48 protein-coding genes and 1 pseudogene are annotated in these 54,319 nt (G+C 71.3%); 13 read left to right on the plus strand and 36 right to left on the minus strand.

Annotated features, from left to right (window positions below):
* The 9 genes from ABD127_RS12220 to ABD127_RS12260 form a co-directional block, all read right to left on the minus strand.
* Nucleotides 1-294 (minus strand): ethanolamine ammonia-lyase light chain EutC (locus tag ABD127_RS12220; RefSeq protein WP_344201844.1); only part of this gene is annotated, 294 nt, incomplete at its 3' end.
* The gene (locus ABD127_RS12225) at nucleotides 291-1,700 is read right to left on the minus strand and encodes an ethanolamine ammonia-lyase subunit EutB (protein ID WP_344201847.1); all 1,410 of its coding nucleotides are present in this window, start codon (nucleotides 1,698-1,700) and stop codon (nucleotides 291-293) included. The genes ABD127_RS12220 and ABD127_RS12225, both read right to left, overlap by 4 nt.
* On the minus strand, nucleotides 1,697-3,136 hold the full coding sequence (gene eat, locus ABD127_RS12230) for an ethanolamine permease (protein ID WP_344201850.1): 1,440 nt from the start codon (nucleotides 3,134-3,136) through the stop codon (nucleotides 1,697-1,699). The genes ABD127_RS12225 and eat overlap by 4 nt, the downstream gene beginning before the upstream one ends.
* An 87-nt stretch (nucleotides 3,137-3,223) precedes the next feature.
* On the minus strand, nucleotides 3,224-4,588 hold the full coding sequence (locus tag ABD127_RS12235) for an NAD(P)/FAD-dependent oxidoreductase (RefSeq protein ID WP_344201852.1): 1,365 nt from the start codon (nucleotides 4,586-4,588) through the stop codon (nucleotides 3,224-3,226).
* 61 nt (nucleotides 4,589-4,649) lie between these two features.
* Nucleotides 4,650-5,819, minus strand: a complete 1,170-nt coding sequence (locus ABD127_RS12240; RefSeq protein ID WP_344201855.1) for a cytochrome c oxidase subunit II — start codon at nucleotides 5,817-5,819, stop codon at nucleotides 4,650-4,652.
* A 49-nt stretch (nucleotides 5,820-5,868) separates the two neighbouring features.
* A complete protein-coding gene (gene clpB, locus ABD127_RS12245; RefSeq protein WP_344201858.1) occupies nucleotides 5,869-8,460 on the minus strand; it encodes an ATP-dependent chaperone ClpB in 2,592 nt (863 codons plus the stop codon).
* A 189-nt stretch (nucleotides 8,461-8,649) separates the two neighbouring features.
* Nucleotides 8,650-9,093 carry a YdeI/OmpD-associated family protein gene (locus ABD127_RS12250; protein WP_344201860.1) on the minus strand — a complete coding sequence of 148 codons (444 nt, stop codon included), beginning with the start codon at nucleotides 9,091-9,093 and terminating at the stop codon, nucleotides 8,650-8,652.
* 54 nt (nucleotides 9,094-9,147) lie between these two features.
* Nucleotides 9,148-10,677, minus strand: a complete 1,530-nt coding sequence (gene ulaA, locus ABD127_RS12255; RefSeq protein ID WP_344201861.1) for a PTS ascorbate transporter subunit IIC — start codon at nucleotides 10,675-10,677, stop codon at nucleotides 9,148-9,150.
* Nucleotides 10,678-10,705: 28 nt separating this feature from the next.
* Nucleotides 10,706-11,491, minus strand: coding sequence for a PTS sugar transporter subunit IIAB (locus tag ABD127_RS12260; protein WP_344201863.1), 786 nt, complete (start codon nucleotides 11,489-11,491; stop codon nucleotides 10,706-10,708).
* A 99-nt stretch (nucleotides 11,492-11,590) separates the two neighbouring features.
* Between ABD127_RS12260 and ABD127_RS12265 the strand changes: the two genes are divergently transcribed.
* From ABD127_RS12265 to ABD127_RS12275, 3 genes are all read left to right on the plus strand, one after another.
* A complete protein-coding gene (locus ABD127_RS12265) occupies nucleotides 11,591-12,376 on the plus strand; it encodes a TetR/AcrR family transcriptional regulator (protein WP_344201867.1) in 786 nt (261 codons plus the stop codon).
* Nucleotides 12,377-12,436: 60 nt separating this feature from the next.
* Nucleotides 12,437-12,673 carry a CsbD family protein gene (locus tag ABD127_RS12270; RefSeq protein WP_344201870.1) on the plus strand — a complete coding sequence of 79 codons (237 nt, stop codon included), beginning with the start codon at nucleotides 12,437-12,439 and terminating at the stop codon, nucleotides 12,671-12,673.
* A 65-nt stretch (nucleotides 12,674-12,738) separates the two neighbouring features.
* Nucleotides 12,739-13,161, plus strand: a complete 423-nt coding sequence (locus ABD127_RS12275; protein WP_344201873.1) for a lipopolysaccharide assembly protein LapA domain-containing protein — start codon at nucleotides 12,739-12,741, stop codon at nucleotides 13,159-13,161.
* A 131-nt stretch (nucleotides 13,162-13,292) separates the two neighbouring features.
* On the opposite strand, the gene ABD127_RS12280 is transcribed toward ABD127_RS12275, so the two are convergent.
* The 7 genes from ABD127_RS12280 to ABD127_RS12310 all read right to left on the minus strand — a co-directional run bounded on the left by ABD127_RS12280 (nucleotide 13,293) and on the right by ABD127_RS12310 (nucleotide 21,409).
* Nucleotides 13,293-14,948, minus strand: coding sequence for a class I SAM-dependent methyltransferase (locus ABD127_RS12280; protein WP_344201876.1), 1,656 nt, complete (start codon nucleotides 14,946-14,948; stop codon nucleotides 13,293-13,295).
* Nucleotides 14,945-15,658, minus strand: a complete 714-nt coding sequence (locus ABD127_RS12285) for a class I SAM-dependent methyltransferase (protein ID WP_344201878.1) — start codon at nucleotides 15,656-15,658, stop codon at nucleotides 14,945-14,947. Before ABD127_RS12285 ends, ABD127_RS12280 begins: the two co-directional genes overlap by 4 nt.
* Nucleotides 15,645-16,883 (minus strand): glycosyltransferase family 4 protein, encoded by a 1,239-nt coding sequence (locus tag ABD127_RS12290; protein WP_344201881.1) that lies wholly within the window; start codon nucleotides 16,881-16,883, stop codon nucleotides 15,645-15,647. The genes ABD127_RS12285 and ABD127_RS12290 overlap by 14 nt, the downstream gene beginning before the upstream one ends.
* Before the next feature lie 190 nt (nucleotides 16,884-17,073).
* Nucleotides 17,074-18,618: an FAD-dependent oxidoreductase gene (locus ABD127_RS12295; protein WP_344201884.1), complete on the minus strand. Its 1,545-nt coding sequence runs from the start codon at nucleotides 18,616-18,618 to the stop codon at nucleotides 17,074-17,076.
* Nucleotides 18,615-19,472 (minus strand): FAD:protein FMN transferase, encoded by an 858-nt coding sequence (locus ABD127_RS12300; protein WP_344201887.1) that lies wholly within the window; start codon nucleotides 19,470-19,472, stop codon nucleotides 18,615-18,617. The genes ABD127_RS12295 and ABD127_RS12300 overlap by 4 nt, the downstream gene beginning before the upstream one ends.
* The gene (locus ABD127_RS12305) at nucleotides 19,456-19,923 is read right to left on the minus strand and encodes an FMN-binding protein (protein ID WP_344201890.1); all 468 of its coding nucleotides are present in this window, start codon (nucleotides 19,921-19,923) and stop codon (nucleotides 19,456-19,458) included. Before ABD127_RS12305 ends, ABD127_RS12300 begins: the two co-directional genes overlap by 17 nt.
* A gap of 85 nt (nucleotides 19,924-20,008) precedes the next feature.
* Nucleotides 20,009-21,409, minus strand: coding sequence for a phytoene desaturase family protein (locus ABD127_RS12310; protein WP_344201893.1), 1,401 nt, complete (start codon nucleotides 21,407-21,409; stop codon nucleotides 20,009-20,011).
* A 139-nt stretch (nucleotides 21,410-21,548) separates the two neighbouring features.
* Here ABD127_RS12310 and ABD127_RS19085 point away from each other — a divergent pair.
* Together ABD127_RS19085 and ABD127_RS19090 are read left to right on the plus strand one after the other, a co-directional pair.
* Nucleotides 21,549-22,037, plus strand: a pseudogene (locus ABD127_RS19085) (alpha/beta fold hydrolase); the annotation flags it as partial.
* Nucleotides 22,038-22,069: 32 nt separating this feature from the next.
* The gene (locus tag ABD127_RS19090; protein ID WP_425545826.1) at nucleotides 22,070-22,243 is read left to right on the plus strand and encodes an alpha/beta fold hydrolase; all 174 of its coding nucleotides are present in this window, start codon (nucleotides 22,070-22,072) and stop codon (nucleotides 22,241-22,243) included.
* A gap of 126 nt (nucleotides 22,244-22,369) precedes the next feature.
* Here ABD127_RS19090 and ABD127_RS12320 read toward each other — a convergent pair whose 3' ends face one another.
* Complete coding sequence (locus ABD127_RS12320; RefSeq protein ID WP_344201898.1) at nucleotides 22,370-23,449, minus strand: FAD-dependent monooxygenase; 1,080 nt, start codon at nucleotides 23,447-23,449, stop codon at nucleotides 22,370-22,372.
* 111 nt (nucleotides 23,450-23,560) lie between these two features.
* On the opposite strand from ABD127_RS12320, the gene ABD127_RS12325 reads away from it, so the two are divergent.
* Nucleotides 23,561-24,067: a metallophosphoesterase family protein gene (locus ABD127_RS12325; protein WP_344201900.1), complete on the plus strand. Its 507-nt coding sequence runs from the start codon at nucleotides 23,561-23,563 to the stop codon at nucleotides 24,065-24,067.
* 3 nt (nucleotides 24,068-24,070) lie between these two features.
* Here the strand turns inward: ABD127_RS12325 and ABD127_RS12330 are convergent, their stop codons facing one another.
* The 16 genes from ABD127_RS12330 to ABD127_RS12410 all read right to left on the minus strand — a co-directional run bounded on the left by ABD127_RS12330 (nucleotide 24,071) and on the right by ABD127_RS12410 (nucleotide 44,309).
* Nucleotides 24,071-24,490, minus strand: a complete 420-nt coding sequence (locus tag ABD127_RS12330; protein ID WP_344201903.1) for a hypothetical protein — start codon at nucleotides 24,488-24,490, stop codon at nucleotides 24,071-24,073.
* A 334-nt stretch (nucleotides 24,491-24,824) separates the two neighbouring features.
* Nucleotides 24,825-25,355, minus strand: a complete 531-nt coding sequence (locus ABD127_RS12335) for a hypothetical protein (RefSeq protein ID WP_344201906.1) — start codon at nucleotides 25,353-25,355, stop codon at nucleotides 24,825-24,827.
* On the minus strand, nucleotides 25,352-26,032 hold the full coding sequence (locus ABD127_RS12340) for a hypothetical protein (RefSeq protein ID WP_344201909.1): 681 nt from the start codon (nucleotides 26,030-26,032) through the stop codon (nucleotides 25,352-25,354). Before ABD127_RS12340 ends, ABD127_RS12335 begins: the two co-directional genes overlap by 4 nt.
* The gene (locus tag ABD127_RS12345; protein ID WP_344201911.1) at nucleotides 26,029-27,222 is read right to left on the minus strand and encodes an MlaD family protein; all 1,194 of its coding nucleotides are present in this window, start codon (nucleotides 27,220-27,222) and stop codon (nucleotides 26,029-26,031) included. Before ABD127_RS12345 ends, ABD127_RS12340 begins: the two co-directional genes overlap by 4 nt.
* Entirely contained in the window at nucleotides 27,219-28,499 is a 1,281-nt protein-coding gene (locus ABD127_RS12350; RefSeq protein ID WP_344201914.1) for an MCE family protein, read from the minus strand. The genes ABD127_RS12345 and ABD127_RS12350 overlap by 4 nt, the downstream gene beginning before the upstream one ends.
* Nucleotides 28,496-29,536, minus strand: coding sequence for an MCE family protein (locus ABD127_RS12355; RefSeq protein WP_344201917.1), 1,041 nt, complete (start codon nucleotides 29,534-29,536; stop codon nucleotides 28,496-28,498). The genes ABD127_RS12350 and ABD127_RS12355 overlap by 4 nt, the downstream gene beginning before the upstream one ends.
* The gene (locus ABD127_RS12360; protein ID WP_344201919.1) at nucleotides 29,533-30,552 is read right to left on the minus strand and encodes an MCE family protein; all 1,020 of its coding nucleotides are present in this window, start codon (nucleotides 30,550-30,552) and stop codon (nucleotides 29,533-29,535) included. The genes ABD127_RS12355 and ABD127_RS12360 overlap by 4 nt, the downstream gene beginning before the upstream one ends.
* Before the next feature lie 184 nt (nucleotides 30,553-30,736).
* Nucleotides 30,737-31,744 carry an MCE family protein gene (locus ABD127_RS12365; protein WP_344201921.1) on the minus strand — a complete coding sequence of 336 codons (1,008 nt, stop codon included), beginning with the start codon at nucleotides 31,742-31,744 and terminating at the stop codon, nucleotides 30,737-30,739.
* The gene (locus ABD127_RS12370) at nucleotides 31,741-33,048 is read right to left on the minus strand and encodes an MCE family protein (protein WP_344201923.1); all 1,308 of its coding nucleotides are present in this window, start codon (nucleotides 33,046-33,048) and stop codon (nucleotides 31,741-31,743) included. The genes ABD127_RS12365 and ABD127_RS12370 overlap by 4 nt, the downstream gene beginning before the upstream one ends.
* On the minus strand, nucleotides 33,045-33,929 hold the full coding sequence (locus tag ABD127_RS12375; protein ID WP_344201925.1) for an MlaE family ABC transporter permease: 885 nt from the start codon (nucleotides 33,927-33,929) through the stop codon (nucleotides 33,045-33,047). The genes ABD127_RS12370 and ABD127_RS12375 overlap by 4 nt, the downstream gene beginning before the upstream one ends.
* A gap of 1 nt (nucleotide 33,930) precedes the next feature.
* Nucleotides 33,931-35,697 carry an ABC transporter permease gene (locus ABD127_RS19095; protein ID WP_425545813.1) on the minus strand — a complete coding sequence of 589 codons (1,767 nt, stop codon included), beginning with the start codon at nucleotides 35,695-35,697 and terminating at the stop codon, nucleotides 33,931-33,933.
* Nucleotides 35,698-36,353: 656 nt separating this feature from the next.
* Nucleotides 36,354-40,412 carry a hypothetical protein gene (locus ABD127_RS12390; RefSeq protein WP_344201928.1) on the minus strand — a complete coding sequence of 1,353 codons (4,059 nt, stop codon included), beginning with the start codon at nucleotides 40,410-40,412 and terminating at the stop codon, nucleotides 36,354-36,356.
* Between the two features lie 349 nt (nucleotides 40,413-40,761).
* Nucleotides 40,762-41,721: a hypothetical protein gene (locus ABD127_RS12395; protein ID WP_344201930.1), complete on the minus strand. Its 960-nt coding sequence runs from the start codon at nucleotides 41,719-41,721 to the stop codon at nucleotides 40,762-40,764.
* A 305-nt stretch (nucleotides 41,722-42,026) separates the two neighbouring features.
* The gene (locus ABD127_RS12400; RefSeq protein ID WP_344201933.1) at nucleotides 42,027-42,668 is read right to left on the minus strand and encodes a hypothetical protein; all 642 of its coding nucleotides are present in this window, start codon (nucleotides 42,666-42,668) and stop codon (nucleotides 42,027-42,029) included.
* 190 nt (nucleotides 42,669-42,858) lie between these two features.
* On the minus strand, nucleotides 42,859-43,500 hold the full coding sequence (locus ABD127_RS12405; RefSeq protein WP_344201936.1) for a hypothetical protein: 642 nt from the start codon (nucleotides 43,498-43,500) through the stop codon (nucleotides 42,859-42,861).
* 101 nt (nucleotides 43,501-43,601) lie between these two features.
* A complete protein-coding gene (locus ABD127_RS12410; protein ID WP_344201939.1) occupies nucleotides 43,602-44,309 on the minus strand; it encodes a hypothetical protein in 708 nt (235 codons plus the stop codon).
* Between the two features lie 309 nt (nucleotides 44,310-44,618).
* Here ABD127_RS12410 and ABD127_RS12415 point away from each other — a divergent pair, with 309 nt between their 5' ends.
* The 5 genes from ABD127_RS12415 to ABD127_RS12435 all read left to right on the plus strand — a co-directional run bounded on the left by ABD127_RS12415 (nucleotide 44,619) and on the right by ABD127_RS12435 (nucleotide 49,038).
* Complete coding sequence (locus ABD127_RS12415; RefSeq protein WP_344201941.1) at nucleotides 44,619-44,942, plus strand: DUF6907 domain-containing protein; 324 nt, start codon at nucleotides 44,619-44,621, stop codon at nucleotides 44,940-44,942.
* A 40-nt stretch (nucleotides 44,943-44,982) separates the two neighbouring features.
* Nucleotides 44,983-45,195, plus strand: coding sequence for a helix-turn-helix domain-containing protein (locus tag ABD127_RS12420; protein ID WP_344201943.1), 213 nt, complete (start codon nucleotides 44,983-44,985; stop codon nucleotides 45,193-45,195).
* Between the two features lie 183 nt (nucleotides 45,196-45,378).
* On the plus strand, nucleotides 45,379-46,629 hold the full coding sequence (locus ABD127_RS12425; RefSeq protein ID WP_344201946.1) for a PucR-like N-terminal domain-containing protein: 1,251 nt from the start codon (nucleotides 45,379-45,381) through the stop codon (nucleotides 46,627-46,629).
* Between the two features lie 166 nt (nucleotides 46,630-46,795).
* A complete protein-coding gene (locus tag ABD127_RS12430; protein ID WP_344201948.1) occupies nucleotides 46,796-48,004 on the plus strand; it encodes a PucR family transcriptional regulator in 1,209 nt (402 codons plus the stop codon).
* Nucleotides 48,001-49,038 carry a hypothetical protein gene (locus tag ABD127_RS12435; protein ID WP_344201950.1) on the plus strand — a complete coding sequence of 346 codons (1,038 nt, stop codon included), beginning with the start codon at nucleotides 48,001-48,003 and terminating at the stop codon, nucleotides 49,036-49,038. Before ABD127_RS12430 ends, ABD127_RS12435 begins: the two co-directional genes overlap by 4 nt.
* Nucleotides 49,039-49,056: 18 nt before the next feature.
* On the opposite strand, the gene ABD127_RS12440 is transcribed toward ABD127_RS12435, so the two are convergent.
* The 3 genes from ABD127_RS12440 to ABD127_RS12450 all read right to left on the minus strand — a co-directional run bounded on the left by ABD127_RS12440 (nucleotide 49,057) and on the right by ABD127_RS12450 (nucleotide 52,047).
* Nucleotides 49,057-49,329, minus strand: a complete 273-nt coding sequence (locus ABD127_RS12440) for a hypothetical protein (RefSeq protein WP_344201953.1) — start codon at nucleotides 49,327-49,329, stop codon at nucleotides 49,057-49,059.
* Between the two features lie 74 nt (nucleotides 49,330-49,403).
* Nucleotides 49,404-51,770: an AAA family ATPase gene (locus ABD127_RS12445; RefSeq protein ID WP_344201956.1), complete on the minus strand. Its 2,367-nt coding sequence runs from the start codon at nucleotides 51,768-51,770 to the stop codon at nucleotides 49,404-49,406.
* 25 nt (nucleotides 51,771-51,795) lie between these two features.
* Entirely contained in the window at nucleotides 51,796-52,047 is a 252-nt protein-coding gene (locus tag ABD127_RS12450) for a hypothetical protein (RefSeq protein WP_344201959.1), read from the minus strand.
* A gap of 147 nt (nucleotides 52,048-52,194) precedes the next feature.
* On the opposite strand from ABD127_RS12450, the gene ABD127_RS12455 reads away from it, so the two are divergent.
* Nucleotides 52,195-53,136: an ATP-binding protein gene (locus tag ABD127_RS12455; protein WP_344201962.1), complete on the plus strand. Its 942-nt coding sequence runs from the start codon at nucleotides 52,195-52,197 to the stop codon at nucleotides 53,134-53,136.
* 274 nt (nucleotides 53,137-53,410) lie between these two features.
* Nucleotides 53,411-54,319: phosphoenolpyruvate carboxylase (locus ABD127_RS12460; RefSeq protein WP_344201965.1), on the plus strand; the 909-nt coding region annotated here is incomplete at its 3' end.

The raw sequence follows: 54,319 nt of genomic DNA on the forward strand, positions 1-54,319 counted from the left end.
GCCCGCGAGGTCCGCCGGCTCGCGACCCAGGTCCGGCCGCCGGAGGTACTCGCTGCGCGACGCCGCGCGACTGCGGACGTGCACCGGAGCCCCGAGACCGACGCCGGTCACCTCCTCCAGGAACGCGTCGACGTCGAGTGGCTCGTGCACCGCGTCACGGGCCGCCGCGTGGGCGGCGGCGAACTCCAGGACCCGGGTCGTCGGCAGCGCGTTGCCGGCGCGCCCCAGCCCGATGCGCGCCTGGGTGGTCGAGCGCAGCGCGGTCCACGAGTCCTCGGCGACCTCGCCGCTCATGCCGGACCCGTCAGCGCCAGCAACGGTGACTCGGCCAGCTCGGCGGGTGCGATCCGCCCGCGCTCGTCGACCATGCCCATGCGCGCGAGCCAGGCCTCGAACTCCGGTGCCGGGCGCAGCCCCAGCACCTGACGCACGTAGAGGGCGTCGTGGAACGACAACGACTGGTACCCGAGCATGACGTCGTCCGCCCCCGGCACCGCGATGACGAACGCGGCACCCGCGACGCCGAGCAGCGTCAGCAACGTGTCCATGTCGTCGGAGTCGGCCTCGGCGTGGTTGGTGTAGCAGACGTCGACCCCCATCGGCAGGCCCAGCAGCTTGCCGCAGAAGTGGTCCTCGAGGCCTGCACGGACGATCTGCTTGCCGTCGTAGAGGTACTCCGGGCCGATGAACCCGACGACCGTGTTGATCAGCAGCGGGTCGAGCGCCCGGGCCAGGCCGTACGAGCGCGTCTCGAGCGTCTGCTGGTCGACCGGGCGGCCGCCGACCCCGAGATGGGCCCCCGCAGACAGCGCCGAGCCCTGCCCCGTCTCGAGGTACATCACGTTGTCGCCGACGGTGCCGCGGCCGAGCGACCGACCCGCCTCGTTCGCCTCCAGCAGCATCGGGACCGTGACGCCGAAGCTCGCGTTGGCGCCCTCGGTGCCCGCGATCGACTGGAACACGAGGTCGACCGGCACGCCCTGCTCGATCAGGTCGACCGTCGTCGTGACGTGCGAGAGCACGCAGGACTGCATCGGGATCTCGAAGCGCTGGCGCACGTCGTCGAGCAGGTGCAGCAGCCGCGCGGTCGCCTGGGGCGAGTCCGACGCCGGGTTGATCCCGATGACCGCGTCGCCACACCCCATCAGCAGACCGTCGAGCGTCGCGGCGGCGATGCCGGCCGGGTCGTCGGTCGGGTGGTTCGGCTGTAGCCGCGTCGCGATGCGCCCCGGCGCGCCGATCGTCGTGCGGAAGCCGGCCGTCACCTCCGTCGCCGCCGCCACCGCGATGAGGTCCTGGTTGCGCATGAGCTTGGAGACTGCGGCGACCATCTCCGGAGTCAGCCCCGGGGACACCGCCGCGAGCGCCGCTGCTGCCCCCGGCCGCGCCGCCGTCTCCAGCAGCCAGTCGCGCAGACCGCCCACCGTGAGGTGCGAGATCGGGGCGAAGGCGGCCGCATCGTGGGCGTCGATGATCAGGCGGGTGACCTCGTCGCTCTCGTAGGGCACGACGACCTCGGACAGGAAGGTCGCCAGCGGCTCGTCCGCGAGCGCCCAGGCCGCCGCCACGCGCTCGGCGTCCGACGTGGCCGCGCAGCCGGCCAGCTGGTCGCCCGAGCGCGTCGGCGTGGCCTTCGCGAGCAGCTCGACGAGACCGTCGAACGCGTAGGTCGTGCCTCCGAGGGTGTGCCTGCGGATCACTCCAGGTCCTTCGACGCCTCCGCGAGGGCCGCGAACTCCTCGTCCGGCGACGCGGCGACGAGGCGGTGCCGGCTGTGCAGGCCGAAGTAGGCCATGAACGCCGCGAAGACCACGAGGCACCACAGCGCCGCGGTGCTGTCGACCAGGAAGGTCGCCACGACCGCGAGCACCGCCACGACGAGCGCGAAGCCGGTCGTCGCGACGCCGCCCGGCGTGCGGTACGGGCGCGGCATGTCCGGCTGCTTCACCCGCAGGACGATGTGGCTGACCATGATCAGGACGTAGCTGAGCGCCGCGCCGAAGACCGCCATGTTGAGCAGCAGCGCACCCTCGCCCGTGAACGTCAGGGCGAAGCCGATGACGCCCGGCACGATCAGCGCGAGCGTCGGCGCCTTGCGGCTGTTCGTCACCGACAGCGAGGTCGGCAGGTAGCCGGCCCGCGACAGTGCGAAGAGCTGGCGCGAGTACGCGTAGATGATCGAGAAGAAGCTCGCGACGAGGCCGGCGAGCCCGATGTAGTTGACGACCTTGGCGGCCGTGTCGTTGCTGAGCGCCTCGACGAGCGGGTTGCCCGAGCCCGACATCGCCTCGGCGCCGCCGGCACCCGTGGCCAGCACCAGCGCCAGCACGCAGGTCACGAGCAGGACGCCCATCGCGGCGATGATGCCCTTCGGCACGTTCTTCTCGGGGTCCGCCGTCTCCTCGGCGGCGAGCGGCACGCCCTCGATCGCGAGGAAGAACCAGATCGCGAACGGCAGCGCGGCCCAGATGCCCATGACGCCGAACGGCAGCAGCTCCGAGGCACCAGCGGCGTCGGTCGGGGCGATGTCGGTCAGGTTCGAGACGTCGAAGTCGCCGATCGCGGCGATCGCGAACACCACGAGCCCCAGGAGGGCGACCGAGGTGATGACGAACATGACCTTGAGCGCCTCGCCGACCCCGGCCAGGTGCACGGCGATGAACAGCACGTACACCGCGAGGTACACCCACCACCCGTCGGTGATGCCGAACAGCCCGAGCGACTCGACGTAGGCGCCGATGAAGGTCGCGATGGCCGCCGGGGCGATCGCGTACTCGATCAGGATCGCGGTCCCCGTCGCGAAACCGCCCCAGGGCCCGAGCGCGCGCCGGGCGAACGTGTAGCCACCGCCGGCCGCCGGGAGCGCCGAGGACAGCTCGGCCATGCCGAGCACCAGGGCCAGGTACATGCCCGCCACGACGACCGAGGCGATGGCGAGGCCACCGAAACCGCCCTCGGCGAGCCCGAAGTTCCAGCCCGAGTAGTCGCCTGAGACGACGTAGCTGACCCCCAGGCCCGCCAGCAGCACCCACCCGGCGCTGCCGGTGCGCAGCTGGCGCTTCTCGAGGTAGGCATCGGTCGACGATCCGGAGGTCGTCGGGGTCTGGGCGGATCGCTCCGCGTCGCTCAGGGTCATTCCACGACGCTAGGAGGCCACCGTTTCGACCGGATTTCGGCGCCGATCAGTTCTGGTTTCGCACCCTGTGAGGCGGTGCGAGGCGACCTACTTCTCGGGGTGGGCGGCGGCCTTGCGCGCCTCGACGCGACGCACCTGGGCCTTCTTGACCGCAGGCGTGATGTGCATCTCGTGCTTGGCGACGATGTACGGGGTCTCGCCGACGATCGCGTTGTGGCTGCCGCTGAAGAGGTACTTGCTGCTCAGGTTGATCATCGTGGCGGCCCGGTTGCGTCCGCCGAGCAGCGTCGCCACGTGCAGCGCGACCCAGATGATCCAGGCCGGGAAGCCGGTCAGGCGCGGCAGGTGGGTGATCTCCGCGACGGCCGAGGACTTGCCGATCGTGGCCATCGTGCCCTTGTCGGAGTACTTGAACGCCTTGACCGAGTCGCGCTTGCCCTTGAGGTCGGCCTTGATGACCTTGGCGACGTGCTTGCCGCCCTGGATCGCTGGCTGGGCCAGCTGCGGAAGGCTGCTCGGGCCGATCGAGATGTCGCCGATCGCGAAGGTGTTCTCGATGCCGTTGACGGCCTGGTGCTCGTCGACCTCGATGCGGCCGCCCCGCCCCTGGGGGACGTTCCAGTCGAGCACCGTGGGGTGCGCCGTGACGCCCGTGGCCCACACGACGATGCCGGCCTCCAGGAACTCCTCCTGGCCGTCCTTCTCGACGAGGACGCCGTCGGCCCGCACCTCCTTGACCGCGGTGTTCAGGCGCAGGTCGACGTCACGCTTGTCCAGCGAGCGCTTGGCGTAGTCGCGCAGCTTCTCGTGGAACGGGCCGAGCACGTGCGGCGCCATCTCGAGCAGCGTCACGTGGATCTTGGCCCGGTCGAGCTCGGGGTAGGTCGTCGGCATGTCGTTGTTGCGGAACTCCGCGAACGCACCGGCCGTCTCGACGCCCGTGGCGCCGCCGCCCACGACCACCAGGCGCAGGTCGCGGTCCTGGCCGTTGATCGCGAACTCCTCGAGGTTCTCGAAGAGGCGGTCGCGCACCTGGAGGGCGTCGGAGCGCTTGTAGAGCGGGATCGCGAACTCCTCGGCGCCCGGGGTGCCGAAGTAGTTCGTCGTGACGCCGTTGGCGAGCACGAGGTAGTCGTAGGACACCGAGACGTCGCCGTGCAGGCTGAGCCGCTTCTGCTGGTGGTCGATGCCCGTGACGATGCCCTTGAGGAAGCGCACGTTGCGCTGCTTGGCCCGCACGGCGCGCAGGAACCAGGTGATGTCGCCGGGGTTCAGGCTGGCGGTCGCGACCTGGTACAGCAGCGGCTGGAAGGTGTTGTACGTGTGCCGGTCGATCAGCGTGATCGAGACGTCGGCGCGGCGCAGCTTGCGCACGAGCGCGAGTCCTCCGAACCCACCTCCGACCACGACGACGTGGGGACGCTTGGGGGCTGTGGACGCGGCAACGGACATACCCCGAGTCTACGAGCCTCGACCGCAGAGGCACACGCAGGACGGCCTCACGTGACGGGTCTCACCGAGCAGCCCACTCCCGGACCGTCGGGTGCCGCAGCAGCACGTACGAGACGAGCGAGGCACTGGTGATCGCCAGGGCCTCGGGAGCCGAGATCGCGACCGCCGCGCTCGCGATCGCGCTGAGCGCCGCCAGGCCGATCGCGGGGACGAGGAGACGCTTGCGACGGAACAGCAGGGCCGCGCCCACACCAGCTCCGGCCAGCGCGAGGAGGGCCAGCAGGCTGAGCACGACGACCGTGAGCGTCACGGTCAGGTCGCTGCTCGAGAGGCCGTACACGGCCTCCGGCGGCAGCGGTGTGCCGGAGCGCTCGCCGGCGGCCTCGGCGTACAGGTCGGGCGACACGGCCCGGACCACGTAGAGCAGGGCGACCGAACCGAGGTAGGCCGCGACCAGCAGACTCGCGACGATCATCGTGATGGCCGCCCCGAGGAGCGTGCCCGGCATGGCGTCGCGGTTCGGCAGGACCGACAGCGGCGGACCCCAGCCGGGAGGCGTGCCGTACGGCTGGGGCTGGCCCTGGTGCGGCGGGTAGGGGTACGGGTGGCCCTGCGGCGGCGGGGGCGCGACGCCCGAGACGCGCGGCGGTTGACCCTGCTGCGGCGGCCACGACTGCTGCGGGGGCACCGGTCCGCGCCCCGTCAGCGCGTCGACGTCGGCCGAACGGCCACGCTGCGGGCCGAGGCCCTGGCGGGCCCGGGCCCGCGCGACGAGCTCGGGCGAGGGCGTGCGGTCGTTCTTCAGGTCGAACCAGACCCGGGCCTCCGGGGTCCAGAGCACGATCGCCACGGCGATCAGCACGATCGCCGGGAAGATGCCCCACAGCCCGCCGACGAGGGTCAGCGTGAAGCCCGCGAACGCGCTCAGCACGGTCAGCGCGACGCGCGAGTGCCGGTCGCCCCGGACGGCGTAGATCGCGAACACCATCGTGGCGATCGAGAGCACCGTGACGCCGTAGAACGCGATGCGCAGCCAGACCAGGACCGTGTCGAGCGAGAGGTTGGCACCGACGCCGGCCTCCTCGAGGCTCGTCGTGATGACCTCCTGGAGCTCCAGGGAGCCCCAGTCGGACAGCACCGTGACGACGTTCGTGAGGATCAGGAAGGCCGCGAAGGCCGCGCCGATGCACGCGACCGTGACGGCCGGCGGACGGCGCAGCTCCTCGCTCATGCCCACCATCCCATCACGTCAGGCCCAACGCCGGCACCCGAGTACGGGCTCAGCCGGTCGCGACGGTCAGCCCGTCGAGCTCGGGATCGCGGTCGACCCGGACGGTGGCGCCGTCCAGCACCTCGCCCGCCAGCAGCGACCGCGCGAGCCGGTCGCCGATGGCCTGCTGCACCAGCCGGCGCAGGGGACGCGCCCCGTACGCCGGGTCCCAGCCGGTCACGGCGAGCCACTCCTTGGCCGCGTCGGTGACCTCCAGCGTGATGCGCCGCGACGCGAGGCGCTGCTGGAGCGAGTCCAGCTGCAGGTCGACGATGTGCGTCAGCTCCTCGGTGCCCAGGGGGTCGAACAGCACGACCTCGTCGAGGCGGTTGAGGAACTCGGGCTTGAACGCGACCTTGACGGTCTCCATGACGGCGTCGCGCTTCGCGGCCTCGTCGAGCGTCGGGTCGGTCAGGAACGTCGAGCCGAGGTTGCTCGTGAGGATCACGATGCTCTGGCGGAAGTCGACCGTGCGGCCCTGGCCGTCGGTCAGGCGACCGTCGTCGAGCACCTGCAGCAGGACGTCGAACACCTCTGGGTGCGCCTTCTCGACCTCGTCGAGCAGGATCACCGAGTACGGACGGCGACGCACGGCCTCGGTCAGCTGGCCGCCGTCGGAGTGGCCGACGTAGCCGGGAGGCGCGCCGACCAGGCGGGCGACGCTGTGCTTCTCGCCGTACTCGCTCATGTCGAGGCGCACGATCGCGCGCTCGTCGTCGAACAGGAACGCCGCCAGGCTCTTGGCCAGCTCGGTCTTGCCCACGCCGGTGGGGCCGAGGAACAGGAACGAGCCCGTGGGGCGGTCGGGGTCGGAGATGCCCGCGCGGCTGCGGCGCACGGCGTCGGAGACCGCGGTGACGGCGGCCTTCTGGCCGATGAGCCGGCGACCCAGCTCCTCCTCCATCCGCAGGAGCTTGCCCGACTCGCCCTCGAGCAGACGGCCCGTGGGGATGCCCGTCCACGCCGCGACGACCTCGGCGATCTCGTCGGCGCCGACCTCCTCGCGGACCATGCGGTCCTGCGTGGCGGCGCTCGCCTCGGCCTCCTGGGCCGCCTCGAGCTGCTTCTCCATCGCCGGGATCTCGCCGTAGAACAGCTTGCTGGCCGTCTCGTAGTCGCCCTCGCGCTGGGCTCGCTCGGCGGCGATGCGCGTCTCGTCGATGCGCTCCTTGATCTCACCGACCGCGTTGAGGCTCTGCTTCTCGCTCTCCCAGCGCTGCTCGAGCGCGCGCAGGGTCTCGGCCTTGTCGGCCTTCTCCACGCGCAGCTTCTCGAGGCGGTCGACGCTGGCGGGATCGCTCTCCTTGGCCAGGTGCAGCTCCTCCATCGTCAGCCGGTCGAGGCCGCGGCGGAGCTCGTCGATCTCGACGGGGCTCGAGTCGATCTCCATGCGCAGGCGGCTGCTGGACTCGTCGACGAGGTCGATCGCCTTGTCGGGCAGCTGACGGCCCGTGATGTAGCGGTCCGAGAGGGTCGCCGCGGCGACGAGGGCGGCGTCGGAGATCTCGACCTTGTGGTGCGCCTCGTACGTCGACTTGATGCCGCGCAGGATCGCGATCGTGTCCTCGACGCTGGGCTCGCCGACGAAGACCTGCTGGAAGCGGCGCTCGAGCGCGGGGTCCTTCTCGAGGTGCTCGCGGTACTCGTCGAGCGTCGTCGCACCGATCATGCGCAGCTCACCGCGCGCGAGCATCGGCTTGAGCATGTTGCCGGCGTCCATCGCCGAGTCGCCGCCGGCGCCCGCACCCACGACGGTGTGCAGCTCGTCGATGAACGTGATGACCTGGCCCTCGGACTCCTTGATCTCCGAGAGCACGGCCTTGAGCCGCTCCTCGAACTCGCCGCGGTACTTCGCGCCGGCGACCATCGCGCCGAGGTCGAGGCTGATGAGGCGGCGACCCTTGAGGCTGTCCGGCACGTCGCCCGCGACGATGCGCTGGGCGAGGCCCTCGACGACGGCGGTCTTGCCGACGCCGGGCTCGCCGATCAGGACGGGGTTGTTCTTGGTGCGGCGGCTCAGCACCTGGATCACGCGACGGATCTCGGAGTCGCGGCCGATCACGGGGTCGAGCTTGCCCTCGCGGGCGACCTCGGTCAGGTCGACGCCGTACTTCTCGAGCGATTGGTAGGAGTCCTCGGCGTCGGCGCTCGTGGCGCGCGCGGACCCGCGCACGGCCTCGAAGGCGGCCTGCAGGGAGGCCGGGGTCGCGCCGGCGCGGGTCAGCAGCTCGGCAGTGGGCGAGGCGACCGTCGCGATCGCGACGACGAGGTGCTCGGTCGAGGTGAACTCGTCGCCCAGGCTGCCGGCCAGCTCCTGGGCCTGCTGCAGGACGGCGTGGCTCGAGCGGCTCAGGCCGGGGTTGGCGAGGCTGCTCCCGGTCGCGCTGGGTAGCGCGTCCAGCTCGGCGGTCAGGCCGGTCGCGACCGCGCGGGGGTCGATGCCGGCGGCCTGCAGCAGCGGCGTGGCCGTGCCGCCCTCCTGGCGCAGCAGCGCGGTCAGCACGTGCGCGGGCTCGACGGCGGGGTTGCCGGCCGCGGAGGCGAGACTGATCGCGGCGGCGAGCGCCTGCTGGCTGCGCGTCGTGAAGGTGTCGAGATTCATGGGCATGCTCCTGAAGCGAACGTAGGTCCTGCCTAGATCAACCGCACCAAAGTTGAGTCCATTCCCCTCAAGTCTCCCTTTCTCCCTGGGCGGTGAGTGAGTCGCCCATCCCCGCGTGGGGCGGTGAGTGAGTCGCCCATCCGGGCCGGTGAAGGGCGACCAGCTCACCGCCCATCGGGTGGGCGGGGCTCATGGGAGGGCGGGGCCGAGGTCGGTGATGATCTTGGCGACGCGGCGGGCGCGGGTGTCGGCGGCCTTGGCGCCCTCGACGTTCGTGACGTGCGCCTTCTGCTTGCTGGGCGCGAGCTGGTCGAACGCCTCGCGAAGGCCGGTACCGGCCAGCGCCGCCGCCAGGTCCTCGGGCACCTCGACGGTGCGCGGCGCGGTGTCGACGGTCAGCGTCACCGTGATCGCGTCGCCCCCGCCCAGCCCGGTCGCCTCGCGCTTGTCGGAGCTGAACGGGATCAGGTACTTCCCGCCCATGACTGCGATCGTGCTGCGGTACTCGAAGCCGTTGACGTCGACCACGACCGGCGCGCGCTTGCCCGCGGCCAACGCCTCGACGACCGGCTCGGGCACCTCGATGCCGGTGTTGTTGCCCTGCTGGAACAGGGTCGTCTCGAAGGTCGCCATGCCTCAGATCGTCGCACCGGATCCCGCCCCGCGCGACCCCTCACCGCCCCGGGGTCAGGAGGGCGGGGCGGGCGGAGCCGGGGCGCCGCGCGGCGGGGCGAGCTTGGCGAACGTCGCGCCTCCGGCGGGAGCGCTCTCAGCCACCGCGACGCCGGGCTTCTCGCGGCCCGGTGCCGGGTCCCACCCGGTCTCGACGACCTTCTTCTGCACGAGCCACGCGGCAGCCAGCACCAGCAGGCCGAGCAGCGCGATGACGACGAGCCCGCCGGTCGACCCGATGTCGGCGCTGTAGCCGACGAGGATGCCGAACCAGCCGAAGTCGGTGTCGCCGAACGTCGTGTTGGCCGAGCCGAAGTCGCCCAGCACCTCGAGCAGCAGCGCCGGCAGGAACGTGATCAGCAGGCCGTTGACGAAGCCACCGGCCACCGCACCGCGGCGACCACCCGTCGCGTTGCCGTAGACGCCGGCCGCACCGCCGGTGAAGAAGTGCGGCACGAGCCCGGGCAGGATCAGCGCCAGCCCGAGCGCCGGGTTGAGCCACAGCGACAGCACCGCGAGGCCGATCAGTCCGCCGGTGAAGCTCGAGACGAAGCCGACCAGCACGGCGTTCTGCGCGTACGGGAAGACGATGGGCGCGTCGAGCGCCGGGATCGCACCCGGCACGACCTTCGCCGCGATGCCCTGGAACGCCGGCACGAGCTCGCCGAGGATCGTGCGCACGCCGAACAGGATCACGGCCACCGCGACGCCGAACTGCAGGCCCTGCGTCACCGCCAGCATCAGGAAGTTGCCGACGTCCTCCGCCCCACCGAACGCCTCGAACGACTCGGCCTGCCCGACGCGACCGAGCGCGATCAGCGCGATCACGACGTACATCACCATCATCGACAGCGCCGTCGCGACCATCGAGTCGCGCAGGAACCGCAGCGATTCGGGCAGCTTCATGTCCTCGGTGCTCTTGCTCGAGCGCCCGACGAGGCGGCCCACGGTGCCCGCGGCGACGTAGCCCGCGGTGCCGAAGTGGCCGATCGCCACGCTGTCGTCACCCGTGATGCGGCGCGTCCACGGGTGCGCGAACGCGGGCAGCGAGACCATCAGGATGCCGAGCAGCGCGCCGCCGAGCGCCACCGTCACGCCGCCGCTGTAGCCGGCCGACGCGAGCACGATCGTCAGCAGCGTCGCCATGAAGAGGGTGTGGTGCCCCGTCAGGAACACGTAGCGCAGCGGCGTGAACCGCGCGAGCACGAGGCTCACCGCGAAGCCCAGGATCATGAGCCACGCGACCTGCGCGCCGTACCGCTCCTGCGCGATGCCGACGATCGCCTCGTTCGTCGGGATCACGCCCTGCGCGCCCGTCGCCGACTGGATCAGCGCGCCGAGCGGGTCGAGCGAGGCGACCACGAGCGTCGCGCCCGCGCCGATCAGCAGGAAGCCGAGCGTCGCCTTCATCGCGCCGCCGACGACCTGCCCGGTCGAGCGACGCAGGGCGATCAGGCCGACCGCGGTGATGATGCCGATGAGGAACGCGGGGACGCTGAGGATCTCGTTGACGAGGAACTCAGGCACAGCGACCAGCCAGTTCATGGGGTCTTCGCTTTCGTGGAGGTGAGGTCTAGACGTCGTACAGCTCGCGCAGCGCGGCGTCGAGCTCGGTCGTGCTGGTGAAGTTCTGGACGACCTTGACCGGGATGCCGACGTCGCCGAGGGTGCGGGCGATCTCGCCGGAGGTCAGGATCAGCTCGGCGTCCTTGGCCTTGCCGCGCGCGGAGATCGTGTCGGTCGCCTCGACCGTCACGAAGCTCGACCACTTCCAGCGGTCGAGGACCTGCTCGAGGGTGTTCTTGAGGAACAGGCTCGTGCCGAGGCCGTTGCCGCAGACCGTGAGGATCAGGTGACGGTCGGAGCCGGCGGCGGGCGCAGCGGCGGGCTCGGCCTCCGGGGCGGGCACCTCCTCGCCGCGCAGGATCGCCAGGACGGCCTCGGCCGAGGTGGCGGCGTCGAGCGCGGCCTTGCGCCGGGGATCGCCGATGACCTCGGCGAGCTCGGCCATCGCGCTGGTGTGGGCACCGTCGTCCTTCGCCGCGAGGGCGACGACGAGGGTCACGGGGTCGTTCGTGGCGTGACCGAACGGCACGGGCGAGGCCAGGCGCACCCACGACAGGCCGGTGCGGTGCACCGCCTCCGAGGGGCGGGCGTGGGCGAACGCGAAGCCGGGGGCGATGACGATGTACGGGCCGTTCTCGGCGACGTTGTCGACCATCGACTGCGTGTAGGCGGCCTCAGCGACGCCGGTCTGCTCCAGGAGCATGCCGGCGAGCCTGATCGCGGCCTCGTGGTCGGGGGCCTGGACGTCGAGCGCGATCGCGTCGCCCTCCAGCAGGGACGCAAGAGTGGACATGCCACTGAGCCTATTCCGGTGACGGGGGTCACGCGGGGTCGCGGTCGTCCCACCCCGTTCCCGCCCGGCCCGTCGGCCCCCCGTGGGAGGATGGCCGCCATGGCTCAACGCGACGTGCGCAACCGCGCCAAGGGCCTGACCCCCGAGCTGGTGGCCCGCACGGCCCTGGAGCTCATCGACGACGAGGGCGTCGGCGCGGCCTCGATGCGCGCGATCGCCGCGCGCCTCGGCGTCGAGGCGATGTCGCTCTACAAGCACGTCAGCACCCGCGACGAGCTGCTCGACCTCGTCGTCGAGCTCGTCGTCGCCGAGCTCGACGAGGACCCGCAGGTGCGCCGCGACGCCGCCGACGGCTGGCGCGACTACCTCTCCCGGCTCGCCCGCGGCGTGCGCCGGTACGCCCTCGCGCACCCGCACGCGTTCCCTCTCGTCACCACGCGGCCGGCCGAGGCGCCGTGGATCAACCCGCCGCTGCGGTCGTTGGCCTGGATCGAGTCGATGCTCGCGACCCTGCACGACGCGGGCTTCTCCGACGAGCAGGTGCTCTTCACGTACCGCTCGTTCAACAGCTTCCTGCTCGGCTACCTGCTGATGGAGTCCGGCGCCCGCACGCTGCGCGACCCGCAGGACGGCGACGGCTCGATGGGCACCAGCAGCGAGCCCATCCCCGGCGGCCTCACCCCGACACGCACCGACGCCGAGCAGGAGGCGGTCGCCGAGGCCGAGACGCCGCAGGAGCAGCTCGACCCGCAGGGCGACATCGAGGTCGCGGACTTCCCGACGATCCACCGGCTCGCCGAGCGGCTGGCCGAGGACCGCTTCGACGAGGAGTTCGAGCGCGGCCTGGAGCGCCTGCTGGACGCCGTCGCCGCTCAGCTCGCCTGACGAGACCCGACTCACGTCACCTCGAGTTGCAGGGTGCCGGGACCGGCGTATTCTCGAAGTATGGCTTACACCGTAAGCCGCATCGGTTCACCGCCGGTGATCGCCAAGATTGAGGAGCACGCCATGGGCATCGTCGACAAGGCCAAGAACACCGCCGAGAAGCTGGCCGGTCAGGCCAAGGAGAAGACCGGGGACGCCACCGGCAACGACGACCTCAAGAACGAGGGCAAGAAGGACCAGGCCAAGGGCAGCCTGAAGAACGCCGGCGAGGACGTCAAGGACGCCTTCAAGAAGTAGTCACCCGGCGCGCGGGGGTCCGCCAGCGAGCGGGCCCCCTCAAGCCCTGTCAGGAAGAAGCAGTCATGAGCGGTCAGAACCCCGTCGATCCGCCGGTCGACCACCCCGTCGACCCCGTCATCGCCGTGGGCCCCGACGGTCCCCTCACCACTCCCGCGGGGAGCAGCGCGCCCGACCCGGCCGTCCCGCCGACCACCGAGCCCGCGCCTCGTCGCCGCTCGGGACTGGACGACAAGGGCCGCGTCAAGCGCACCCGCGCCGCCACCGCGTGGGCCTCGGCCGTCGCGCTCGCGGTCGTCACCGTGCTGTTCGTGATCTTCATCGTGCAGAACTCGCAGTCGGTCACGATCGACTTCCTGTGGATGTCCGGCCAGATCTCAGCCGCGGCCGCCCTGCTGATCGCCGCCGTCGCGGGGGCGCTGCTCGTCGCGATCCCCGCCGGCGTCCGCATCGGCCAGCTCCGCCACTCCCTGCGCCGCAACGCCTGACCCCTGGGCGGTGAGTTAGCGTCCATCGCGCCGCCGGGCGGTGAGTACGCGTCCGTCTGGCCACACGAAATGGACGCCAGCTCACCGCCGGCCGCGGTGAACGGACGCTAGCTCACCGCCCGCCGGGTGGGTCAGCGGCGGAGGGCGCGCAGGGAGCCGACGTGGAGGATCTCCGTGAAGCCGTCGGCGAGGGCCCGTTCGTAGATGTGGAACGGGGCCTGACCGCCGTCGGCGGGATCGGGGAAGACGTCGTGGATCACCAGGACGCCGCCCTCGCGCACGTGCCCGGCCCAGCCGTCGTAGTCGTTCTGCGCGGCCTCCTCGGTGTGGCCGCCGTCGATGAACACCGCGTCGAGCGGGGTAGCCCAGAACGCCGAGATCGTCGTCGAGCGGCCCACGACCGGCACCACGACCTCCTCGAGCCCCGCCTCGAACAGCGCCTGGCGCGCGAAGGGCAGCGTGTCCATCGCGCCCACGCGCGGGTCGACGAGCTCGGCGTCGTGATACTCCCAGCCGACCTGCTGCTCCTCCGAGCCGCGGTGGTGATCGAGCGTCACGAGCGTCGCCCCGGCCTCGCGCACGACGTGTCCGAGGTGGATCGCCGACTTCCCGCAGTACGTGCCGATCTCGACGACGGTCCCGCCCGGCCGCACGTGCGCCGCGACGACCGCGCGCAGAGCGTCGGCCTCGTCGTCGGGCAGGAACCCCTTGGTTCGCGCCGCAACCTCGGCCAGCGCCGGCGGCAGCGGCACGGGAGCGATCTCCTGCGGCGGCGGGTACGCCGACCACGCCAGCACCGCGTCACGGACCCCGAGGCCGGCGCCGGCGAACAGGTTCGATCCCTCGGAGATCCCGTAGAGGGCGTCGTACGCCAGGATGACCGATCCGGCCGTCCACGTCGTGCGCTCGTCGGGCCAGCGCTGCTCGCTCGCGTACTCCAGACCGGTCCAGTACGAGCCGTCGGCCTCCCGCAGGTGCTGCATGTCGGCGAAGACCTGCGCAGCCTCGTCCGGGCGTCCGTTCGCCGCGAGCGCCAGCACGAGCTCGCACGTCTCCGCGCCCGTGACCCACGTGTTGGGGGTGACGCACCGGACCCCGCGACCCGGGACGACGAAGGTGTCCCAGCCCTGCTCGATCCGACGATCCGCGTCCACCTGCGACCACGGGGCGCCGAGCAGCGGGTAGTACCAGTCCATCGAGTGCGGCTTCGGCTCGAACAGCGAGGGATCCGCCAGCGCTGCGGCGACCCGCTCGGCCGCAGCCTCCCACTCCGGGCGGGACTCCCCCACGACGTCGCTGAGGCCGACGGCGCACCGCAGCGAGAACGCGATGCTGGCGTTGCCCGTCACGAGGGCGTCGGGCTCGCCCGGGGTCCAGACGAAGGCACCGTCAGCGCGCTGCAGCGGGAGAACGGCGTCGATCGCCGCGTCCACCGTCGACCACAGCTCCTCCACGAACTCCGAGGAGCCCGTGACGAGCCAGTGGTGCCACACCCCGGTGGCGATGTAGGCCGTGAAGTTGGCGTCGAGGTAGTGATCGACCGCCTCGCCGTCGACGTACTTGGCCGCCCACGACCCGTCGGGCAGCTGCGCCGACGCCGACCACGCGTAGGCGCGCTCGGCCTGCGCGTGGAAGCCGGCCGCGGACAGGCCCATCGCGGCCTGCACGTGGTCCCACGGGTCGAGGTGACCGCCGACGTGCCACGGGATGGCGCCGGACTCCTCCTGCTGCGTCGCGATCCAGGCGGCGGTGTGCAGCACCTGCGCGGGGGTCAGCGGCGGGTTCACCACGGCTTGGTGAAGTACAGCGCGACGCTCTTGCCGATGAGCGGGTTGAGCGCCTGCTCCGCGAGACGGGTCGCTCGGGGGGCCTTCATCATGTCCCAGACCAGCAGCTGGTGGTACGCGCGCACCGCGGGGTGCTGGTCGCGCTGCACGCCCACGGCGCACTTGATCCACCAGTACGGCGCGTGGAGCGCGTGCGCGTGGTGTTGGTGCAGGAACTGCAGCCCCGTCAGCTCGAGCTTGTCGCGCAGCTCGTCGGCCGTGTAGATGCGGATGTGACCACCCTCGTTGGCGTGGTACTCGTCGCTGAGCGCCCAGCAGATCTTCTCGGGCAGCCAGCGCGGCACCGTGACGGCCAGCATGCCGCCGGGCGCGAGGATGCGGGTCAGCTCGCGGATCGCGGTGACGTCCTCGGGGACGTGCTCGAGGATCTCCGAGGCCAGCACGACGTCGAAGGAGTTGTCCTCGTACGGCATGTCGAGGATCGTGCCGACCTCCACGCGGCCGCGACCGCCCGGCGGGACCTCGCCCTCGAGCTCCATCGCGCCGAACATCCCGTCGACGCCCTTGAGCTCGACCTCGTCCATGTCGAACGCGGTGACGTCAGCGCCGCGGCGCAGGGCCTCGAAGGAGTGGCGTCCGGCGCCGGCACCGACGTCGATGAAACGGGTGCCACGACCCACGCGGAGTCGGTCGAAGTCAACGGTCAGCACGGCGGGTCCTCGTCTTGGTCTTGGCGATGGCGGTCTCGTAGGCGGACACCGTGGCGCGGGCCACGGACGTCCAGCTGAAGCGTTCCTCGACCCGGGCGAGGCCGGCAGCGCTGAGGCGCTCGCGCTCGTGCGGGTCGTCCAGCAGGGCGGCGAGCGCGTCGGTCAGCTCGCCGACGTCGCCCGGGGTGACCAGGATGGCGGCGTCGCCGACGACCTCGGGCAGCGCACCGGCGCGGCTGGCCACGACGGGCGTGCCGCACGCCAGCCCCTCGACGGTCGGCAGGCTGAAGCCCTCGTAGAGCGACGGGACGGCCATGACCTCGGCCGACGCGAGCAGCGCGGCGAGGTCGTCGTCGGTCAGGCCGCTGTAGAGCGTGACCGCGTCGGACAGGCCGAGCTCGTCGATGCGGCGAGCCGTGGCGCTCTTCGGGTCGATGCGGGAGACGAGGTGCAGCTCGACGTCGCGCTCGACGCGCAGCTTGGCCACCGACTCGAGCAGGTGCGCGACGCCCTTGAGCGGGGAGTCGGCGCTGGCGACCGCGACGATGCGGCCCGGCACGCGCTCGCCCCGGGGGCGGAAGACGTCGGTGTCGACGCCGAGCGGGACGACGGTCATGCGCTCGGGGTCGATGCCGAAGTCGGTGATCGTGTCGGTGGCCGACGCCGTCGAGACGGTCAGCAGCGCCGGGAGACGCCGGGCGACCTGCGCCTGCATCCGCACGAAGCCGTACCAGCGGCGCACGCTGACCTGCTTGCGCAGCGACGCCGCGGCGATGTCGAGCCGACGGTCGCGGCTGATCGGGTGGTGGATCGTCGCGACCAAGGGGATGCCACGGCGCAGCAGCCACAACAGGCCGTAGCCGAGCGACTGGTTGTCGTGCACGACGTCGACGTCGGCCAGGCGGGGGTCGCGCGCCATGCGCAGGGTGAACGTGAGGGGCTCGGGGAACCCGGCGGTCAGCATCGTCAGGTACTCGAGGACGTCGATCGGACCGCGGAACTCCCGCAGGTGCGGCGTGCGGAACGGGTCGGGGTCGCGGTACAGGTCGAGGCTCGGGACCTTCTCGAGCGTGACGCGCGGATCCAGGTTCTCGGGGTACGGCTGACCCGAGTAGACCGTGACCTCGTGACCCAGCTCGGCCAGCCCGCGGCTCAGGTGTCGGACGTACACACCCTGACCACCACTGTGCTCCTTGCTGCGATACGACAGCAGTGCGATGCGCATTCCACCTCCGACCTCGCCAGCAATCCTGTCACGGTCAGTTGCACTTCGCTCCGGCGGTCTGCACGTGGCTGAGGTTCCCCCTTCGAGGCTCGTACCTCGCACCTCAGGGGGCGGCACCTTCCGCTCCCTGAGGTGCGAGCGAGGAACGAGCGAGCCTCGAAGGGGGCACCGTCACCACGAGCGCGGCCGATCAGTAGCCCGTGAAGTGGTCGGTCCTGGTGCGGATGCGGTGGCGGCGCAGGTGCGCGGCGACGGGCGAGACCATCGCGGGCGGCCCGGAGACGAAGGCCCGCCGGCTGCCGGCGTCCGGCACGGCCTCGCGCACGACCTCGCCCGTCACGAACGCCTCGCGCACGTGGGTCCAGCCGTCGGGCAGGTCCGTCGGATCGTCCGGCGCCACGAGCACGACGCGCGTACCTGCGGCGACCAGCTCGTCCCGGTACGGCACCACGGAGGCGGACGGCACGCCGTAGACCAGCACCGCGTCGCGGTCGGGCTCGTGCCGCACCTGGCTGAGGAACGGCGTCACACCGATCCCGCCCGCGACCAGCAGCACCGGGCTGGCGCCGCGGGACCATACGAAGTCGCCGTTGACGCCCGTCGCGTGCACCTCGTCGCCGGGCTGGAGCGCCGCGAGCTCGCGCTTGAAGCTCGAGCAGTCCTCGGGCACGCGCACCGCGATGTCGACCGTGTCGGCGTCCGGCGTGGAGGCCACGGTGAAGACCCGGCGCACCCCGCGGACGTCGGCCGCGTGCGGCACCTGCAGCTCCAGGTACTGCCCCGCCCGCAGGCGCACCCGGCGCCGCGGCTCGAACCGGAACTCCCGCAGGTCGCCGCCCAGGTCGCGCGACTCGAGCAGCCGCAGGCGCACCCCGCCGCGCTGGCCGAGCAGGAACGCCACGAGGTTGATCGCGATGAGCGCGATCTCGTACGTGCTCTCGAACGGCCCGAGCACGATCGGCACGCTGAACAGCTCCGTGGTCCACAGCGGCCACGCGAACAGCACCGCCGCGATGACCGCGAGCACCAGCTGCTGCGCGCGCCGCGGGGCGAGCGTCAGCGGCTCGGTCAGCATGAAGGCCGCGAAGAACACGATCGGCGTCGAGTACGCGACGTACTCCAGCGCCTGACCGGTCTCGGGGTAGAAGGAGGAGACGCCCCAGTACGTCAGCACGGCCGCCGGTACCGCGAAGGTCACCGCCAGCGAGAAGCGCCCGGTCCGGTAGAGCACGACGAGCGCCCCGGCGAGCACGAACAGGGCCATCGACTCGTTCGCCGCCCACCACGTCGTGCTGGGCGGCGGGTTGTCGACACGGTCGCCGAGGAGCTCGCTGAGCAGGATCATCAAAACCGCGCCCGCCGCAGCGGGGTTGAACACGTGACGCGCACGCCACACGAGGACGTACTTCGAGGCCTGCGCGGCCACCGCGGTCAGTCCGAGCCACGCGAGCGTGCCGACGTCGAGGGTCGGCCAGTACAGGAACCACAGCAGCAGGGCCGTGATGACCGCCGACTCGGTGTGCGGTCGGCGGCGCACCGCCAGCCCGAGCAGGTGGTCGGCGACGACCGAGGTCACGACCAGCACGACCAGCGTCGCGAGGAGCCCCCGCAGCGTGAAGGTCGACGGGTCGAGGCGCGAGGTCGCGGTCAGCACGAAGGCGACCGCCGCGAGCGCGAGCAGCACGATCGTGACGATGCGGTACATCGTCACGCGGCCCAGCAGTGCGCGGATCATGAGAAGAGCTCTCCGGGGAAGTCGGGGGTCGAGTGCAGGCCCTCATCATCGATCCACGCGGCCTCCACGTCGAGCGCGGTGAGGCGTGCGGGCGGCGCGAAGAACAGCGCTGTCGCCGCACCGTCGGCCACGGCGGCCGACCGGGCGACGACCCAGCTCGCGACGACGCCGCGCGCGGGCCGACCGGTGCGGGCGTCGAGGACGTGGTGCAGGCCCTCGCCCCACGCGCGACGGTTGACCGCCGAGCCGCACAGCGCGAGGCCGGGCTCGAGCGTCACGACGCCGACCGCAAGCGTCGGGTCGCCGGGGTGCTCCATCGCGACCCGGATCGGCTCGGGGCCGTGGTGCGCGATGTCGCCGCCGGCGTCGACCGTGGGAGCGTGGCCGGCGTCGCGCAGGAAGGTCGCCACGCGGTCGACGAGCCAGCCCTTGCCCGCAGCGCCGACGTCGAGCACGGCACCGACCGGGACCTGCAGGGTCGAGCCGACGCGGCGGGCGGTCGACCAGGCGGGCGCCGGGACCGGCCCGCCGTGCGGCCTCAGCGAGTACGCGGCGTCGTAGCCGAGCATCTCGAGCCCACCACCGACGAGCGGGTTGACCGCGCCGTCGGTCGCGTCGTGCAGCGCGTCGTAGAGGTCGAGCAGCTCCTCCGCACCGGGCCCGAGGTCGACGGTCTCGCCGCCCCGGAGCCGCGCGATGCCGCCGTCCTCACGGAAGCGTGACCACGTGCGGTCGACCTCCGCGACGAGCGCGAGCGCCGCGGCGCGGTGCTCCGTCGACACCTCCGTGGTGGTGTCGACGGTCCAGGCTGTGCCGATCGCGTCGAACCGCCACGGGTCAGGCAGCGGCCTCATCCTTGATCTCGTCGATCGCCGCGTTGAAGCCGCCGCTGGTCAGCGAGGACCCGGAGACCTTCGAGACGTCGAGGTCGTTGATGCTCGTGCCGACGACCTCGTCGGCGATGCCGCCGGCGAACTTGGTCTGGAACTGCTCGGAGTTGCCGCCGTCGGCCTGGGGCGTGACGGTGACGGCGGTGATCGTGCCGTCGGCCTCGAGCGTCAGCTCGACCTCGACGCTCTGCGTGCCGCCGGGCGTCTGGTAGCTGCCCTCGGCGGTGTACTCGCCGGCCGTGTAGGTCGTGGGGTCGCTCGCGGCGGTGTCCTCGGTGGCGTCGCTCGAGCTGCCCGTGTCGCTGCCGGTGTCGGCCGAGTCGGACTCCGACCCACCGCCGCAGGCCGCGGTGAGCATGAGCACGGACGCGGCCGCGCTGGTCATCACCAGCTTCTTGGTCCGGGAAAGGGTCACGCGTCTCATCTCCTGTGGTCGGTGTGGTGGAAGCGTCAATCAGATCAACGGACGTGCACCGGGAACGGTTCCCGGGATGGGTGCCTCACAGCCGGGACACAGCCCGGGTTGCTGCATGAAACCCTGCCATGCCGTGCACTCCCCCGCCGGGCGGTGCGGCCGCCGAGCACAGGTACATGCCCGGCACGCCGAGCGAGTACGGGTCGTGGGAGAGGCGCGGGCGGGCCACGGTCTGCCACAGCGTCATCGCACCGCCCGTGACGTCGCCCCCGACGTAGTTCGCGTTGTGCCGCTCGAGGTCGGCCGTCGAGGTGACCGATCGTGCGACGACGCGGTCGCGGGTGCCCGGCGCGAAGCGCTCCAGCTGGTCGAGGATCGCCTCGGTCGCGTCGCCGGTGTAGCCGTGCGGCACGTGGGCGTACGCGAGCACGGGGTGGATCGAACCCTGCGAGCGCATGGAGTCGGCGACGTGCTGCTGGCAGACCATCACGAACGGGCGCTCGGGCATGCGGCCGGCGCACGCGGCGGAGTCGGCCGCGTGGATCTCCTCGAGCGTCCCGCCGACGTGCACCGTGCCGGCGAGGGCCGAGTCGGGGTGCTCCCAGGGGATGCCGCCGTCGACGGCGAGGTCGATCTTGAACAGGCCCGGGCCCGGCTTCCACCGGCGCAGAGCCGACGCGACCCGGCGCGGGAGCCGGTCGCCGAGCATCGCGAGCGGCTGGTCGACCGCGGTGTCGAACATGACGACGTCGGCATCGGGCAGCGCCGTGACCCGCTCCCCCGTGACGACGCGGCCGCCGGACTCGGTCAGCACCGCGGTGAGGGCCCGGGCGATCGCCGCGGACCCGCCCTCGGCGACGGGCCAGCCCTTCGCGTGCCCCATCAGGCCGAACATCAGGCCGACGGCGCCGGTCGCGAGCCGGGTGTGCGGGGCCATCGAGTGGGCCGTCAGCCCCGCGAACAGGGCCCGCGCCTCGTCGGTGCGGAAGCGGCGCGCGACGGTCTGCGACGGCAGGAGCCCGGTCGCCCCGAAGCGCGCCATGACGAAGGGGTGACGCGGCACGGCCACGAGCGGCGCGAGCGTGCCGTCGATGATCTCGTCGGCGCGCTCCACGAGCGGGGCGAAGGTGCGGCGCCACGCCTCGCCGTCCTCGCCGAGGGTCGCGGCCGTCGCGGCGAGGTCTCGGCGCAGGGCCGACCCGCGGCCGCCATCGAGCGGGTGGGCCGCCTCGACCTCGGCCCACCGCCACCTCAGGCCGTGACGCTCGAGGTCGAGCGAGGAGAAGAAGGGGGACGCCACGCCCGTGGGGTGCGCGGCGGAGCAGACGTCGTGGATCACGCCGGGCAGCGTCAGCTCGGCCGAGCGCATCCCGCCGCCCGGCTCGTCCTCCGCCTCGACGACGGTGACGTCGAGCCCGGCCCGCGCCAGCACGATCGCGGCGGCGAGCCCATTGGGCCCCGATCCGATCACGACGGCGGTGGTCATGCCGTCACGCTAGCGAGAACGTCCGCGGTCACCTAGCGTGACGATCGTGACCCCCGAGGCGTCGGACTGCGAGGACCTGCCCATCCCGACCCGGCTCGGCACGCTGCACGTGCGGCGGCGCGGGGACGGACCGCTCGTCGTGCTGTGGCCGAGCCTGCTGATGGACGGCACGTTGTGGGACGGCGTGACCGCGCAGCTCTCGCGGCGCTGGACGACGCTCGCGCTCGACCCGCCGGGGCACGGGCGCAGCGAGCCGCTGCGCCGCAGCTTCACGCTCGACGAGTGCGCGGGGGTGCTGCTGGACGTGCTCGACCACGCCGAGGTCGAGACGGCGCACGTCGTCGGCAACTCGTGGGGCGGGATGGTGGGCGCGACGTTCGCGGCGCGGCACGGCGACCGGCTGGGTGCCGCGGTGCTGATGAACGCGACGGGCTCGTCGGCCGGGCGGCTCCAGCGGCTCGAGTTCGCGGCGATGCTCGGGATGGGGCGGCTGCTCGGTGGTATCCGCCCGCCGCTGACTCGCTCGGTGCTGAAGGCGTTCCTCGGCCCGACGTCGTTGCGCGAGCGGCCCGAGGTCGTGCAGCACGTGCGCGAGGCCGCGCAGCGGGTCGACCTCGACTCGGTCGCGTGGGCCGTGCGCAGATCGACCGGCCCGTGCTGGTGGTCGCGGGCCGTGAGGACGCGACGTTCCCGGTCGCCGAGACGCAGGCGATGGCTGACGCGATCCCGGGCGCCGAGATGTGGGTCGTCGAGGACGGCGCCCACCTCGTCGCCCTGGAGCTCCCCGAGGTCGTCACTCCCCGCATCGCCGACTTCCTCGCCCGCCACGACTAACCGCCTCCCCCGCCGCGGGCGGTGAGTTAGTCGCCAATCCCCGCCGCGGGCGGTGAGCTAGTCGCCACATCGGACCCGGATGAGGCGACTCACTCACCGCCCGGGGGGGGTTGAAGGGCGACTAAGTCACCGCCCGGTGGTGGGGGCGAGGGCGCGGAGGCCGGCGTCGCGGCTGGCGAAGCGGGCGGCGAGCCGCATCGCGACGGGCTCGGGGGTGCGCCGCGCGACGGTGGCCGCGAGACGACCGCGCGGACCGTGCAGCACCCGGCCGGCGGTGCGGGAGGCGCGCAGCGCGGCCATGGCCCGCGGGCGACGCACCCGCTCGAACGCCGCGAACGTCGACGCGCCCCCGCCATGCTCCGCCCACAGCGCGGCGAGCACCACGGCGTCCTCGATCGCGAGACACCCGCCCTGACCGAGCCCGGGCTGCATCGCGTGCGCGGCGTCGCCGATCACCACGTGGCGGTCGTCGAACCACCGCCGCGGCGGGTCACGGTCGAGCATCTCGTGCTGCAGCACGCAGGACGGCGGGGTCGCCGCGATGAGCTCGGGCAACGGGTCGGGCCACAGCCCGGCGTCGGGCCGCCACACCTCGGCGGCGCCGGCACGCGTCGCGAACCAGTACGTGCGACCGCCGGTCATCGGCGCCACGCCCGCCTCGGCGGCATCGCCCCACACGACCCCGGCCATCGACGGATCGACGGCGATCGGCGCGACCCCGCGCCACGCGACGTAGCCGGCGGGCCGCTCGCGGATGCGCGGGTCGAGGTGTCGCGCGACCGCCGACCGGAAGCCGTCGGCACCCACCACCAGGTCGGCGTCCAGCGACGCAGGATCGGCGACCCCGGCGTCGAGGACGATCGGTCCAGCGTGCTCGGCGAGCACCGCCTGCAGCTCGCCTCGGTCGACGACCCGCGCGGGCTCACCCAGCGACCGCATCATCGCGACCGGATCGAGCCGCCGCACGAGGGAGCCGTCGGCGCGTCGGATGGTCGCGGAGGCCGCGGGCTCCCCCAGGTCGCGCACGACGTCGCCGAGGCCGATCGCGTCGAGGGCCGCCAGCGCGTTGGGCCAGATCGTCAGCCCAGCACCGCCACCGAGCGCGGGCCGCTCGTCGCGCACCTCCACCTCGAGGCCGCGGCGGCGCATCGCGGCGGCGAACGTGAGTCCGGCCAGCCCGGCACCGACCACGACGACGCGCTCCACGCCGCCACGCTAGCCGCCCCGCCCGCCAGATGTGTGCGCCGCGAGGGGTCCGCGGGCCGCGGACCGCCCCGGGAGCGTACACATCTGGTGGGGGTCGGGTTGACTGGGGCCGTGGCCACGCGACTCCTGCTCATCGCCGACACCCACCTGCCCAAGCGGGCGAAGGTGCTGCCGCCGCAGGTGTGGGAGGCGGTCGAGGCCGCCGACGTCGTGCTGCACGCCGGCGACTGGGTCGAGGTCGACCTGCTCGACGAGCTCGAGGAACGCGCCGACCGCTTGATCGGGGTCTACGGCAACAACGACCACGGCGTGCTGCGCGAGCGCCTCCCCGAGGTCGCCCGTGCCGAGATCGACGGCGTCCGGTTCGCGATGGTGCACGAGACGGGTGCCTCGCGCGGCCGGGAGGAACGGTGCGCCGCGGCGTACCCCGACGTCGACGTGCTGGTGTTCGGGCACAGCCACATCCCGTGGGACACGACCGCCGAGACCGGACTCCGGCTGCTCAACCCCGGCTCTCCGACCGACCGGCGTCGCCAGCCGCACTGCACCTACATGACGGCGACCGCCGACGCGGGCGAGCTGCGCGACGTCGAGCTGCACCGCCTCCCGCTGCGCTGAGGGTCAGGCGGTCGGGAACTCCGGACCGGTCCACGGCACGGTGCGGCCGTCGTCGAGGAGCGCGTGGGAGTCCATCGGCGTGTGCGGGGCCGACGCGGACCCACCCAGGACGGCCTCGGCGGAGTCGAGGAGCTTGGCGGCGGCCTTGTTGTGCTTCCAGCCGTCCATCAGCGCCTTGGGGGCGTCGTCGCGTCCGCCGACCGTGACCGTGATCGTCGCGCCCTCGCTACTCGGCGCGACCTCGACGAGGTGCAGCGTGCCCCAGGAGAGGGCGGTCTTGCCGCGCAGGAACACGAGCTGGCCGAGCTCGTTGTTGACGCCGCGCAGCTCGTAGGGCTTGGCCTGCGCGAGGCCGAGGACGGCGTCGAAGGCGGACTGCGGCGTGGCCTGGACGGCGCGCGACTGGGTCTTCGGTGCGTGCACGATGCTCCCCGTTGCTCGTGGATGATGTCGCGGCGAGTCTAGGCAGGGCGCGCGCGGCGGCGCGATGGGCAGCGCTCCCCACCGGTGGTTGCGGTACCCCTTTCGAGGCTCCTCGTTCCTCGTCGCACCTCAAGGGGCGGGGAACCGAACAGCCCGCTGGCTGAGGTGTGACCGAGCCCTGCGAGGGAGCCTCGAAGCCGCGTGCACGTGACCGCCGCTGGTGGCTTGGGACAAGCGCGCTGGGCCGAGGTACCCCCTTCGAGGCTCGCTCGTTCCTCGCTCGCACCTCAGGGGGCGCAAGACCGACCGCTCGCACCTCAAGGGGCGGATGGGGTCAGAGGATGCGGAGCTCGGTGATGGTCCAGGTTCCGCCGGACTTCTCGGCGGTCACCGAGAGCTGGGCGGCCGAGATGCTGGCCTGCTGGTCGCTCGCGCGCTGGCTGGTCTGGTCGAGGAAGACCAGCACGACCGCGGAGTCCTCGGTCATCTCCTTGACCGCGACCGACTGCACCGACGCCGTCAGCGTGAGCTGCTGGCCCGGCGCCTTCTCCTGCAGGTCGGCGAACAGCGTGTCGTACTCCGAGCGCGCGTCGCCGGCGAGCACCTGGTCGGCGGCCGCCGTCGTCGTGTCGGGGTCGGCCCAGTTGTAGGTGAGCACCTGCGTCAGGCCCTGGGTCACGAACGACTGCACCTCGGCCGTCAGCGACGCGTCGACGACCGCGAGGTTGTCGGCCGCTGGTGTGGAGCGCAGCTCGTTGGCCTGCCACAGGCCGTAGGCGCCGACGATCGCCAGCACCGCAGCCAGGACGTACGGCGTGAAGCGTGCGCGGACGACGGATCCGATCCGGGAGCGGATGCTGGTCATGACAGGCTCACCGCCACTTGCTTGATGTCCTCGATGAGCCACGTGCCGTCGACCTTCTTCATCTCGGCCGAGAAGCGGTTGCGCTTGAGCGTCGGCTCGCTGCCGGGCGCCGCGTCGTCGACGACCGTGATCTCCACGGCGGCGACCACCGTGGCTTCGTCTCCGTCGAGCCGCAGCACCGCCGCGTCGACGACCTCGCCGGTCGCGATCTTCTTCTGGTCCGCCAGCATCTGGCGCTGCATGTCGTCGGTCGCGGCGATCTGGTCGTGCTGCACGCCGGTCGTCACGTCCTCCCACTCGGTGAGGGCGGCGTCGACGTCGCGGTAGTCGAGCGAGTTGATCGTCTCGATCGCGCCGGTCGCGGCGATCAGCACGGAGTCGCGGGTCTCGGCCGCGGCGAGCTGGTCGTCGTTCGACGCCTGCCACCACAGCCACGAGCCCACGACCGCGAGCACGACCCCGAGGATCAGCGCGATCAGCGGAGCCGCAGCCCGACGGGCAGGCCGCTCGCTGCCGTCACCGTTCCCCGCCCCCGACGGGAGGGAGGTGTCGGGGGCGGGGGCGGCGTCGGACACGTCCGATGACGTGTCCTGCGAGTCGGACGCCGGCCGTGCGTCCTCCTCGGTCTCGGCCGCAGCAGCGATCTCCGCTGCGGTCTGGATCTGTGAGCGACTCACGGTGTGCCTCCCAGGAGGTCGGACAGGTCAGTGACATCGTGCAGCACGACGCCGGTCGGCGCGGGCATCGCAGCGGCGCCGGTGCTGAGCAGCTGGGCCGGCACGGCCAGCGGACCACGCACCCCCACACCGGTGGACGGGTCGACGGCGCAGCCGGCGTTCGTGTTGAACGCGTCGCCGTCGGTCGCGTCGGTGCCGGGCCGCACCGTGGTGCCGCCGTAGCCCGTGGTGCACGGGATCGGCCGGGTGAAGGAGGTCGACAGACCGAGGTTCAGCGACCCGCTGCCGGCCACGAGCCACCCGACGCTGACCGCGTCGGGCACGCGGATCAGCGCGTCCTCGACGCCGTTGGCGTTGACGCCGAAGACCTGCGCGGTCGAGACCAGGTTGCCCAGCAGCATCCCGAGCGGCTGACCGACGTCGCGGAACAGCGCGTTCAGCTCGACCATCGCCGCCGGCGACTGCGTGATGAGGGTGCGCAGCTCGGTGTCGTGCGTGCGGAGGGTCTCGGTGATGAGCGCGAGGTCGGCGCTGAAGCTCGTGATGTCGGCGCTCGAGGCGATCTGGGTGTCGAGCACCGTGCTGGAGCTCTCGATGAGGCGCGTCGTGTTGAGCAGGTTCGCCTGCGACGTCTGCGCCCACTCCAGCGAGGTGTCGAGCAGCACGCCGAAGTCCTCGCCGAGGCCGCGCGTGGCGCTGTAGGTCTCGTCGATGACGGTGCGCAGCGAGTCCTCCGGCACCGAGGCGATGAAGTCACGGCCCGATCGCAGGACGTCGTCGAACGCGGGCGGGAGCGAGCCCTGATCGCCGACGATCCGCTCGCCGCCGGCGAGGTACGGTCCGCCGGTCGAGTCGCTCGAGAGGTTCAGGTACTGCTCGCCGATCGCCGAGCGGTTCGCGACCTTCGCCTCCGCGTCCTCGGGGATGTCCGGGGCGCCCGACTCGATCTCGACCGTCGCGACCATGCCGTCGTCGGTGACGGTCAGCTTCGTCACGCTGCCGACCTGCACGCCCCGGTACGTGACCTCGCTGTTGACGAAGAGTCCGCCGGCGTCCGGCAGCTCGACCTGCAGCTCGTAGCTGCGCGAGAACGGGTCGAGGCCCACGTACTTCGCGGCCAGGTAGCTCGTGGCGACCAGCGCGATCACGATGAACGCGGCCAGCTTGCCGCGGATGGTGCTGGTGATCACGGCGTGTCCTCGTCGTCAGAGCCGCTCGGCGGCAGCGTCGTCGGCGGTGTGCTGGGGGGCAGCGTCGACGGCGGCGTCGGCAGGGTGGGCGGCGGGGTCGGCAACGTGGGCGGCGGCGTCGGCATGGTCGGCGTCGCGATGCCGGGCAGCGGCGAGCTGGTCGGCGGCAGCAGCGTCGGGGCGGGCATCGGCGCCGGCGTGCCGCCGCCTCCGGTGCAGATCGGGCACGGCTGGACGGGCTGCGCCCAGGTGCACCCGATCGCCGTGCAGTCGGTGGGCAGCGTGCGGAAGTTCGTCGTGACGAACACGTTGAGGTAGTCGCCCTTGATGGTCTGCAGCACCGAGTCCGGGAACGGGTAGGTCAGCAGGATCTCGAGCGCGTTCGGCAGGTCCTGACCCGATGCGGCGAGCTGGGTCAGGATCGGCTCGAGCAGCTTCAGGTCGGCGATGATGTCGGCCTGCGCCGCGTCGAGCGTCTCGACCGCGACCGACGAGAGGCTGTCGAGCGCCTCCAGCATCGCGACGAACTGGGGCCGCTGCTCCTCCATGACCGTCAGGCCCGGGGCGAGCCCGTCGAGCGCCGCGACGATCTTGTCCTTGTCGCCGTCGAGCGTGGTCGACAGCGCGGCGAGGTTGTCGAGCGTCGCGGCGATGTCGGTGCTGCGGGCGTCGACGGTCGTGACGAACCCCTCGAGCTGGGTCAGGAACGTGCGGATCTTCTGCGGGTCGCCGGAGGAGATCTCCTGGAGCTCGCGCGAGATGGTCTGGAACTCCTGGATGTCGCCGCCGTTGAGCACCATCGACAGCGCACCGAGCACCTGCTCGACCTGCGCGGCCCGGTCGGTGTCGTCCAGGCCCAGCCGGCTGCCGGACTCGATCTGTCGGTCGCTGGCGGTGCTGTCCTCGGGCCGCACCAGGGCGACGTACTTCTCACCGAGGAGCGAGGTCTGCTCGACGCGAGCGGTCGTGCCCACCGGGAGGTTGGTGTCGCTGTTGACGATCAGCTCGACCACGGCCGAGCGGCCGTCGTCGGCCAGCTCGATGCTCGCCACGCGGCCCACGGGCACGTTGTCGGCGCGCACCGACGACTGCGGGACGAGGTCGAGCACGTCGTCGAACTCGGCGGTCAGCGTGACGGGATCGGACCCGGTGTCGGCGCCGCCCGGCAGGGGCGTGTCGTAGACACCGCGGTCGGTCAGGCTGCAGCCGCCGACGAGCAGGGCCCCGGCGATCACGAGGCCGAGCCCCCACCGGCGCCAGTCGATGCGGATGCTCATGGGGTCACCTCCACGCCCGGGATGAGGAGCGGGGGCGCCGTGGGCGAGGTCTGGCCGCTCAGGCCGGACGGACTCCAGATCGTGGCCTCGTTGAGGTTGCCGCGACCGTCGAGCGTCCCGTACTGCTGGTTGTAGGCGCCGAGGAAGTTCTGCAGGACCAGCGGGATCGTGCGCACCGCCTCGTCGAGCGAGGCCTGCTGGTTGACGAGCGTCTGCGTCGGACCGATGAGGTTCTGCACGCTGGTCTGCAGGGTGCCCCGGTTGTCGCGGATGAAGTCGTCGAGCACGGCCATCGCGTCACCGAGGTTGGTGATCGCCGCGGCCAGGTCGGTGCGGTCGGCGGCCAGGTAGTCGGCGACCTCGGCGAACTGGGAGTTGGCCGACGAGACCGCCGCGTCGTTGGCGACGAGCATGTCCGAGAGGTCGGCGAGGTTGCCGATCGTCGCGAACAGGTCGTCGTCAACCCCCGAGAGGGTGGCGCTCGCCTCGCTGAAGTTGCTGATCGTGCGGTTGATGTCCAGGCCCGTGCCGTCGAGGTTCGCCGCGGCGACGTCGAGCAGGTCCGAGAGCGCGCCCTCGGCGTTGGCACCCTCCGGGCCGAGCTGGGTGCTGATGTCCTCCAGGCTCTGGTAGAGCTCGTCGACCTCGACCGGCACCGCGGTGTCGTTCTCGCGGATCGTCGAGCCGTCGGCCAGGGCCTTGCCCTCGGTGTAGGGCTTGGTGAGCTGCACGAAGCGGTCCGAGACGAGGGTGGGCGCGACGAGCACGGCGCGCGTGTCGGCCGCCACCTGCTGGCCGCGGTCGAGCCGGATGCCGACGCGCACGATCGGGCCGTCGGGCTCGACCGAGGTGACCTCGCCGACCGAGACGCCCAGGATCTGCACGTCCGACCCCGGGTAGAGGCCGACCGCGTCGCTGAACTCGACCGTCAGCTCGACCCGGTCGCGGTCGCTCCACCACTGGTAGCCGGTCCAGACGGCGGCCACCAGGAGCGCGGCGACCAGCACCTTGATCGAGGTCCTCATCGCGCTGGTCATGCTCCGCCTCCACTCACGGGCGCACAGTCCCGGATCACGTCGTTGGTCAGCTGCGGCTTGCCGTCCGGCCCGAACAGGCCACACAGGTAGGAGTCGATCCACCGACCGTTGCCGGTGGCCGAAGCCAGGACCCGGTAGTACGGGCCGAGCTTGGCCAGCGCCGAGTCGAGGTTGGCCTGGTTGTTCGTCAGGATCCGTGCGACCTCGTCGAGCTGCGCCAGGGCCGGCTGCAGGGTGTCGGTGTTGTCGGCGACGAGACCCTGCAGCTGCGTGCCGAGCGAGGCCGTGGCCTCCAGCAGCGCGGTGACCGTCTCGCGGCGCTCGGCCAGCTCGGTCAGCAGCAGGTTGCCGTCGGAGATCAGTGCCGCGAGCTCGTCGTTGCGGTTCGCGAACGTCTCCGTGACCTGGCTCGTCGACTCCAGCAGCGTGGCCAGCTCCTCGTCGCGTGTCGAGATCGTGCGCGAGAGGTCGGTGAGCCCCGCGACGGTCGCCTGGACCGACTCGGGGGTGTCGCGGAAGGCGTCGGCCAGGGCCGTGAAGCTGTCCTCGAGCTGGACGGTGTCGATCTCGCCGATGTTCTCCGAGAGGTCGGAGAAGGCGGCGGTCACGTCGTACGGAGTGGTGGTGCGTTCCAGTGGGATCGCCTGGTCGAGGTCGCCGCGCCCGCCCGGGTCGACCGCCAGGTACTTCTGGCCGAGCAGCGTCTTGACCTTGACGGCCGCGGTGGTCTGCGAGCCGAGCTTCACGTCCTTGGCGGTGAAGGTGACCACGACGACGTCGCCCTCCAGCTCGATGTCGGTGACGCTGCCGACCTTGACGCCGGAGACGCGCACCTCGGTGCCCTTCTTGAGCCCGCCGGCCTCGGCGAACTGGGCCTGGTACTCGCGCCCCTCACCGATCAGCGGCAGGCGGGCGGAGTTGAAGGTGCCGAAGAAGATCAGCCCCAGCGCGACGAGACCGATGACCGCGATCGTCACCTTGTTGCGCTCGTCGAACGACTTCCCGAACCTGCTCATGCGTGGGCCTCCCCCGCTGTTGTCGATCGACCGAGGTTTCGAGGCTCAGGCGCCAGAGCGCCTTCACACCTCAACCACCGGGGGCCACCACCGGTGGTTGAGGTGCGAGTGCCCGCTAGGGCGCGAGCCTCGAAACCCTGGCCAGCTCGACCGGAGCCGTCGGCGGGGTGGCGGATCAGCGTGCTCATGCGGCGCACCTCGCTGCGTTGGACTGGACGCCCACGTCGCCGTAGTAGCCCTCCGGATTCGGAATGACCCCGTCGATCTGGCAGACGTAGAAATTGAGCCACGAGCCGTAGCTGCCGATCGTGCCGAGCGCGTCGAGCTTGACCGGCAGGTTCGTGAAGAACTCGTTCAACGTGCCCTCGGCGCCGGCAAGGTTGCTCGCGAGGGTCTGCAGCGCGGCGATGTCGTTCTTGAGCGGGGCGCGCCCCTGCTCGAGCAGGTCGGCGACGCTGACCGACAGGCCGCTGAGGCCGTCGAGCGTGCTGCCGATCGTCTCGCGGTCCGAGGCCAGGCCGGAGACGAGGTCCGACAGCGTCACGATGACGGTGTCGACCTGGTCGGTGCGGCTGTTGACGGTCGTGAGCACCGAGTTGAGGCTCGTGATGAGGTCGCCGATCACGGCGTCCTTCTCGGCGAGCGTCGAGGTCAGGCTGCCGGTGCTGGCCAGGAGCGTGTCGACCGAGGCGCCGTCCCCCTGGAAGACCGCGATGATCTCCGCGCTGAGCGTGTTGACGTCGTCGGGGTCGAGCACCTTCAGCAGGGGCTGGAAGCCGTTGAACAGCAGCGTGAGGTCGAGCGCGGGCGCGGTCTCGTCGAGGCCGAACGTGTACCCCGGCTTCAGCGCGGTCCCGGCGCGCTCCGGCGGCTCCAGCGAGATGTACCGCTGGCCCACGAGGTTGCGGAACTTGAGCTGGGCGACCGTGCCCTTCTCGACCGTGGCCGAGTCGGACACGGTGAACTCCACGACTGCGTCGGCGTCGTCGTTGAGGCTGATCTTCTGGACGGTGCCCACCTTGACGCCGGCCATCCGGATGTCGTCGCCCTTGTTGAGGCTCGTGGCGTCGTCGAAGACCGCCGAGAACGTGTCGCCGGGGCCGCTGGAGTTCTGGATCGTGGCCGCGAGCGCCATCGTGGCCAGCACGGTCACGAGCGTGAACGCGACGCTCTTGATGAGGATGCGGGTCACTGGACCGTCACCACCGTTCCACGCAGGGTGGGTCCGACCAGGAGGCTGGACCACGCGGGGTAGTCACCGGGCGCGAGGTCCTGGCCCCCGGCCAGGAGCTCGGCGATGAGCTGGTTCTCGGCCGGCGAGTTGACCTCGCCGAGGCCCATCGCGTCACCGATCTGCGAGGCGACCAGCGGGCTGGGCGGCGGCGCGATGGTCGGCGGCGCGTCGGCCGGCAGCGACGACGGGCTGGCAGCGGCGCTGTTCTGGTACGGGCACCGGGCCTGGCCGCCGGTCGAGAACTGAGGGGTGTCGCGCCCGGGCTCGTAGGCCCCGCGGCTCGGGACGACGTTCAGCGTGACGTGGATGCCGGGCTCGCCGGTGCCCTTGCCGAGCACGGTGTCCATCGTGGGGATGAAGTCGGCGACGGCCTTGAACAGGCACGGGAACTGGCTCGCGTACGGGGCCGCGGCGGAGAGCGCCGAGCGGCTCTCGGCCGAGAGCGTGATGATCGTGCCCTGGTTGGCCTGCAGCCAGTCGCGGGTCGTGGTGGAGGCCGTGATGACGTTGGCGAAGAGGGTCGTCAGCGTGTCCTGCTCGTCGACGAAGGTCTGGGTCGTCGTGGTCAGGTCGTCGAGCGCCTCGAGCAGGTCGGGGGCGGCGACGTTGTAGGTGCGCGCGACCTCGCCGAGCTTGACCAGGTCGTCGGCGAGCGCCGGCACGGACGGCTGCAGCTCGGTGAGGTACGTGCCCCAGGCCTCCATCGACTCGCCGATCTTGGCGCCGCGACCCGACAGCAGGAGGCTGAGCTCACCGAGCGCGGCCGAGAGCTTCTCGGGCTGCAGGGCCTCGAGGACGGGCAGCAGCTCGTCGAGCACCTGCTCGAGCTCGACGGCCTCGTCGGAGGCGTCCTGGCGGATCGTGTCGCCGGCGGCGAGGCCGTCGCCGCTCGTAGCGCCGTCGGCCAGGAGCTGCACGTAGCGCTCGCCGAACAGGGTCTTGGGCAGGAGCCGCGCGACGGTGTCGGGCGGCAGGTTCTCGGCGACCGACGGCTTGATCGCGAGGGTCAGCGTGGCGCCGTCGGCGGTGGACTCGATGTGCTTGACGACGCCCACGGGCACCCCGTTGAGCTTGACGTCGGAGCCGGTCTGCATCGCGTTGCCGACGCTGCCGGTCGTGAGCTTGATGTCGGTGCTGGAGACGAAGGCGCGGTTGTAGACCATCATCGCGACGAGCAGCCCGAGCACGATCAGGCCGACGAACACGATGCCGAAGATCGTGTCGACCCGTCGGGGGCTCTTGATGATGACGGGGCCGCTCATCCGGCGATCCTCACGGTCGAGGTGGTGCCCCAGAGCGCCATCGACAGCACGAGGTCGAGGACCGCGACGGTTACGATGCTGCGCCGCACGGCCGTGCCGACCGCGATGCCGACGCCTGCGGGGCCGCCGTGCGCGGTGAACCCGAGGCGGCAGTGGATCAGGATGATGATGACCGCGAAGATCAGCACCTTCACGAACGACAGCAGGATGTCGATCGGCGGCAGGAACAGCTCGAAGTAGTGGTCGTAGGTGCCGGCGGACTGGCCGTGGAAGTAGACCGTGACGATGCGCGAGCCGGCGTACGACATCAACAGGCCGATGACGTAGAGCGGGATGATCGCGATGAAGCCCGCGATCACGCGCGTCGTGACGAGGTAGCGGCGGCTCGAGACGGCCATGACGTCGAGCGCGTCGACCTCCTCGTTGATCCGCATCGCGCCGAGCTGCGCGGTGAAGCCGGAGCCGACGGTGGCCGAGAGGGCGAGCGCGGCGACGAGCGGCGCGATCTCGCGGGTGTTGAAGTAGGCCGAGATGAAGCCGTTGAGGGTCGCGGTGCCGATCTGGTCGAGGGCCGCGTAGCCCTGCATGCCCACGACGGTGCCGACGAACAGGGTCATGCCCAGCATCACGCCGATCGTGCCGCCGATGACCGCGAGCGCGCCGGTGCCGAAGCTGACCTCCGAGAGCAGCCGGAGGATCTCCTTGGGGTGGTGGCGCAGGGCCTGCGGGATCGAGCTGAGCACGCCGATGTGGAAGCGCAGGCCGGCGCCGAGCTGGGCCAGGCGATCGACCGGGGCCTTCGCGGCGCGGCGCAGCAGCGACGGCCGAGCAGGCGTCGCGCGGCGCGCTCCAGCTCCCTGGGGCACAGGTGCGACGGCCATGTCAGGCTCCCTTCCCGGGCACCAGCTGGAGGTACAGCGTGGTGATGACGAAGTTGACGAAGAACAGCAGCAGGAAGGTCACGACGACCGACTGGTTGACGGCGTCGCCGACCCCCTTGGGCCCGGGCGCGGTGTTGAGGCCGCGGTAGCAGGCGACGACACCGGCGACAAAGCCGAAGATGACGGCCTTGATCTCGCCGACCCAGAGGTCGGAGATCTGCGCCAGCGCCGTGAACGAGGCGAGGTAGGCGCCCGGCGTTCCGCCCTGAACGACCACGTTGAAGAAGTAGCCGCCGATCACGCCGACGACCGAGACCAGGCCGTTGAGCAGCACGGCGGCGAACACGCAGGCCAGCACGCGCGGCACGACGAGGCGCCGGACGGGGTCGATGCCCATGACCCGCATCGCGTCGATCTCGTCCTTTATGCGCCGTGAGCCCAGGTCGGCGCAGATCGCCGCACCTCCGGCACCCGCGATGACCAGGGTCGTGACGATGGGGGCTGCCTGCTGCACGACCGCGAGCACGCTGGCCGCGCCGGTGAACGACTGAGCGCCGACCTGCACCGTCAGGGTGCCGAGCTGCAGCGCGATGACCGCGCCGAACGGGATCGCGACGAGCATCGCCGGGATCCAGGAGACGCTGACGACGAACCAGAACTGCTCGAGCAGCTCGCGCACCGCGAACGGGCGGCGGAAGGTCGAGCGGATCGCGTCGAGGCCGAGGGCAAACAGGTCGCCGACCGACGTCAGGGCACGGGTGACGAGCCCCTTGCGCGGGAGGGACCGTGCTCGGTCAGTCTCGTCGTCGGGCGCGATGTACAGCTGCGCCGCACCGCTGGACACGCGCTCGCGGTGACGGTCGGCCGCGGGGCGCGGCCGGCCCGACTTGGGCGTCAGCTGGCGCGGGAGCACCTCGACGGGGCGGGCGCCCGCGTGACGCGTGAGGATCGAGGTGCCGCCGGGGTAGGCAGGGGTGAGGTCGACGGGCTCGTCGCGCCGGTGGTCGACCTCCTCGCTCATGCCGATCGGCCCCTCGGGGTCGCCGCTCATGAACTGGCTGACGACGGGGTGGTCGGTGAGCAGGAAGTCCTCGCGGGGGCCGAACATCACGAGCTCGCGGCGGTAGAGCATCCCGAGGTTGTCGGGCATCGTGCGGGCGAGCTCGATGTTGTGGGTGACGACGAGCATCGTGGCGTCGGTGGCGGCGTTGACCTCGACGAGCAGCTGCGCGAGGTTCGACGTGCGCACGGGGTCGAGGCCGGAGTCGGGCTCGTCGATCAGGATGATCTCCGGGTCCGTCACGAGCGAGCGGGCCAGGCCGGCACGCTTCTTCATGCCGCCGGAGATCTCGCCGGGCACCTTGTGCTCCTGACCGACCAGGCCGACCATGTCGAGCTTCTCCATGACAATCGCGCGGATGTCGGCCTCGGTCTTCTTGGTGTGCTCGCGCAGCGGGAAGGCGACGTTGTCGTAGACGTTCATCGAGCCGAACAGCGCGCCGTCCTGGAACAGGACGCCGAAGCGCTTGCGCATCTCCAGGCGCATCGCCTCGGTGGCGCGCACCATGTCGGTGCCGTCGATCAGGATCGAGCCGGCTTCCGGCTGCACGAGGCCCATGACCGACTTCAGGAAGACCGACTTGCCGGTGCCCGAGGGGCCCAGCAGGGCGGTGATCTCGCCGGCGGGGAGCGTCAGCGTGACGTCGTGCCAGATGTTCTGGCTGCCGTACGTCTTGGACAGTCCCTCGACCTCGACCGTGCCGCCCATGCGATGTCCTCCCCGTATGCCGAACCCCGGCTGGTGCCGGCTGGTGGTGCGCCACCTCCCCCGGGCGAGGTGGCGCATTCCGGGGCGACGCTAGGTGTGGCTCACGTCACTTCGCTACCCCTGTGGATCAATCGGGGCAAACGACCTGATTTCTTGTCACCCGCCTGACAACTTCTGCCCAGGCGGGCCCCGGAAACCTCCACACCCCGTCGGCTGAGGTGCGAGTGCCGCCTGCGGCGCGAGCCTCGAAGCCACCGCAGAACCGGATGACCCCGCACTTCCGCGCCCTGAGGTGCTACGAGGGACGAGGAGCCTCGAAGGGCACACCGCCACCACAAGCCCAGTGGCTCACGCAACCCCTTCGAGGCTCGTTCGTTCCTCACTCGCACCTCAGGGGCCGGAACCCTCGGCACCCCCGCCGGCTGACGCAGCCCCGCACCTTCGGCGCTGAAACCATTCGCGCCCTGAGGTGCGACGAGGAACGAGGAGCCTCGAAGGGCACACCGCCACCACACGTCCAATGGCTGACGCAACCCCTTCGAGGCTCGTTCGTTCCTCACTCGCACCTCAGGGGCCGGAACCCTCGACGCCCCCGGAAACAGGTGTGGGTGGGGCGCCCCCCGGCACCCCACCCACACCCGCCCTTCGACCAGGCGTCAGCCCAGCTGCTGTCGTCCGCGCGATCGGTACACCAGCAGCCCGAGGCCGGCCAGGAGGAACGTCAGGCCCAGGGGGACCATCGGACCGATGTCACCCAGACCCGTGCTCGGCAGGAGGCCGCGGCCATTGCCGCTGCCCGCCGCACCGTCACCGGTCACCGTGACGTCCTGCCACCCGATCAGGTTTCCGTCGGCGTCGTAGACCGCCACGCGGTGGACGCCAGCTGCGACGTCCGCCGGGATGGTGATCCGCACCGTGCCGTCGGCCGCGACCGTGACGAACCCAAGGTCACGCGGCGTCGAGAACAGCACGACCCGCACCGAGTCGCCAGCACGGTCACCACTGATCTGGATCGTGACCTGGTCGCCGGCCTTGACCGGGTTGGGGGTCACGGTGATCAGGTCCTTGAAGGCCGGGTCCTCCGGGCGCAGGATCGTCACCGCGAAGTCGTCCCAGCCGACCAGCGACCCTCCGGCGTACACCGCGAGGCGGTGCGTGCCGAGCGGGATGTCGCCAGGGACCTTGACCTGGATCGTGCCGTCCTCGGCCACCGTGAAGGTGCCGAGCACTCGGTCGAGGTTCGACAGGTAGACCTGGACCTGCTGGCCCGCGAACGCCGTGCCGACCTGCACCGAGATCGTCGCGCCGGGGGCGGTCGGACCGTCGAGGTCGATCACGACGTCACCGGTCGGCGGTGCCGTGTCCTCCGGTGCGACCGGAGCGGTCGCGACCGACTCCGAGACCACGGGAGTCTCGGTGCCGCGGGTGGCGGTCGAGACGAAGGTGATCTCCGCATCCAGCTGATCCGCGGTGAGCACCAGGTTCGCCCCGGTGGCTCCCTCGATCGCCTCGCCATCGGCGAACCACTGGTTGGCGACCGTGACGCCCTGCGTGTCGTTGAACGTCGCCGGGGTGCCGACGAGCGTCTTCCCGACCTGCGGGGTTCCGGCGATCGTCGGCGGCGCGGTGGCCGCGAGGACCACGAGCACGGGGCCGACGGCCGTCGAGGTCGACGGGACGGACTCCTCACCGCGCGTCGCGACGGACTTGAACTGGATGTTCTGTCCGACGTGGTCCGCCGTGAGCACCAAGGTGGTGCCGTCGGCCACGGTCTCCACGCCACCGATCACCCAGTAGTTGGTGATCGTGACGTCCTCGGTGGTCGAGTACGTCGCGGGCGTGCCGGTGAGCGTCTGACCGACCCGCGGCGCGCCGGACAGGCTCGCCTCGGTCTCGACGACCAGGTCGACCGGAGCGTCCGTGACGGCGCTGGTGGGCACCGACTCGGCCGTGACGGTCTCCTCGTCGATCGTGCGCTTCACGGTCTGGACGACCTTGACCTGCTGGTCGCGCTGCGCCTCGGTGAGCTCCAGCGTGGTGCCCGTCGCTCCCTCGATCGCGGTGAAGGTGTCACCGGTTCCGGCGAACCACTGCAGCGTCGACTCGGTGCCGTCCGGCGCAGCCACGGGCGTGGCCGTCAGGGTCTGGCCGATGAACGGCTGACCCGTGACCGTCGGCTGGCCGGTGATGACCAGCGGCGGCATCGTGACGGGTCCGGAGCTGTCGGCGGACGAGTTCGCGAACTGTCCCGCGACGTTGCCGGTCGCGAAGAACCGCACCGTCTGACCGAGGTCCTCGGGGAGCAGCGTGACCTCCGGCGCTCCTCCGTTCGGGATCGCGACGTACCGCGACCCGATCAGGAAGGCGTAGATCACCGAGTCCGGCGGGTACGAGAACTCACCCGGCACGCCGGTGACGGTGCTGCCCACGAAGAGGTCGCCCGTGATGGTTCCTGGCGTCGCGCTGAACTGGACGACGGGACCGAGCACGGCCGAGTCGGACGTGACCGTCGCGCCCGCCTCGTCGATCGCCGTCGTGCGGTAGACGAGGAACTTGCCCTCGTTCTCCGCGCCCAGCGTCAGCGGGTTCGCGTCGGTGACCAGCTCCCAGTCCTCGGGCGCCGCGTCTGCCGAGTCGGCCCGGTACCAGGCGCTGCTCTCGCTCTCGGGAGTCCGGTTGAAGACCGCCGGGATGCCGACGACGTCGGAGTTGAGCACCGGCACGCCTTCGACCTGCGGCACCTCGACGGCGCTGAGCGGCGGCATCGTGACGGGTCCGACGAAGTCGGAGAAGGACGTCGAATTCTGGCCCGCGACGTTGCTCTGGGCGAAGAACCGGACCATCTGGCCCACGTCCTCCGGCAGCAGCGTGATCTCCGGAGCGCCGCCCGGAGGGATCGCGACATACCGAGGCCCGATGAGCCACGCATAGTTGACCGACGACGGCGGGTACGAGAACTCCCCCGGCACACCGGTCAGCGTGCTCCCGACAATCAGGTCACCCGTGATCGACGACGGGCCCGAGCTGAACAGCACGACCGGGCCGATCGGGGCCGAGTCCGACGTGACCGTCGCCCCGTCCTCGTCGGTCACCGTGGTGCGGAAGAGGAGGTACTTGCCCTCGTTCTCCGCGCTCAGCGTCAGCGGGTTCGCCTCGCTCACCAGCTCGTAGTCCTCGGGCGCCGCGTCAGCGGAGTCCGCCCGGTACCAGGCGCTCGACTCGGTCTCCGGCGTGAAGCTGAACTGCGCCGCGATACCGACGACCTCCGAGTTCAGCACCGGAACGCCCTCGATCTTCGCCGCCTCCACGACGCCAGTCGGCGCGGAGTCGATCGGACCGATCAGGTCGGAGTCCGCCGTGTAGGTCACGCCGTCGGCGTCCTCGACCGTGGTGCGGTAGGCCACGTACTGGCCCTCGATCGCAGCGGTGAGCTCGAGCGGGTTGGTCTCACCGATCAGCGTCCACTCCGCAGCCGGCGTGTCGGCGGCCGGGGCGCGGTACCAGGCGCTGGTCTCCGAGGTGGTGTTGAAGTTGAACGTCGCGGGCGTGCCCGTGACGGACGTGCCGACGACCGGGAATCCCTCGACCTTCGGCCGATCCACGACACCCGGCTCGGGCTCGGGATCCGCCGGGCCGAAGATGAGGGCGGAGTGGGTCGAAACGTCAGTCTCGAACGCCACCACCTGGTGACCCTCGAGGTCGACCGCCGGCGGCTTCAGCAAGGCATTCGTCGCGGCGTCTAGACCCCACGCCACGAATGCGCCGCTCTCCTTCAGCGCCACCTGTCCGAGGTACCCGCGACCGTTGTTGGAACCCAACGCCACGACCTTCTCACCGGCCTCAGCCACCGGGTACTGCAACGCTTCCGGGACGGGCACGCGCGCCCCTCCGAACGTCAGCACCTTCCCGTCGTCTGTGAGGGCGTAGCCAACGTCCGTGCCGAGAGCAACCTCCACGACCGTGGCCGCCCGCACCTCGGTGTCATTCTGAATATTGCTGTCGCCCAGCTGCTCTCCCCAGAAGTGCAGCTCGCCGTCCGACGTGAGCGCTACTCCCTGACCGACGCTCGCGTCGATCTGCACCACATCGTCCAGGTTCGGCATGTTGGCCACGAACCCGGCCGGGCCCCACGAGTCGATCGTCCCGTCCTCCTTCAGCACGATTCCGAAGGGGACAGAGGAACTACCTCCGCCCAGCTGGACGTCGACCACGCCCGTCGGCGCGGCGGGGTTTCGGTACGCGGCCGGAGCTGCCGGCGCGTTGGCCCACGTCACAACCTCGCCGATGCGCGTCACGGCCGCCGCGCGGCCGTTGTAGATCTCCACCGCCGTGACGTCCTTCGTGCGCAGCGACGCGGGAATGAGGGAGACGACAGACTGGTAGTTGCCCTGCGTCACGATCTTCCCTGCCGAGGTCACACCCACAGTCGTGTGGTTGCCACCCGACAGTCCGTCCACGGCGACGTCGACGAACGGAGCGTCGGTGTTCGGAAAGTTCGAGGTCCACGGGACGATCGGGTCGTAGGCACCCTGAAAGCCCCACCCGTAGATGTTTCCGTCGGTGATCGGCTCGGCCGCCGAGGCCACGCTGTTCACGGCGAGGAGGCCGGCGACGAGGCCGGTGGCGAGCAGACCCGCCTTCCACCGCCGACGCGGCCGCGTGCGCGGAGCAGGGCGAGAACGCGGGCCGTTCACGGCTCGGTGTCGTGGGGTCATCGATCGTCCTTACATCTGGTCTCAGGTTCATCAGCCGATGGCTAAGCACCTGACAGGTCGGGGGTCTGCAACCCGCGGCAGAGAACACCCGCGAGCACCCGCGACGCTAGGTGTGGCCCACGTCACCCCGCCAGACATTCCACCCGCTAGGGCCGAATCACGACCCAACCTGGTGATTTCTTGTCACACACCTGACAACTTTTGATCAGAAGAGCGTCGGCTAAGGGGGGTCATCACGCCTCTGCCGACACCGTGCTCGAAAAAGCCGGCGCACGCGGGACGCCCCAACGCCCGCGGCCCTGGACCTCAGTGGCCGGGAGGCTCAGGGGATGTCCACGGGTAGGTTCGCTTACTGTGTTCCGCCGATGGGGAGCGGCGGCCTCGGCGGGGTGGCAGGGCCCGGCAGCGGGCACAGGTTGCTGATGCAACGGGTGAAGTCGTCCCACGGGATCTCGCCAAGCGGGACGAGGGGGCCCTGCACCGCTGACACCGGATTGTTCGGCCCAGAAGCCATGGCGGTGAGCAGTGGGCCGAGGTCGTCCGACCCCGTTCCGCATCCCGTGAAGGGCGCCACCTCGATGCCAGTGGACGCCGGTATGTCTCGGCCCTCGAACGCGCCTTGGTACACCGGACTCGTCAACGGCAGGATGGAACCGGGGTGCAATCCGTCGTAGGCGCCCAGCGGGCCACCGCTGCCGGCGGTGTATGCCCCGCTGGCGAAGTCGCCCCAGAGGTAGAGGTCAGACGGTCGTTCGGTGCGGCAGCTGGGGCCCAGCTCGACCGGCACCCCATCGATGCTCAGGTCACTGACGTAGATGTTCACTTGGCCCTCGACCAACGCTGACGGTTCTGCCACGAAGCTCGGATCACAGCTCGTGGCACGACCGACCTCAGTCGCCTGCCAGATGTGGATGCTCAGAGGCTGGACTCGGCCGTCAACGATCGGTGTGCGCATCGTCAGCGTTGCAGTCGCAGGGATGGAGCCGAACGCGAGCAGGTTGACCTCCATCTCGTTAATCAACCCGACGTCGGCCCCTCCGCCCGGCAGCGGACCCAGCGTGTACATCCAATGCGACTGGTAGCTCATGCCCGTTTGCGTGGACGGGTCGTCCGTCGCGCACTCCGGCTGCTCGAAGGGATTCGGGACGCAAGGCGGCCCCCCGACGTCGGCACACGCGAGCACATACCGGTCCGGGTCCTCGACCGGGAAGTTGAGCCCGCCGAAGTACATAGCGCCCCAGATGGGGTTGTCCGGTGACGTCGCGAGGTACATCTTGGAGCGATTAACCACTGCACCCTGCGAGCTCACGACCGTTCCCTGTGTCAACGAGATCGACCCCGGCGGCGGAACATCGCCCTCGCCCGGGTAGAGCGCACCAGCGCTCGGCGGGCCTGAAAGGCCGGGTTCCGGAGCTGCCTCGGCCGGCATCACCATCGCGACGCACGCCACGACTGCCACCAAGATGACGGCGCGTCGAGAGCGGATACTCCGCGGTGGCCGTGGATCAAGTTTCATCAGGTGCACTCCGAGGTGGGGCTGGGTGAATGATGACACGGTCCTGTGCCGGCAACGCCTCGGCGTCACCGGCACAGGACCGCGTCAGGTCGCTGAGATCACGGGTTGGTGATCGTCAGCGGGCCGCTGCCGGCCGGCGGGGTGTTGGTCCACGAGCCGCTCACGGTGATGTCCTGACCCGCGGCCACGCCGAGGATCGGGCACAGGAACCCGGACGGGGTGGACGTGATCTTGATCGTCGACGCGCCCGGCGTGAACAACTGCGTGGCGGTGTTGAACGTGCCTGCGAGGTCACCACCGACGTTGAAGGTGCAGCCGGCCGCCGAGACCGTCGCGCCGACGCTGGTCAGCTTCGCGGGCCACGTCGTTCCCGTGGCGTCACCGGTGACAGTGACGCCCCAGACGCCGGTCGGAGTGACCGTCGTGTTGCCTGCGATCGGGTTCGTGCAGCCGCTCGACGTCAGGCTGCCGAGGGTGCCGCCGTTGGCGCCGTAGGCCCGGCTGGTGCTCGGGCTGACCACGTCGCCCGCCAGGTTGAACGTCGAACAGGTCAGCGTCTGGTTGGCCTGCACGGCGCGGAAGCTGACGCTGGAACCGACGAAGTTCACCTTGTCGCCGGCACCGGCGTCCGGCGTGTAGGTGGTGGCGGCGTGGGCCGGCGCGGCCAGGGCCATCGTGGTGACGACCGCGGCAGCGGCAGCCAGCAGACCGGACGACGTGCGCTTGCTGAACAACTTCATGATCTCTCCTGCTGTTGTTTGGATTGGTGATTGCGCTCAATCACCGGGTCGGATACTGCATCCGTCGTCGGGGGGTGCCGATGGGAATCAGGGCTCCCCCCGACTGCGGTCTAGGGGTCAGCCACCGTGGGTGACTGAGGCGTGCGCACGAGGCGCTCGGGGAAGGCTCGGCCTGCGAGCAGCTCGGTGTTCACGGGGCCACCAGCGTCAGCGGGCCGCTACCAGCCGGAGGGGTGTTGGTCCAAGTGCCACTAACGGCGATGTCCTGGCCGTTGGCCCAGCCGAGAATTGGACACAGGAAGCCTGCGGGCGTGGAGCTGATCTTGAGGCCGGACGCTCCCGCGGTGGGGCTGAACGTTTGGGTCGCGACGTTCAAGTTGCCGTTGACGACTCCCGACGCCTGGAACGTGCATCCGACCATCACGACCGTCCAGGAGACATTCGTCATTCGGACCGGCCACGTCGTCGCCGCCGGATCACCTGTGACGGTCAGGCCCCAAGTCCCGCTGGGAGTGATCGTCATCAAACCCATGATCGGGTTGGTGCAACCCGACGAAGTCAGGGAGCCGATGTTCGCAGCATTCGCGCCGACGGCCCGACTTGTCCCCGAGTTGACGAGGTTGCCGGCGAGGTCGAACTGCGAACAGGAAATCGACTGATTCGCCTGGATGACCTTGAAGCTGGCGTTCGAGCTGACGAAGTTGATGCCTGGACCCCCGCCCGGGGTGTAGGTCGTGAGAGCCGATGCGGGCGAGGACATGGCCAGGATCGTGACCAGCGCCGCCGAGAGGGAGATCAGCCCCGAGGCGAGTCGCTTGCTGAGCATCTTCATGGTGCGTCCTTCCTGTCTCGTGCGGCGATGGTGGGTCGAGCGGGTCTTGCGCGGCTCCGCGGGACGGGGATGGGTGACGCCCCGCGGAGCCGGGTCTGGGATCAGCCCCCGTAGCGGGGGTTGGAGATCGTCAGGTCGATCGAGTTGTTGCTGCCGGGCACCAGGGCGTTGATCGGCACGGAACCGAACCAGGGGAAGAAGCCCGGGATGTCGAAGAAGTTCAGCGGCGTGCAGCCCGTGAAGTTCCCGATCGTGTAGTTGCCGGTGACGCGTCCGCCCTCGTTGACGGTGAAGAACTCACCCGCGGGCGTGCTGGCGGTGATGTTGACCGGCTTGATCGTGTGGCAGTTGCTACCCACGCTCAGCGGGAACCAGATGCCGAAGACCTTCGCCTCGACCTTGCTGATCTTGATGTCGTAGGAGACGTTCGACGTCAGTCGCGCCTTGCCGAGCTGGTCGGTCTGCTCGAGCTGGCCGGTCAGGGTGCCGACCTGGGTCAGCGTCACGTTGGCGCGAGCGGGGATGCCGAACACGTCGAACTGCAGCTGCTTGGTCGGGATCGGGAGCGAGCCCGCGACGATCTTGCCGTCGACGAGGTCGAGGGTGGTCGTGAGCTCCGACGGGCCGATCGGCAGGGTCGAGTCGACCTGCGACCCGATGTAGCTCGTGCCGACGGCGTCGTACTTGACCGTGAGCGTCGGGTTGGCGGCGCTGGCCGGCGAGGCCGTGGCCACGAACAGCAGCGACAGGGCGGCGGCGGTGCTCGCAGCGAGGCGGCTTCCGCGGCCTGAGCGGGTCAGAAGTTTCACGAGGGTCCCCTTGCGGTGAAGTGTGGGTGCGAGGCACGTCCGGTGTGATCCAGAGCACGCTCGCGGCGACATCGCCATTACCGGGGTGCCGCCCACGTGGCCGCAAGGTCGAGCTCGGAGAAATGTCCACGAGGGCGAAAAAACTGTCACGCACGTGACAAGTTCGTCTCGCGGCACGCCCGACGGGCCAACCCAAGGTGATACTTATCAGTATCGGGAGCGACTGTCCACAGTCCGACCTCGCCGCGCCTCTGCGATGTCGCCGGGTCGACCTAGCGTCAGCGCCACCGCTACTTCCGCTGAGGACCCATGGATCGAGAACCACCAGCACGCCCGTCGTGGCAGGCCGCGCCCTGCCCGCCGTGGTGCGTCGTCACGCACCGCGAGGACGACCCGCCCGCCGACCGCCGGCACGAGAGCGCCGCCCAGTCGCTGCCCGTCACGCTCGCGGGCGACTCCCCCGCCGAGCTGTTCGTCGCGCTCTCCCGGCTCGAGCACGAGCCGGTCGAGTGGGTGTTCGTCGGCCAGGCCGAGATCGGCGGCCAGCACCTGCACGTCAGCCGTGAGAGCGCGCACCGCCTCGCGCAGGCCCTCCTGGACCTTTCCGGGGCGTCCATCCACAGAGACTTATAAGTCTGTAGTCTCATCGGTAGCAATGGTTCACAGTGCTCGCGTGACTTCCCAGCTGCAGATCATCCTCGGCCGCAAGGTGCGCGAGCACCGACTCCGCCTCGGCGTCAGCCAGGAGCGCCTGGCCGAGGACCTCGGATTCCACCGCACGTACCTGGGATCGATCGAGCGCGGCGAGCGCAACCTCTCGCTCGCCTCGGTCGAGCAGCTGGCCGCCCGGCTCGGCGTGCCACCGCTCGACCTCCTGCAGGACTGACACTCCGACGAGTCAGATCCGGATCAGCGAAAAGTTGTTACCCGGGTCACAAGATCTGCCCCGATCCGCGGTCGAACGACACCTCAGGCTCGACCTCCGGCCACCTCGCGACGTTGACTGACGCCGAGGGGGGACGAGTCCGTCCGTCACGGCGGGCTCGAGTGCGATCCGGGGAGGTACGACATGACCGCGCTGTTCCACGACATCGACCGAACCCGTGGCCCTGGCGCCGCGGGTCGCGACCCGGCACGTGCGCTCGTGGCCGTCCTGGCGGGGCTTCCCCGCCTCGACGACCAGGCCATCGTCGCCGCGCGACCGCGGGCTGCAGCACTCGCCGAGCGCATCACGCAACGGGTCCGCACCGAGGTCGTCGCCTTCTCCGACCCGGCGATGCACGCGATGGTCGAACGGGCGATCTCCCGCGCGACGGAGCTCTTCGTCGACGCGCTGGCCGGCGCACCCGTCCGCGGACGCGACGTCGCCGACCTCTACCACCGACTCGGGCTCGTCGAGGCGCGCGCCGGGCACGACCTCGACGCGATGCAGGCGGCCCACCACATCGCCACGCGCGAGGCGTGGGACGAGTTCCGCGACGCCGCTGAGGAGCTCGGCCTCTCGCACGCGGTCGTCAGCCAGCTCGCCCACACGCTCCTCTCCTTCCAGGACCAGCTCCTGCACCAGGCCACCGCCGGGTTCTCGGCCGGCCACGGCGCGCGTCGCACCTCGAACAACGTCGCCCGCAGCGCCCTGCTCGCCGCCCTCGTCAGCGGCCAGTGTCCGGACCAGCTGCCGATGCTCGCCCGCGCCGCCGACTGGCGCCTTCCCGAGCACCTCGCCGTCGCCACGCTCGTGTCGACCGACCGCACCCAGGCCGCCGTCCTCCACCGCCCCGACGTGCTCACGGGTCTCGACGGCCAGCACCTGATCCTGATCGCCGAGGTCGACGAGCTGAACCGCATCGCGGGGCTCGTCAGCTCCGCCGGAGGCGTTGTCGCCGTGAGCGCGAGGTCGGTTCCCGAGGAGGCCCACCACGCCGCACGGTGGTCGATGCGCCTGCTCCGCCTGACGCTGGAGCAGATCGTGCCGGTGCCCGACGACGGCATCGTGCGCTGCGACCATCACCAGCCCGAGCTGTGCCTGCACGCCGATCCCGTCCTGCGCCGCCGCACCGACCAGGAGATGCTGGCGCCGCTGGCCTCACAGACCCCCAAGCGCCGCCTCGCGCTCGCCGAGACGATGACGTTGTGGCTGCAGACCGGCGAGAGCGCCACCGCGCTCGCCGATCGCCTGGGCGTGCACCACCAGACGGTGCACGGACGACTGCGCAAGCTGCGGGTCATCTTCCAGGACCGGCTCGAGGATCCGACGCAGGCCGCTGCCCTGCTCACGGCACTCGAGTCGGCCACGCCCCGCTGGCGCAGCGAGGTCGACTGAGCACCCGGGCGAGGGTGACCCCGCACCCTCCAGCACGCCAGAACCCACCGGCCCGCACCGAGGCCGTTGACGGCCGCCCCCACGGCGGGTGGATGATGTGACCCGCAACACATCGTCCGGATGGGGGTCGGGGCATGGTCAGTGGCACGAGCTGGTGCAGGCAGCGATGACGTTGACACCTGCGCACCGCGAGACCAGCGCCCGTGTGGCCGAGCGCGCCCGCGCCGTGAGGCGCAACGTCCCGGAGGTCGCGGCCGCCATCACGCGCGACGTCCGCGCCAGCATCCCCCGCTACGACGCCCCCGGCACCCGCCGTGTGCTCGACGAGGCCGTCAGCACCGCGCTGCACCGCTTCCTCGACGCGGTCGACGGGGCACCCCACCGCGACCGCGGCGTCGAGGAGCTGTTCCGCACCCTCGGCCTGACCGAGGCGCGCGCCGGTCACTCGCTGTCCGACCTGCGTGCCGCGGTGCACATCGCCGTGTCCTGCTCGTGGCAGTTCCTGCGGCGCACCGAGGCCGAGAGCGGGTCGGGGCAACCCATCCGCAGCGACATCGCCGACGCCGTCATCGCCTTCGCCGACCACCTCGTCGCCGAGGCCGACGCCGGCCACGCCGAGGGCGCACGGCGGCGCGACGGCGACTCCCTGCGTGCCCGGGCGCGGCTCGCGGAGTCCCTGCTCACCGGCGCACCCACGCTGCCGGACGACCACGACGCCTGGCCGGTGCCGTCGACCGTGCTCGTCGCGGTCGTCGAGCTGCCCGACGGTGAGCGTCCCGACCTGTCCGCGCTCGGCCGCACCGCCCTGATCGTCCGCGAGGGCGACCGCCTCGTGATCCTGGCCGACTCGGCCCACCGCGAGCAGGTCGTCGAGACCGTGGCGGCCGCCGGCACCGGACGCATCGGCCTGGCCACGGCACCGACGCAGTCGGCGGTGCCCGCCGCGTTCCGCTGGGGGCGACGGGTGCTGCAGATGGTGCAGCGCGGCGTCATCCCCGAGGCGCGGGTCGTCGACGCCGCCGACCACCTCACCCAGGTGTGGCTGCACGCCGAGCCCGGACTGCGGCAGGCGCTCGTGCAGGAGAAGCTCAAGCCGCTGCTGGCCGAGACCCCGAACTCCCGCGAGATCCTGTCCGAGACCCTGCTCGTCTGGCTCGAGACCCGCGACAGCGCGCCCGCCATCGCCGCCCACCTCGGCGTGCACCCGCAGACCGTGCGGTACCGCTGGAAGCGCATCAACGAGCTGTTTGGCGAGGCGCTGCGCGAACCCGAGTTCATCGTGCAGATCACGATGATCCTCAAGGCCAGCGTTCCGCTCTGGAAGGCCGGCGACCAGAGCGACTTCGAGCGCTTCCAGACCTCGGACCAGGCATGAATCCACTCCTGAGCACGACCGACCTCATCGGTGCCGTCGTCGTGATCGTGATCGCCACGCTCGCCTGGTGGTCGGCGCACCCGATCGTGGTCGGCTCGGCCCGGCGCCGCTCCGGCGAGGCGCGAGCGCGCGTGGTCGGCCGGGGCGCGCTCGACTGCTTCGCCCGCCTCGACACCTTGGTCGTCGACCCCATCGGGTCGGTCACGGTCGGCGAGCTGCGCGTCATCGGCGTCGAGCCCCTCGATCCCGAGCACGACCGCAGCCTGCGCTGGTTCGCCGGTGCGCTGCAGCACGGCGCCGACGATCCCGTCGCCCGCGCGATCTCGCGTCTGTCGGCTCGCGGCGGGGCGACGAACGTCGAGCACCTGCCGGGTGTCGGCGTGCTCGGCACCGTCGACCGGCACCCGGTGCGCGTCGGGTCCCCGGAGTGGATCGGGCTCGACGGCGTGCCCGACGACGACTGGGCGCAGACCGTCGCGGTGGAGGTCGACGGCCGCGCGCTCGGACGCATCCGCGTGGCCGACGTGGTGCGCGAGCAGTCGGCCGCGACGATCGCCTCCCTCGCCGCCGACGGCGTGCAGGTCGTGCTCGTCGCCCCCGGCGATGCGGCGGCCCGACACCTCTCCTCCCTGCTCCCCGGCGCGACGACCGTCGCGCCGTCGGAACGGCCCGGCGAGCAGGTCGTCGACGACTCGGTCAGGGAGGGTGCCGGCGTCGCGACCGTGGGACGCGGCCGCTCGGCGATCGTGCGGCCCGTCACCGGGACCGTCGCCGTCTCCGACGACCTCGGCACCGACGTCCCCGGGGTGGAGATGCACGACGTCGCGATCCACCACGTCGCGACCGTCCTGCGGCTCCTGCGCAGCGCGCGCGGCCGCGTCCGCGCCATGCGGATCGGCGTCATCGCCGTCACCGTCGTCGGCGTGGCGGGTCTGCTCCTCGTGCCCACCGGCCCGCCCGAGCTGGCGGCCACGGCCGCCACCGTGCTCGCGCTGCCGGTCGCCGTGCTGCTGCCCCTCCTGCGCTGGAGCTAGGCGGACCCGGCCGAGACGTCAGTCGTGCTCGGGAAAGACCCGCCTGGCGATCGCCTGGACGTCGCGGTCGAGGTGCTGGAGCTTGACGTCGACGCGCTCGAACTGAGCGTCGACCCGCTCGAACTGAGCGTCGACCCGCTCGAACTTGGCGTTCATCTCGGCGCGCAGTCCGCCCACCTCAGCGCGAAGGACCCGCACGAACCAGCCGGACATCGTGGCGAACATGGCGAAGAACGCGGACGCGAAGATGCCGAGCAGCGCCCACACCTGCGGTTCGGTCATCTCGCTCACTCCCCCATCGTGTCACCGGAGCGGCCACTCTGACAGGGTCGGCGCGACTCTGCCCCGCGTCATCCACAGGGTGCTCAGACCACGCCAGCCCAGGCGAAGAACTCCTCAGCGGTCACGACCGGCTTGCCGTAGTCCTTGGCCTTGCGCGCCTTGCCGGACTGCGTGCCGATCTCGGCGACGACCAGGACGTCGCACCGGGTCTTCGTGACGTTGGCGACCGGGGTGAGGCCGAGCGAGGTCGCGAGCGCGTTCATCTCGTCGCGGCCGTGGACGCGGCCCGAGGGCGACATCGCGGTGCCGGTGAAGCAGACCCGGGCGCCAGCGACGAACAGCTCGTCGACCCCCTGGAGGTCGGCGTCGATCGCCGTCAGGACGTCGTCGACGAAGGCCGTGCCGAGGTGCTGCTCGACCAAGCGGAGCCGCTCGATCAGCGCGGGCGAGAGCCGCGCAGCCTTCGTGGCGACGTTCGCCAAGCGTCGCGTCACGGCGGCGGACGCGACCGCGGATGCCTCGGCCGCGGGCGCGCGGGGCTCGTCGCGCCCCAGGAGGAGCCGGCTCATCGTGGAGCTGGCCTCCACGACGGCCGCGAGCGTCGGGTGCCGATCGGCCGACGGTGCCGCGACGGAGGCGTCGCGGGTGAGGAGGTAGGCGGGTTCCTCGTCGAGGTCGGGCACGGGGAACGGACTGCCGGGGGCCAGGTCGTCGCGCACCCGCTCGAACGCCGCGAGCGCCGTGCGGGCGCGCTCGGCAGCCGTGGACGCCTGCAGGCCCGAGCGCTCCGCCGGGGTGAGCCGCTGCACGCCGACCTCCACCCCGAGGGGCACAGAGGTGACGTGGCGCAGGCGCTTGAGCTCGAAATCGATCTTGCCGAGCAGGTCGTCGATGCCGACGCCCACTGGGGTGACGCCCGCCAGCAGCGGGGCGAGCACGGCCCAGGCCTCTGGCAGGGTCGGGGCGAGCAGGACGTCGTCGGCGGTGATGCCGAACGCGACGCGGGCGTCGGCCAGGTCGCGCTCGGGGTTCACGAGGGTGCTGACGACCGTGCCGTCGTCGAAGGCCACCGCGATCTCGACCGGCCGTGGCCGCGAGAACGTGCCCTCGTCGCCGACGAACGCGACCCCCAGGGCGCAGTGTCGGGCGTCGAGCGACTCGGCCGACGCCTCCTGCAGGAACCGCTGGATGCGGCGGTCGGTGCGCAGGTGCCGCGGCTCGACCGCACGCGTGAGGACGAGGCCGGCCAGCGACGTGGCCCGACTGAGGGCGACGTAGACCTGGCCCGTCGCGAACACCCCACCGGTCAGGTCGACCACCAGCCGGTCGAGGGTCTGGCCCTGGCTCTTGTGGATCGTGATCGCCCACGCCAGCTTGAACGGCAGCTGCCGATACGTGCCCACGACCTCGCGGCGGAGCGAGCCGCCCTCGACGACGGGCTGGGTGACCTCCCACGTGTGGGCGCCGAACGAGGTGCGCGTGCCGTCGGCCAGCTCGATCTCGACCTCGAGGTCGCCCTCGGGCGCCGTGATGCCGACGATGCGCGCCAGCGTGCCGTTGACCCAGCGCTCGGACTGGTCGTTGGTCAGCATCATGACCTGCGCGCCGACCTTGAACCGCAGCACCGCGTCGGTCGGCGGGTCGAACGCCGAGACGTCGCCCGCGGTGGTCGCGGCGTGCTCGTGCTCCGGGGTCGGCAGCCGCTCGAGGCGCTGGCGGTTCCGCGCCGTCACGATCGTGTTCGACGGGGCGAGCGTCAGCCAGAGCTCGTCCTCCGGCGGCTCGAAGTCAGGGTCGACCCGGGCGTTGAGCTCGTGCTGCGCCTCCTCCAGCAGCACGCCCTCGCGCACCGCGTTGAGCAGCGTCGTGAGCTGGTCGTCGCCCGCCTGCCGGAACACCGTGGTGAGGGCGACGGTGGGGAACTGCTCGCGGTCGAAGGCGTGCGCCGAGAAGAAGTAGGGCGTCTCGTAGTGCGTCGCGAAGTACTCCGCCAGTCGGTCGTCGACGACGGGCGGGAGCTGGAGCAGGTCGCCCACCAGCACGACCTGCACCCCGCCGAACGGCTCGCCCGGGTGCGGACCGAAGCGCTCGAGCGCCGCGGCCACCATGTCGAGGACGTCGGCGCGCACCATCGACGCCTCGTCGACCACGAGGGTCTGCAGGCCCCGGAGGGTCTTGGTGAACCGGCCCGGGCGGTAGCCGCCGGACCGCACGTCCTCCAGGTGGGTCGTGGTCTGGAACCCGAAGAGGCGGTGGATCGTGAAGCCGTCGACGTTCAGCGCGGCGATCCCCGTGGGAGCCGCGACGACGACCCGGCGCTCGGTCGTCTCGAGGAAGTGGCGGACCAGGGTGGACTTGCCGGTGCCGGCCTTGCCTGTGAGGAAGAGGTGGCGTCCTGACTCCAGGAGGTCGAGCGCCGAGCGGATCTCCTCGGTGATCGTCAGCGCCATGCGAGCAACCTATCGAGGCGGCGGGCTACTCCGGCCGGTCGAACACGTGACGCGTGAGCGCCTGGACGTCGCGGTCGAGGTGGTCGAAGCGCTCGTCGACGCGGCGGAACTCGGTGCGCATCTCGGTGCGGAGGGACCCGATCTCCCCGCGGACCGTACCGATCTCGGCCTTGAGAACGCGGTGGAAGCTGAACGCCACGACGCTCATCATCGAGACGACCGCCGTCAAGCCTCCGAGGATCACGGTCCAGGACTGGGCTTCGGTCAACGAGAACACCCCTTCAGTGTGAGTCAGCACCACGACCCTGCCAAGGACCCGACCCACTGCGCGACCACCCATCGGCAACCTGTGGACAGACGGCGTGCTGTGGATGTTTGCAGCACCGTCACCTGGTCGCCATCGAGTCGACCTAGCGTCGGACCGATGTTCACCTCTCTCGCCGTCGTCGACGCCGGACCGCTGACGCGTCGTGTCGCGGGAGCCGCGCACGAGCTCGGCGTCGTGACCACGTTCGTCTCGGCGGTGGACCCGATCCGCGAGGCCGTCGACGCCGGCGCCGACGCCCTCCACCTGCTCGACGCCGACGCGACCACCCAGCTCACGATCGCGCGAGGATGCGCGCGGGCCGGGCTGCAGCTCGTCGGCTCGTCGATCGACTCCCTGGCGACCGTGGTCGACCCCGAGCGGTGGGGCGTGATCGCCCGCGGCGCGGGGCTGCCCGTCGCGGAGGCCGCCGACGGTCGACGCATCGACGTGCAGCTGCTGGCCGACCACACCGGCGAGGTCGTGCACCTGCGCGAGCGCGAGCTCACCGGCGGCGACGACTCCGTCATCATGGCGCCCGCACCCCGGCTGGCCACCGCCGTTCGCAACGGGCTGTGCCGCGACGCCGTGAGGCTCGTCGGGCTGATCGGGCTGACCGGTGCCGTCACGGTGCGCTTCGAGGTCGTCGACGAGGAGTACGCCGTGACGGCCGTGCTCCCGGGGCTGCAGCTCGGCCACACCGCGACCGAGGAGGTCACCAACCTCGACCTCGTGCAGGCGCAGCTCCACCTCGCGCACGGAGCGCGACTCGTGCACCTCGGGCTGACGCAGGAGTCGATCATCGTGCGCGGCTACGCGATCCAGTGCCGTGTCACGGCCGACAACGACCAGTCGGGGGTGCGGTGGCGCGTGCCCGGCGGGCCCGGCGTGCGCATCGATGGCGAGCCCGGCGGACACGCCTCGCGCCTCGTCGCGGCGCTGACGTTCCGCGGGCGCGACCTCGTGCACACGATGCGGCGCACCCGGCGGGCGCTGACCGAGCTCGAGGTCGAGGGCACGTCGAACGTCCCCGAGCTCCAGCACACGCTGAACCGCGGCTGAGGCCGACCCTTCGAGGCTCGCTCGTTCCTCGCTCGCACCTCAGGGCCCGGAAAGCCGCACGCCACCGGTGGTTGAGGTGCGAGTGCCGCCTGCGGCGCGAGCCTCGAAACCTCGGGTGGTTGAGGTACCCCTTTCGAGGCTCGTCGTTCCTCCTCACACCTCAAGGGGCGGAAAGGCGACCCCACCCACCGGGGGCGGGTGCGAAGGGGCCGGTCGGTCGTAGGGTGGTGGCACGGCAACGGCGCCGCCCCTGCACCGACCTCCGGAGGCCCCGTTGAACGACTCGACCGAGGACCAGCTGCACCACGACGTGCGCCGTGTCGCCGACCTGCTGGGCGAGACGTTGGTCCGCCAGGAGGGCGCCGAGCTGCTCGAGCTCGTCGAGCGGGTGCGCGAGCTCGCCGGCACCAGCACCGAGTCCGGTGAGTCGTCCGACCGCGCCGCCGCGCGGGCCGAGGTCAGCACCCTGCTCGACGAGCAGCCCGCGCACACCGTCGCCGCGCTGGTGCGGGCCTTCAGCGTCTACTTCAACCTCGCGAACATGGCCGAGCAGGTGGCGCGCATGCGCGAGGTCGAGGCGCGACCGTACGGCGAGGGCTGGCTCGACACCGCCATCGCCGAGATCGTCGCCGAGCAGGGCCCCGAGGCCCTGGCGGACGCGGTCGCCGCGCTCAACGTGCGCACGGTCTTCACCGCGCACCCCACCGAGGTCAGCCGTCGGTCGACCCTGACGAAGCTGCGTCGCATCGCCGACATCCTGGCCGAGCCCACGGTCGACGAGGGCCCGCTGCGCCGGCGCCAGGACGCGAACCTCTCCCAGCTCATCGACCTCGTGTGGCAGACCGACCCGGTCCGGCGCAGCCGGCCGACGCCGCTCGACGAGGCGCGGCACGCCGTCTACTACCTCGGCGACATCCTCACCGAGACGATGCCGTCGCTCTCGGCCGACCTGGCCGACAGCCTGGCCGACCACGGCGTGCGCCCCGCCGCGACGACCCGGCCCCTGTCGTTCGGCTCGTGGATCGGCGGCGACCGCGACGGCAACCCCAACGTCACCCCCGAGGTGACCCGCGAGGTGTTGCGCCTGCAGAACCGTGTCGCCACGCGACTGCTGCTCGCGAGCCTCGACGTCGTCATCCGCGAGCTCTCGACCTCGGCCGACCTGGTCGGCGTCAGCGACGAG

It is taken from the genome of Aeromicrobium alkaliterrae, assembly GCF_039529015.1.
GTDB lineage: Bacteria > Actinomycetota > Actinomycetes > Propionibacteriales > Nocardioidaceae > Aeromicrobium > Aeromicrobium alkaliterrae.

Excerpts from the sequence above, each read along its gene's own strand:
- eat (WP_344201850.1), bottom strand. The coding sequence starts at position 3,136 with ATGACCCTGAGCGACGCGGAGCGATCCGCCCAGACCCCGACGACCTCC.
- ABD127_RS12235 (WP_344201852.1), bottom strand. The coding sequence starts at position 4,588 with ATGTCCGTTGCCGCGTCCACAGCCCCCAAGCGTCCCCACGTCGTCGTG.
- ABD127_RS12240 (WP_344201855.1), bottom strand. The coding sequence starts at position 5,819 with ATGAGCGAGGAGCTGCGCCGTCCGCCGGCCGTCACGGTCGCGTGCATC.
- clpB (WP_344201858.1), bottom strand. The coding sequence starts at position 8,460 with ATGAATCTCGACACCTTCACGACGCGCAGCCAGCAGGCGCTCGCCGCC.
- ABD127_RS12250 (WP_344201860.1), bottom strand. The coding sequence starts at position 9,093 with ATGGCGACCTTCGAGACGACCCTGTTCCAGCAGGGCAACAACACCGGC.
- ulaA (WP_344201861.1), bottom strand. The coding sequence starts at position 10,677 with ATGAACTGGCTGGTCGCTGTGCCTGAGTTCCTCGTCAACGAGATCCTC.
- ABD127_RS12260 (WP_344201863.1), bottom strand. The coding sequence starts at position 11,491 with ATGTCCACTCTTGCGTCCCTGCTGGAGGGCGACGCGATCGCGCTCGAC.
- ABD127_RS12265 (WP_344201867.1), top strand. The coding sequence starts at position 11,591 with ATGGCTCAACGCGACGTGCGCAACCGCGCCAAGGGCCTGACCCCCGAG.
- ABD127_RS12270 (WP_344201870.1), top strand. The coding sequence starts at position 12,437 with ATGGCTTACACCGTAAGCCGCATCGGTTCACCGCCGGTGATCGCCAAG.
- ABD127_RS12275 (WP_344201873.1), top strand. The coding sequence starts at position 12,739 with ATGAGCGGTCAGAACCCCGTCGATCCGCCGGTCGACCACCCCGTCGAC.
- ABD127_RS12290 (WP_344201881.1), bottom strand. The coding sequence starts at position 16,883 with ATGCGCATCGCACTGCTGTCGTATCGCAGCAAGGAGCACAGTGGTGGT.
- ABD127_RS12295 (WP_344201884.1), bottom strand. The coding sequence starts at position 18,618 with ATGATCCGCGCACTGCTGGGCCGCGTGACGATGTACCGCATCGTCACG.
- ABD127_RS12300 (WP_344201887.1), bottom strand. The coding sequence starts at position 19,472 with ATGAGGCCGCTGCCTGACCCGTGGCGGTTCGACGCGATCGGCACAGCC.
- ABD127_RS12310 (WP_344201893.1), bottom strand. The coding sequence starts at position 21,409 with ATGACCACCGCCGTCGTGATCGGATCGGGGCCCAATGGGCTCGCCGCC.
- ABD127_RS12335 (WP_344201906.1), bottom strand. The coding sequence starts at position 25,355 with ATGACCAGCATCCGCTCCCGGATCGGATCCGTCGTCCGCGCACGCTTC.
- ABD127_RS12350 (WP_344201914.1), bottom strand. The coding sequence starts at position 28,499 with ATGAGCATCCGCATCGACTGGCGCCGGTGGGGGCTCGGCCTCGTGATC.
- ABD127_RS12355 (WP_344201917.1), bottom strand. The coding sequence starts at position 29,536 with ATGACCAGCGCGATGAGGACCTCGATCAAGGTGCTGGTCGCCGCGCTC.
- ABD127_RS12360 (WP_344201919.1), bottom strand. The coding sequence starts at position 30,552 with ATGAGCAGGTTCGGGAAGTCGTTCGACGAGCGCAACAAGGTGACGATC.
- ABD127_RS12370 (WP_344201923.1), bottom strand. The coding sequence starts at position 33,048 with ATGAGCGGCCCCGTCATCATCAAGAGCCCCCGACGGGTCGACACGATC.
- ABD127_RS12375 (WP_344201925.1), bottom strand. The coding sequence starts at position 33,929 with ATGGCCGTCGCACCTGTGCCCCAGGGAGCTGGAGCGCGCCGCGCGACG.
- ABD127_RS19095 (WP_425545813.1), bottom strand. The coding sequence starts at position 35,697 with ATGGGCGGCACGGTCGAGGTCGAGGGACTGTCCAAGACGTACGGCAGC.
- ABD127_RS12390 (WP_344201928.1), bottom strand. The coding sequence starts at position 40,412 with ATGACCCCACGACACCGAGCCGTGAACGGCCCGCGTTCTCGCCCTGCT.
- ABD127_RS12400 (WP_344201933.1), bottom strand. The coding sequence starts at position 42,668 with ATGAAGTTGTTCAGCAAGCGCACGTCGTCCGGTCTGCTGGCTGCCGCT.
- ABD127_RS12405 (WP_344201936.1), bottom strand. The coding sequence starts at position 43,500 with ATGAAGATGCTCAGCAAGCGACTCGCCTCGGGGCTGATCTCCCTCTCG.
- ABD127_RS12415 (WP_344201941.1), top strand. The coding sequence starts at position 44,619 with ATGGATCGAGAACCACCAGCACGCCCGTCGTGGCAGGCCGCGCCCTGC.
- ABD127_RS12425 (WP_344201946.1), top strand. The coding sequence starts at position 45,379 with ATGACCGCGCTGTTCCACGACATCGACCGAACCCGTGGCCCTGGCGCC.
- ABD127_RS12430 (WP_344201948.1), top strand. The coding sequence starts at position 46,796 with ATGACGTTGACACCTGCGCACCGCGAGACCAGCGCCCGTGTGGCCGAG.
- ABD127_RS12435 (WP_344201950.1), top strand. The coding sequence starts at position 48,001 with ATGAATCCACTCCTGAGCACGACCGACCTCATCGGTGCCGTCGTCGTG.
- ABD127_RS12445 (WP_344201956.1), bottom strand. The coding sequence starts at position 51,770 with ATGGCGCTGACGATCACCGAGGAGATCCGCTCGGCGCTCGACCTCCTG.
- ABD127_RS12455 (WP_344201962.1), top strand. The coding sequence starts at position 52,195 with ATGTTCACCTCTCTCGCCGTCGTCGACGCCGGACCGCTGACGCGTCGT.